Annotated in this window: 50 protein-coding genes and 1 pseudogene (1 of these 51 running past the window's edge); 39 read left to right on the top strand and 12 right to left on the bottom strand. The window is 57.2% G+C overall.

The window, feature by feature from the left end:
• The 3 genes from P353_RS06110 to P353_RS06100 form a co-directional block, all read right to left on the bottom strand.
• Positions 1 to 1,141 carry the 5' portion of an AMP-dependent synthetase/ligase gene (locus P353_RS06110; protein ID WP_052084749.1) on the bottom strand. The gene continues 809 nt to the left of window position 1, outside the view, so 1,141 of the gene's 1,950 nt are visible here — the first part of the coding sequence; the start codon lies at positions 1,139 to 1,141; the stop codon falls past the left edge of the window.
• Positions 1,142 to 1,217: 76 nt separating this feature from the next.
• Positions 1,218 to 2,762 (bottom strand): MHYT domain-containing protein, encoded by a 1,545-nt coding sequence (locus P353_RS06105; protein WP_034366766.1) that lies wholly within the window; start codon positions 2,760 to 2,762, stop codon positions 1,218 to 1,220.
• Positions 2,763 to 2,882: 120 nt separating this feature from the next.
• Complete coding sequence (locus P353_RS06100) at positions 2,883 to 3,518, bottom strand: GntR family transcriptional regulator (protein ID WP_034366764.1); 636 nt, start codon at positions 3,516 to 3,518, stop codon at positions 2,883 to 2,885.
• Between the two features lie 122 nt (positions 3,519 to 3,640).
• Here P353_RS06100 and scpA point away from each other — a divergent pair, with 122 nt between their 5' ends.
• The 6 genes from scpA to P353_RS06070 all read left to right on the top strand — a co-directional run bounded on the left by scpA (position 3,641) and on the right by P353_RS06070 (position 12,049).
• Positions 3,641 to 5,815 carry a methylmalonyl-CoA mutase gene (scpA, locus tag P353_RS06095; protein WP_034366762.1) on the top strand — a complete coding sequence of 725 codons (2,175 nt, stop codon included), beginning with the start codon at positions 3,641 to 3,643 and terminating at the stop codon, positions 5,813 to 5,815.
• A gap of 37 nt (positions 5,816 to 5,852) precedes the next feature.
• Complete coding sequence (meaB, locus tag P353_RS06090; RefSeq protein ID WP_198529029.1) at positions 5,853 to 6,857, top strand: methylmalonyl Co-A mutase-associated GTPase MeaB; 1,005 nt, start codon at positions 5,853 to 5,855, stop codon at positions 6,855 to 6,857.
• Positions 6,858 to 6,939: 82 nt separating this feature from the next.
• Positions 6,940 to 8,475, top strand: coding sequence for an acyl-CoA carboxylase subunit beta (locus P353_RS06085; protein ID WP_003065036.1), 1,536 nt, complete (start codon positions 6,940 to 6,942; stop codon positions 8,473 to 8,475).
• 27 nt (positions 8,476 to 8,502) lie between these two features.
• Complete coding sequence (locus P353_RS06080; RefSeq protein WP_034366758.1) at positions 8,503 to 10,551, top strand: acetyl-CoA carboxylase biotin carboxylase subunit; 2,049 nt, start codon at positions 8,503 to 8,505, stop codon at positions 10,549 to 10,551.
• 151 nt (positions 10,552 to 10,702) lie between these two features.
• Positions 10,703 to 11,515: a YdcF family protein gene (locus P353_RS06075; protein ID WP_034366755.1), complete on the top strand. Its 813-nt coding sequence runs from the start codon at positions 10,703 to 10,705 to the stop codon at positions 11,513 to 11,515.
• A gap of 69 nt (positions 11,516 to 11,584) precedes the next feature.
• Complete coding sequence (locus P353_RS06070) at positions 11,585 to 12,049, top strand: VOC family protein (protein ID WP_034366751.1); 465 nt, start codon at positions 11,585 to 11,587, stop codon at positions 12,047 to 12,049.
• Positions 12,050 to 12,102: 53 nt separating this feature from the next.
• On the opposite strand, the gene P353_RS06065 is transcribed toward P353_RS06070, so the two are convergent.
• Entirely contained in the window at positions 12,103 to 13,101 is a 999-nt protein-coding gene (locus tag P353_RS06065) for an outer membrane protein transport protein (protein ID WP_232776294.1), read from the bottom strand.
• 288 nt (positions 13,102 to 13,389) lie between these two features.
• On the opposite strand from P353_RS06065, the gene P353_RS06060 reads away from it, so the two are divergent.
• A complete protein-coding gene (locus P353_RS06060) occupies positions 13,390 to 14,310 on the top strand; it encodes an alpha/beta hydrolase (protein WP_034367044.1) in 921 nt (306 codons plus the stop codon).
• Here the strand turns inward: P353_RS06060 and P353_RS06055 are convergent.
• Entirely contained in the window at positions 14,280 to 15,386 is a 1,107-nt protein-coding gene (locus P353_RS06055) for a site-specific integrase (protein WP_034366745.1), read from the bottom strand. The genes P353_RS06060 and P353_RS06055 overlap by 31 nt on opposite strands.
• A 438-nt stretch (positions 15,387 to 15,824) precedes the next feature.
• Here P353_RS06055 and P353_RS06050 point away from each other — a divergent pair, with 438 nt between their 5' ends.
• The 3 genes from P353_RS06050 to aspD all read left to right on the top strand — a co-directional run bounded on the left by P353_RS06050 (position 15,825) and on the right by aspD (position 20,515).
• Complete coding sequence (locus tag P353_RS06050; RefSeq protein ID WP_034366742.1) at positions 15,825 to 16,808, top strand: DNA-binding protein; 984 nt, start codon at positions 15,825 to 15,827, stop codon at positions 16,806 to 16,808.
• Between the two features lie 375 nt (positions 16,809 to 17,183).
• Positions 17,184 to 18,869 carry an aspartate-alanine antiporter gene (gene aspT, locus P353_RS06045; protein ID WP_034366739.1) on the top strand — a complete coding sequence of 562 codons (1,686 nt, stop codon included), beginning with the start codon at positions 17,184 to 17,186 and terminating at the stop codon, positions 18,867 to 18,869.
• A 44-nt stretch (positions 18,870 to 18,913) separates the two neighbouring features.
• Positions 18,914 to 20,515 (top strand): aspartate 4-decarboxylase, encoded by a 1,602-nt coding sequence (gene aspD, locus P353_RS06040; RefSeq protein WP_034366736.1) that lies wholly within the window; start codon positions 18,914 to 18,916, stop codon positions 20,513 to 20,515.
• A gap of 101 nt (positions 20,516 to 20,616) precedes the next feature.
• Here the strand turns inward: aspD and P353_RS06035 are convergent, their stop codons facing one another.
• Positions 20,617 to 22,185 (bottom strand): argininosuccinate lyase, encoded by a 1,569-nt coding sequence (locus P353_RS06035; RefSeq protein ID WP_034366733.1) that lies wholly within the window; start codon positions 22,183 to 22,185, stop codon positions 20,617 to 20,619.
• 365 nt (positions 22,186 to 22,550) lie between these two features.
• Entirely contained in the window at positions 22,551 to 23,441 is an 891-nt protein-coding gene (locus P353_RS06030) for a LysR family transcriptional regulator (RefSeq protein ID WP_034366732.1), read from the bottom strand.
• 80 nt (positions 23,442 to 23,521) lie between these two features.
• Here P353_RS06030 and P353_RS06025 point away from each other — a divergent pair, with 80 nt between their 5' ends.
• The 3 genes from P353_RS06025 to P353_RS06015 are packed head-to-tail and all read left to right on the top strand — an operon-like array spanning position 23,522 to position 26,270.
• Positions 23,522 to 24,901: an acyclic terpene utilization AtuA family protein gene (locus P353_RS06025; protein ID WP_034366729.1), complete on the top strand. Its 1,380-nt coding sequence runs from the start codon at positions 23,522 to 23,524 to the stop codon at positions 24,899 to 24,901.
• 3 nt (positions 24,902 to 24,904) lie between these two features.
• On the top strand, positions 24,905 to 25,267 hold the full coding sequence (locus P353_RS06020) for a hypothetical protein (RefSeq protein WP_034366727.1): 363 nt from the start codon (positions 24,905 to 24,907) through the stop codon (positions 25,265 to 25,267).
• A 31-nt stretch (positions 25,268 to 25,298) separates the two neighbouring features.
• Positions 25,299 to 26,270 carry a Bug family tripartite tricarboxylate transporter substrate binding protein gene (locus P353_RS06015; protein WP_034366725.1) on the top strand — a complete coding sequence of 324 codons (972 nt, stop codon included), beginning with the start codon at positions 25,299 to 25,301 and terminating at the stop codon, positions 26,268 to 26,270.
• A gap of 59 nt (positions 26,271 to 26,329) precedes the next feature.
• Here the strand turns inward: P353_RS06015 and P353_RS06010 are convergent, their stop codons facing one another.
• Positions 26,330 to 26,536: a tautomerase family protein gene (locus P353_RS06010; protein ID WP_113707691.1), complete on the bottom strand. Its 207-nt coding sequence runs from the start codon at positions 26,534 to 26,536 to the stop codon at positions 26,330 to 26,332.
• A gap of 1,000 nt (positions 26,537 to 27,536) precedes the next feature.
• Here P353_RS06010 and P353_RS06005 point away from each other — a divergent pair.
• The 3 genes from P353_RS06005 (at position 27,537) to P353_RS06000 (ending at position 30,390) form a co-directional block, all read left to right on the top strand.
• Positions 27,537 to 27,899: a hypothetical protein gene (locus P353_RS06005; protein WP_269799950.1), complete on the top strand. Its 363-nt coding sequence runs from the start codon at positions 27,537 to 27,539 to the stop codon at positions 27,897 to 27,899.
• 132 nt (positions 27,900 to 28,031) lie between these two features.
• A complete protein-coding gene (locus P353_RS30240) occupies positions 28,032 to 28,190 on the top strand; it encodes a CfaE/CblD family pilus tip adhesin (RefSeq protein ID WP_332835645.1) in 159 nt (52 codons plus the stop codon).
• Positions 28,191 to 28,245: 55 nt separating this feature from the next.
• The gene (locus P353_RS06000; protein WP_034366722.1) at positions 28,246 to 30,390 is read left to right on the top strand and encodes an ATP-binding protein; all 2,145 of its coding nucleotides are present in this window, start codon (positions 28,246 to 28,248) and stop codon (positions 30,388 to 30,390) included.
• A 44-nt stretch (positions 30,391 to 30,434) separates the two neighbouring features.
• Here the strand turns inward: P353_RS06000 and P353_RS05995 are convergent, their stop codons facing one another.
• The gene (locus tag P353_RS05995) at positions 30,435 to 32,966 is read right to left on the bottom strand and encodes an ATP-binding protein (RefSeq protein ID WP_034367043.1); all 2,532 of its coding nucleotides are present in this window, start codon (positions 32,964 to 32,966) and stop codon (positions 30,435 to 30,437) included.
• 416 nt (positions 32,967 to 33,382) lie between these two features.
• Here P353_RS05995 and P353_RS05990 point away from each other — a divergent pair, with 416 nt between their 5' ends.
• On the top strand, positions 33,383 to 34,090 hold the full coding sequence (locus P353_RS05990) for a response regulator transcription factor (RefSeq protein ID WP_034366719.1): 708 nt from the start codon (positions 33,383 to 33,385) through the stop codon (positions 34,088 to 34,090).
• A 550-nt stretch (positions 34,091 to 34,640) separates the two neighbouring features.
• Here P353_RS05990 and P353_RS05985 read toward each other — a convergent pair.
• Together P353_RS05985 and P353_RS27815 are read right to left on the bottom strand one after the other, a co-directional pair.
• The gene (locus tag P353_RS05985) at positions 34,641 to 35,474 is read right to left on the bottom strand and encodes an EAL domain-containing protein (protein WP_034366716.1); all 834 of its coding nucleotides are present in this window, start codon (positions 35,472 to 35,474) and stop codon (positions 34,641 to 34,643) included.
• Positions 35,475 to 35,695: 221 nt separating this feature from the next.
• Positions 35,696 to 36,061, bottom strand: a complete 366-nt coding sequence (locus tag P353_RS27815) for a VC1465 family Xer recombination activation factor (protein WP_157839517.1) — start codon at positions 36,059 to 36,061, stop codon at positions 35,696 to 35,698.
• A 300-nt stretch (positions 36,062 to 36,361) separates the two neighbouring features.
• Here P353_RS27815 and P353_RS05980 point away from each other — a divergent pair, with 300 nt between their 5' ends.
• The 12 genes from P353_RS05980 to P353_RS05930 all read left to right on the top strand — a co-directional run bounded on the left by P353_RS05980 (position 36,362) and on the right by P353_RS05930 (position 47,367).
• On the top strand, positions 36,362 to 37,255 hold the full coding sequence (locus tag P353_RS05980) for a ParA family protein (protein ID WP_003054942.1): 894 nt from the start codon (positions 36,362 to 36,364) through the stop codon (positions 37,253 to 37,255).
• A 15-nt stretch (positions 37,256 to 37,270) separates the two neighbouring features.
• Entirely contained in the window at positions 37,271 to 38,959 is a 1,689-nt protein-coding gene (locus P353_RS05975) for a hypothetical protein (RefSeq protein ID WP_232776292.1), read from the top strand.
• Positions 38,960 to 38,975: 16 nt separating this feature from the next.
• Positions 38,976 to 39,599 (top strand): STY4526/YPO1902 family pathogenicity island replication protein, encoded by a 624-nt coding sequence (locus P353_RS05970; protein WP_034366710.1) that lies wholly within the window; start codon positions 38,976 to 38,978, stop codon positions 39,597 to 39,599.
• Between the two features lie 49 nt (positions 39,600 to 39,648).
• Positions 39,649 to 40,095, top strand: coding sequence for a hypothetical protein (locus tag P353_RS05965; protein WP_003054945.1), 447 nt, complete (start codon positions 39,649 to 39,651; stop codon positions 40,093 to 40,095).
• A gap of 12 nt (positions 40,096 to 40,107) precedes the next feature.
• Complete coding sequence (locus P353_RS05960) at positions 40,108 to 41,865, top strand: hypothetical protein (RefSeq protein WP_034366707.1); 1,758 nt, start codon at positions 40,108 to 40,110, stop codon at positions 41,863 to 41,865.
• 125 nt (positions 41,866 to 41,990) lie between these two features.
• On the top strand, positions 41,991 to 42,443 hold the full coding sequence (locus P353_RS05955) for a hypothetical protein (protein WP_034366704.1): 453 nt from the start codon (positions 41,991 to 41,993) through the stop codon (positions 42,441 to 42,443).
• Positions 42,444 to 42,471: 28 nt separating this feature from the next.
• On the top strand, positions 42,472 to 43,596 hold the full coding sequence (locus P353_RS05950; protein ID WP_034366703.1) for a PFL_4669 family integrating conjugative element protein: 1,125 nt from the start codon (positions 42,472 to 42,474) through the stop codon (positions 43,594 to 43,596).
• Entirely contained in the window at positions 43,541 to 44,161 is a 621-nt protein-coding gene (locus tag P353_RS05945) for a hypothetical protein (protein WP_232776290.1), read from the top strand. Before P353_RS05950 ends, P353_RS05945 begins: the two co-directional genes overlap by 56 nt.
• 66 nt (positions 44,162 to 44,227) lie before the next feature.
• Positions 44,228 to 44,674, top strand: coding sequence for a single-stranded DNA-binding protein (locus P353_RS05940; protein ID WP_034367042.1), 447 nt, complete (start codon positions 44,228 to 44,230; stop codon positions 44,672 to 44,674).
• Between the two features lie 27 nt (positions 44,675 to 44,701).
• Positions 44,702 to 45,028 carry a hypothetical protein gene (locus P353_RS05935; RefSeq protein WP_034366699.1) on the top strand — a complete coding sequence of 109 codons (327 nt, stop codon included), beginning with the start codon at positions 44,702 to 44,704 and terminating at the stop codon, positions 45,026 to 45,028.
• 54 nt (positions 45,029 to 45,082) lie between these two features.
• Complete coding sequence (locus P353_RS27810) at positions 45,083 to 45,367, top strand: hypothetical protein (protein WP_232776288.1); 285 nt, start codon at positions 45,083 to 45,085, stop codon at positions 45,365 to 45,367.
• Between the two features lie 149 nt (positions 45,368 to 45,516).
• Positions 45,517 to 47,367, top strand: coding sequence for a DEAD/DEAH box helicase (locus P353_RS05930; RefSeq protein ID WP_034366696.1), 1,851 nt, complete (start codon positions 45,517 to 45,519; stop codon positions 47,365 to 47,367).
• Positions 47,368 to 47,430: 63 nt separating this feature from the next.
• Here the strand turns inward: P353_RS05930 and P353_RS05925 are convergent, their stop codons facing one another.
• Entirely contained in the window at positions 47,431 to 47,727 is a 297-nt protein-coding gene (locus P353_RS05925) for an H-NS family nucleoid-associated regulatory protein (protein WP_034366693.1), read from the bottom strand.
• Between the two features lie 252 nt (positions 47,728 to 47,979).
• Between P353_RS05925 and P353_RS05920 the strand changes: the two genes are divergently transcribed.
• From P353_RS05920 to P353_RS05875, 10 genes and pseudogenes are all read left to right on the top strand, one after another.
• The gene (locus P353_RS05920) at positions 47,980 to 48,417 is read left to right on the top strand and encodes a hypothetical protein (RefSeq protein ID WP_034366690.1); all 438 of its coding nucleotides are present in this window, start codon (positions 47,980 to 47,982) and stop codon (positions 48,415 to 48,417) included.
• 78 nt (positions 48,418 to 48,495) lie between these two features.
• Positions 48,496 to 49,239 carry a hypothetical protein gene (locus P353_RS05915; protein WP_034366687.1) on the top strand — a complete coding sequence of 248 codons (744 nt, stop codon included), beginning with the start codon at positions 48,496 to 48,498 and terminating at the stop codon, positions 49,237 to 49,239.
• 64 nt (positions 49,240 to 49,303) lie between these two features.
• Positions 49,304 to 49,549, top strand: a complete 246-nt coding sequence (locus P353_RS05910) for a hypothetical protein (protein WP_034366684.1) — start codon at positions 49,304 to 49,306, stop codon at positions 49,547 to 49,549.
• 110 nt (positions 49,550 to 49,659) lie between these two features.
• Positions 49,660 to 50,646: a hypothetical protein gene (locus P353_RS05905; protein ID WP_034366681.1), complete on the top strand. Its 987-nt coding sequence runs from the start codon at positions 49,660 to 49,662 to the stop codon at positions 50,644 to 50,646.
• Positions 50,647 to 50,753: 107 nt separating this feature from the next.
• Positions 50,754 to 51,188, top strand: coding sequence for a hypothetical protein (locus P353_RS05900; RefSeq protein ID WP_034366678.1), 435 nt, complete (start codon positions 50,754 to 50,756; stop codon positions 51,186 to 51,188).
• Positions 51,189 to 51,680: 492 nt separating this feature from the next.
• Positions 51,681 to 54,668, top strand: coding sequence for a TrlF family AAA-like ATPase (locus P353_RS05895; protein ID WP_034366675.1), 2,988 nt, complete (start codon positions 51,681 to 51,683; stop codon positions 54,666 to 54,668).
• A 499-nt stretch (positions 54,669 to 55,167) separates the two neighbouring features.
• Positions 55,168 to 55,491: an ArsR/SmtB family transcription factor gene (locus P353_RS05890; RefSeq protein WP_034367040.1), complete on the top strand. Its 324-nt coding sequence runs from the start codon at positions 55,168 to 55,170 to the stop codon at positions 55,489 to 55,491.
• A gap of 46 nt (positions 55,492 to 55,537) precedes the next feature.
• Positions 55,538 to 56,044 carry an arsenate reductase ArsC gene (locus P353_RS05885; RefSeq protein WP_034366674.1) on the top strand — a complete coding sequence of 169 codons (507 nt, stop codon included), beginning with the start codon at positions 55,538 to 55,540 and terminating at the stop codon, positions 56,042 to 56,044.
• Positions 56,045 to 56,166: 122 nt separating this feature from the next.
• Positions 56,167 to 57,456, top strand: a complete 1,290-nt coding sequence (locus P353_RS05880) for an arsenic transporter (RefSeq protein ID WP_034366672.1) — start codon at positions 56,167 to 56,169, stop codon at positions 57,454 to 57,456.
• A gap of 25 nt (positions 57,457 to 57,481) precedes the next feature.
• Positions 57,482 to 57,671 (top strand): annotated as a pseudogene (locus tag P353_RS05875) (arsenate reductase); the annotation flags it as partial.

Raw genomic sequence — 57,671 nt, 5'->3', positions numbered from 1 at the left:
GTAAGGGCTGGGCAACAAGTTTGCGCAAAAGCCAACCGGGCAAGGCGGAAGCCCAGCCGGCTTTGGCTTCCAGTTGCTCGTTCAAGGGCATGCCTTGATGAGCACAGAAGCTCTTCCAGCCTTTGTTGACTGCCGCGTCGAACAGCTTGTGCTTGAAAGGGCTAGAAGCAAGCGACTCCTGAATCTTGGCATAAACACGTTCATAGATGCGAGGCACCGAGATCAGTACGGTTGGCTTGACCTGCTTCATATCCTGTCCGAGTTGTGCGACAGAGCGTGCGTAGGCGACGCAGGAACCGGTAGCAACGGCCAAGTAGTAGCCTGCAGTTCGCTCGAAAGTGTGTGAGAGCGGCAGAAACGAGAGAAAAACGTCCTCAGGGAAGGCCTTCACACGCTGCATCACTGCGTGTAAATCACTGACCACGTTGTCGTGAGTGAGCATGACCCCCTTGGGCTTTCCCGTTGTACCGGAGGTGTAGACAATGCCCGCCAGCTCCGTTTTCTTTGGTGGCAGGGGGAGGGCAGAGGTATGCTGCTGACCAGCCTGAAGCCAGGCAGACAAAACAATGACCGGCTTACGCTGCAAGGCCTTGACTGAGTCCTGCTCTGCTTGTTCGACAGGTACAACGTAGGCGTTCGATGAATCGATCGAACGGCCTTGCTGTGCGTGAATGACGGCCTGGAGTTCAGGCAGGTCCTGACCTGTTGCACAAATTTTCTGCCAGGCCTTGGCATCGGCCACGACCAGCAAGGAAGCACCCGAGTCGGCCAGGATGTAGGCAATGCTGCCTGCATTGTCGATGGCATGCAGAGGAACTGGCACGTAACCACAGCGCAGACAGGCCTGGTCGATGGTCATTGCATCAAAACCATTGGGCAGCAAGATTGCAACCCTTGCGCCGACAGGAAGATTCGAGACACATAAGGCGCGGCTCCACAGGGTGACACGTTCGGCTGTTTCGGCCCAGCTCAGGCTTTTCCAGGCATTTGTGCTTTCATCGAACTCTCGGTACGCCTCGGCTGATGGCGTGCGGCGAACCCGCATGGCCAGAAGCTCTGGCAAGGTTTGCACTTGCTCGATAGTCAAATGCTGTTTCTCTGCTTGGAGACCCAGTACATCGGTTTCACTTGCTTGGTTCATGCGCTTGCCTTCAGGAAGCGGGCAATTTCCCGCTACGTGAATGATAGCGCCAGAGACATTCAGGCCGATGTAGGACTCAGATTGTGGCTCCAAGCGGAATATCGATGCTTTGATAGCAGACGGCGATGTAATGGTGCAGGCGATGCTGCTCGTCGCGCACTGCCGTCAGGGAAATCTGATGGCGGTTCCTGTCATGGTGCATGACACGCAGGCCTTGCCAGTGTCCCTTTTTGCCGATTTCCGTCCAGATCTGCGACCACTGGACAGCCGTGTTGTCATCGTCTTGGATGAAAAGACTGGAAAACTCCTTGTTCTTCGCTCCTTGGCGGTTCAAGCCGCTGATACGTGCAAAGGCCGGGTTGATGTCTACAATTTTCCGGTTCGCATCAAGAACCACCATGCCTTCGAAGGAATGATTGAATACCGTGGCAGCTATATGCAGTTGCCGCTCCGTTCGCTTGCGGTCCGAGAGATCAGTCAGAAGGCCTACATACATGCGCTGACCTCGTGCCTCGGCCTGGCTCAAGGCCAGGCGCATGGGAATCAGCGTACCGTCTTTGTGCTGGCCAAGGACCTCTGAAATCTTGTTTTTCAGAGGTGGAGCGTTGTTTCGCTGGCCGGCTTCATGCTGTTCCAGATAATGGTCATGCTGGTTGAACAGCGCAGCGGGCATGAGCATTTTCACGTTCTGGCCCAATACTTCATCTGGGCTCCATCCGAATATGACCTCAGCAGCAGGGTTGTAATCGGTTACGCATCCCCGGTTGTCGATGCAGATAATTCCATCTGCGGCCATATTAACCAAAGCTTGCAGTCTGGCTTCATTCATATCCACTTTCTGCCAGCGACTGCGGTACTGAATCAAGGCATTGGCCTGTGCGATCAGTCCGCCAAATAGCAGAGTAATCACGGCAATGGTCAGCGCCAGAATCAAACGATCGTTCGATGATGCCGCGTCATGGGTTTCATGCTCGGCCGTGACTCGCAGCGCCAGCATGGCTGTGTAATGCATGCCCGAGATCGCGGCGCCCATGATGATGGCCGCCAGTGTTTTGCGCCAGTGGTCTTGTTTGAGGTTGAAGCGTGCCAGCCCGAAACGAATCCAGAGCGCCAAGGTGGCCAGCGCTACGCCAACAATGAGCGAAATGGCAAACCAGAGTGGTGAATACTGGTGCGTGGCAGGCATGCGCATTGCCGCCATACCGCTGTAATGCATGGCAGCAATGCCGATACCAACAGTCAAGCCACCTAACGCCAATTGCCTGTTATTGAGTTCATTGTGAGCCAGCAAGGCAAGGGCCACTGCTGATGCTGCGATGCCTGGGATGATGGAGAAGACGGTGACCGTCAAATCATACTGAACTGCAGCATGCATCGAATAAGCGAGCATGCCAATGAAATGCATCGCCCAGATGCCTATGCCTAGTGCCAGCGAGCCGCTCACGATTGACCAGTTGCGCAACTGCCTTGACGTGGCCAATCTGGCAAAAGCAGCATGGCGTAAAGCTTGACCGGAGGCAATCCAACAAACTGCCAGCGATAAGGTCACGAGGAAGGGGTCATATTCACCCTTGAGCACCTGAGCGTCGGCAGACGGGCTCCAGAAAAATTGCGCCAGCATGAATCGTGATCCTGTAACACTGAAAGCACATTCAGTTACCTAGCAAGCATCTCATGAAGTGGGTAAGCCAATATTTCAAATATGTAGGATAAATACTAGAACAGATCAAATGTGGATCTTTTAGATCGCAGCGTCGAGTCCATTTGCGAAATGCTGCTGCACTGCACTCATGGCAATTTTCGGGTCGCGCTTCAGCAGTGCTTGCATGATGGCTTCATGCTCTGCAAGGGAGTCTTCAATACGGCCTTGTTTAAACAGCGATTTGTGACGGTTCAGCTTCATGACCTTGCGCAAGTCAGCTACCAGCTGGTTGCGCCAGCGGTTATCGGCAATGTCGAGAATCTGCATATGAAAGCTTTCGTTGAGCGCGAAAAACCGCTCGGCGTCGGCGGTGTTCTGCTTCAGCTCCTCATGGGTCTGCTGCAGACGCTGCAATTGTTCGTCCGTGGCCTTGCCGGCAACCTCGGCCGCCGCATCTGCCTCCAGCAGGCTCAGCAAGCGATAGACGTCGGAGATGTCCTTGCGCGAGACCTCGGTCACGTAGGCGCCCCGGCGCAGCTTCATGGTCACCAGGCCTTCGGCGGCCAGCACCTTCAGTGCCTCGCGCAGGGGCGTGCGGCTGATGCCGTATTCCTCGGCAATCTTCAGCTCGTCGATCCAGGCACCAGGTTCAAGCTCTCGCCGGAAGATGCGCTGGCGCAATTGCTCGGCGACCTGCTCATATAGCGCAAGAGGAGTAAGTGTTTTGCTTGTCATTACGCGTGATTATATGCTGCAAGTATTTTGAATTCATAATTATGAATCATGTACACTAGGCTTATCTAGGTAGTTCACCGCAATTCCAAACTTCACTGCGCGCACCGCATACGAGAGACAACATGAGCCAAGAGAATCCGGTACAGGACCCACAAGAATTCGCACCCGCTGATCTGCAAGCCTGGACCAAGGCAGCCAACAAGGCTGCTCCCGGTGGAGACATCAACAATCTGAACTGGCTCACGCCCGACGGCATCACCGTCAAGCCTCTGTACACGGCTGAAGACACGGCCGATCTGGCTCATACCAACACGCTGCCGGGCTTTGCTCCCTATATCCGTGGCCCCCAGGCCACCATGTATGCAGGCCGTCCCTGGACGATCCGCCAGTACGCGGGTTTCTCCACCGCCGAAGAATCCAATGCCTTCTATCGCAAGGCGCTGGCCGCCGGCGGCCAAGGCGTTTCTGTCGCTTTTGACCTGGCGACCCACCGCGGCTATGACAGCGACCATCCGCGCGTGACGGGCGACGTGGGCAAGGCCGGCGTGGCCATCGATTCGGTGGAAGACATGAAGGTTCTGTTCGACCAGATCCCGCTGGACAAGGTCTCGGTCTCCATGACCATGAACGGCGCCGTGCTACCCGTGCTGGCCGGCTATGTGGTGGCTGCGGAAGAGCAGGGCGTCTCGCAGGACCAACTCGCCGGAACGATTCAGAACGACATTCTGAAAGAGTTCATGGTGCGCAACACCTATATCTACCCGCCCAAGCCGTCGATGAAGATCATTGGCGACATCATCGAGTACACGAGCCAGAACATGCCCAAGTTCAACTCGATCTCGATTTCGGGTTACCACATGCAGGAAGCCGGGGCCAACCAGGCGCTGGAAATGGCTTTCACGCTGGCCGACGGCAAGGAATATGTGAAGACCGCCATCGCCAAGGGCATGGACGTGGATGCTTTCGCCGGCCGCCTGTCCTTCTTCTGGGCCGTGGGCATGAATTTCTACCTGGAAGTGGCCAAGATGCGTGCCGCACGCCTGCTGTGGTGCCGCATCATGAAAGGCTTTGACGCCAAGAACCCCAAGAGCCTGATGCTACGCACGCACAGTCAGACCTCGGGCTGGTCGCTGACCGAGCAGGACCCTTACAACAACGTGGTCCGCACCACCATCGAAGCCATGGCGGCCGTGTTTGGCGGCACCCAGTCCCTGCACACTAATGCGCTGGACGAGGCCATTGCCCTGCCTACGGAGTTCTCGGCCCGCATTGCCCGCAATACACAGCTGATCATTCAGGAAGAAACCCACATCACCAATGTGATCGATCCCTGGGCGGGCTCCTACATGATGGAAAAGCTGACCCAGGAAATGGCCGACAAGGCTTGGGCCATCATCGAGGAGGTCGACGCCATGGGCGGCATGACCGCCGCTGTGGACAGCGGCTGGGCCAAGCTCAAGATCGAAGCCGCCGCCGCCGAAAAGCAGGCCCGCATCGACTCGGGCAAGGAAGTCATCGTCGGCGTCAACAAGTACAAGCTGGCCAAGGAAGATCCGGTTGACATTCTGGAGGTGGACAACGTCAAGGTGCGCGACAGCCAGATTGCCCGCTTGAAGGATATCAAGGCAAAACGCGATACAGCCAAGGTAGAGGCTGCGCTGGCTGCCATCACTGCTGCTGCAGAGTCTGGCGAGGGCAATCTGCTGGATCTGTCCATCAAGGCCGTGCGCCTGCGCGCCACGGTGGGTGAAGTTTCCGACGCGATGGAAAAGGCGTTTGGCCGCCACCGCGCCGATACCCAGAAGGTGACCGGTGTGTACGCTGCCGCTTATGACTCCGCCGAAGGCTGGGACAAGCTCAAGGAAGAAATCAACACCGCTTCGCAGGCCATGGGCCGACGCCCCCGAGTGATGATCGCCAAGCTGGGCCAGGATGGCCATGATCGTGGAGCCAAGGTGGTCGCCACCGCCTTTGCGGACCTGGGTTTCGACGTGGACATGGGGCCTCTGTTCCAGACCCCCGAGGAATGTGCTCGCCAGGCCATCGAGAACGATGTGCACGCCGTGGGCGTCTCGACCCTGGCCGCAGGCCATAAGACCCTGGTGCCGGCCATCATTGCCGAGCTCAAGAAGCAGGGAGCGGATGACATCATCGTCTTCGTGGGCGGTGTGATTCCCGCTCAGGACTATGATTTCCTCTACAACGCGGGCGTCAAGGGCGTATACGGCCCCGGCACTCCCATTCCTGCCAGCGCCAAGGATGTGCTGGAGCAGATCAAGAAGGCCAACGGTCTCTGATCGGCCGGCAAGCATCGATAGCAAAGGCGATCGCGACGTGACACCTGAGCAAATGCAAGACGGCATCCTGCGCGGCAACCCTGCCGTGCAGCGCCGGGCCATGGCCAAGGCCATTACCTTGCTTGAATCCTCTCGAGCCGACCACCGTGAACAGGCCGACGGCCTGCTCACCGCTCTGCTGCCGCACACGGGCAAGGCGTTTCGCCTTGGCATCAGCGGCGTGCCGGGCGTCGGCAAATCCACCTTCATCGAAGCCCTGGGCCTGTACCTGATAGAGAAGGGTCTGCGTGTGGCAGTGCTGGCGATCGATCCGTCCAGCACCGTCTCGGGCGGCTCCATCCTCGGCGACAAGACCCGCATGGAGCAGCTGTCCATGCGGCTGGAGGCCTATATCCGCCCCAGCCCCAGCAGCGGTACGCTGGGCGGCGTGGCCGAAAAGACGCGCGAAGCCATGCTGGTCTGCGAAGCCGCCGGTTATGACGTGGTCATCGTCGAGACCGTGGGTGTGGGCCAGAGCGAGATCGCCGTGCATGGCATGACGGACATGTTCTGCGTGCTGCAGCTGCCCAATGCGGGCGACGACCTGCAGGCCATCAAGAAGGGCGTGATGGAGCTGGCCGACCTGGTGGTCATCAACAAGGCCGACATCGACTCCCATGCAGCCACGCGTGCCCAGGCCCAGATCACATCGAGCCTGCGCCTGCTGGGCATGCACGGCAACCCCGATCACGCCAACACCGGCGCGCTGTGGCAGCCGCGTGTGTTGCAGATCAGTGCCTTGCTGGGGCAGGGAGTGGAGGGCTTCTGGGCTGCAGTCAGCAGCTTCAGGGAGCTGCAGACCGCCAACGGCCGCCTGGCCCTGCGCCGCGAGAAGCAGGCCCTGGCCTGGATGTGGGAGCGCATCGACTTCGGTCTCAAGCAGGCGTTTCGCCAGCATCCGCAGGTCAAGGCCATGCTCCCCGTCCTTCAGGACGATGTTGCCTCGGGTCGCATCGCCGCCAGTACGGCAGCAAGAAATCTGCTTCTAGCCCAAATGCAGTAGGCGCTAGTAGCTCACTTAACCATAGCATCGCAGCACAAGACATTTGCGAGATAAATAACCCAAATCACGTTAGAGGACAAGCATGCAAGACGATATCCTGAAGCAGCTGGAAGCCAAGCGAGAACTCGCTAGGCTGGGTGGGGGACAAAAGCGCATCGACGCTCAGCACAAGAAAGGCAAGCTGACGGCGCGCGAGCGTATCGAGCTGCTGTTGGACGACGGCACTTTTGAAGAGTGGGACATGTTCGTGGAACACCGCTGCACGGACTTCGGCATGGAAAACACCAAGATCCCCGGTGACGGCGTGGTCACCGGCTACGGCATGATCAACGGCCGTCTGGTGTTTGTGTTCAGCCAGGACTTCACGGTGTTCGGCGGCGCGCTGTCCGAAACCCATGCCGAGAAGATCTGCAAGGTGATGGACCAGGCCATGAAGGTCGGCGCACCCGTCATCGGCCTCAACGATTCGGGTGGTGCGCGTATCCAGGAAGGCGTTGCCTCTCTGGGTGGCTATGCCGATGTGTTCCAGAAGAATGTGCTGGCATCGGGCGTGGTGCCCCAGATCTCCATGATCATGGGCCCCAGCGCCGGCGGCGCCGTGTACTCGCCGGCCATGACCGACTTCATCTTCATGGTCAAGGACAGCTCCTATATGTTCGTGACCGGTCCCGAAGTCGTGAAGACCGTGACCCACGAGGAAGTCACGGCCGAAGAGCTAGGCGGGGCCATCACCCACACCACCAAGAGCGGCGTGGCCGACATGGCATTCGACAACGACGTAGAAGCGTTGATGATGCTGCGTCGCCTCTATAACTACCTGCCCTTGAACAACAAGGAAAAGGCTCCCGTGCGCGAAACCACCGATCCCGTGGGCCGCGCCGACATGTCGCTGGATACGCTGGTGCCCGAAAACGCCAACAAGCCCTACGACATGAAGGAGCTGATCCTCAAGACCGTGGACGATGGCGATTTCTTCGAGCTGCAGCCCGAGTACGCCAAGAACATCATCATCGGTTTTGCCCGCATGGCCGGTCAGACCGTGGGCGTCGTGGCCAATCAGCCCCTGGTGCTGGCTGGCTGCCTGGACATCAAGTCCTCCATCAAGGCTGCGCGCTTCGTGCGCTTTTGCGATGCCTTCAACATCCCCGTGGTCACCTTCGTGGACGTGCCCGGTTTCATGCCCGGCACCTCTCAGGAGTATGGCGGCATCATCAAGCACGGCGCCAAGCTGCTGTATGCGTATGCCGAAGCCACGGTGCCGAAGATCACCGTCATCACCCGCAAGGCCTATGGCGGCGCCTACGACGTGATGGCTTCCAAACATTTGCGCGGTGACGTGAACCTGGCCTGGCCCCATGCCGAAATCGCCGTGATGGGCGCAAAGGGCGCGGTGGAAATCATCTTCCGTGAAGACAAGAACGACCCGGTGAAGCTGGCCGCGCGCGAAGCGGAATACAAGGAACGCTTTGCCAACCCCTTTGTGGCCGGTGCCCGTGGCTTTATCGACGATGTGATCCAGCCGCATGAAACGCGCAAGCGCATCTGCCGTTCGCTGGAGATGCTCAAGAACAAGCAGCTGGACAACCCCTGGCGCAAGCACGGGAACATCCCTCTGTAAGAACAAAAAGAACCAGGAGATTTATCCATGTTTACCAAGATCCTGATTGCCAACCGCGGCGAAATCGCTTGCCGCGTGATCGCCACCGCCCGCAAGATGGGCATCCAGACCGTGGCGGTCTACTCCGATGCCGACAAGGATGCCCGCCATGTCAAGCTGGCCGACGAGGCCGTGCGCCTGGGTCCTGCGCCTAGCCGCGAGTCCTATCTGCTGGGCGAGAAAATCATTGAAGCCTGCAAGCAGACCGGCGCACAGGCAGTTCACCCAGGCTACGGTTTTCTCTCGGAGAACGAGGGCTTTGCCAGGCGTTGCGAAGAAGAAGGCATAGCCTTCATCGGCCCCAAGTCACATTCCATCGCGGCCATGGGCGACAAGATCGCGTCCAAGAAGCTGGCCGGCGAGGCCAAAGTCAACACCATCCCCGGCTACAACGACGCCATCGCCGGCCCCGAGCAGGCGGTGGAAATCGCCAAGGGCATTGGCTACCCCGTGATGATCAAGGCCTCGGCCGGTGGCGGCGGCAAGGGTCTGCGCGTGGCATTCAACGACAAGGAAGCCTTTGAAGGTTTTGCCTCGTGCCAGAACGAAGCGCGCAACAGCTTTGGCGACGACCGCATCTTCATCGAGAAGTTTGTGCAGGAGCCCCGCCATATCGAAATCCAGATTCTGGGCGACAGCCACGGCAATGTGGTTTACCTGAACGAGCGCGAATGCTCGATTCAGCGCCGTCACCAGAAGGTGATCGAGGAAGCGCCTTCGCCCTTCATCAGCGACGCCACCCGCAAGGCCATGGGCGAGCAGGCCGTGGCCCTGGCCAAGGCCGTCAAGTACCAGAGCGCCGGCACCGTGGAGTTCGTGGTCGGCAAGGACCAGGACTTCTACTTCCTGGAGATGAATACCCGCCTGCAGGTCGAGCACCCGGTGACCGAATGCATCACCGGACTCGATCTGGTCGAGCAGATGATTCGTGTGGCCGCCGGTGAAAAGCTGTCCTTTGCCCAGGCGGATGTGAAGCGAGACGGCTGGGCCATCGAGTGCCGTATCAACGCGGAAGACCCGTTCCGCAACTTCCTGCCTTCGACCGGCCGCCTGGTTCGTTTTGCGCCGCCCGAGCAGACCATGTGGCAGTCCGACACCGAGCATCTGAACGGCGTGCGTGTGGATACCGGCGTCTACGACGGCGGCGAGATCCCCATGTACTACGACTCGATGATTGCCAAGCTCATCGTGCACGGCAAGGATCGCAACGACGCCATTGCCAAGGCCCGCGAAGCACTCAACGGTTTTGCCATCCGCGGCATCAGCTCCAACATCCCGTTCCAGGCGGCCCTGCTGGCGCACCCGGACTTTGTCTCGGGTAAGTTCAACACCGGCTTCATCGCCCAGCACTATGCCGACGGCTTCCATGCCGAGGACGTGCCCCACGATGATCCCGACTTCCTGGTGGCTTTGGCCCTGTTCCGCAATCGCCGCTATCGCGCGCGTGCATCGACCATCACCGGCCAGATGCAAGGCCACCAGGTGCAGGTGGGCGAGAAGTACACCGCCGTGGTTCTGGGTGCTGAAGGCAAGAACCAGTATGTGACTGGCGAGGTGACTGACTTCGATGCCCAAGCCCGCGTCTGCAAGGTCGTCATCGGCGACAAGACCTACGAATTCCGCAGCAATGCCGACATTCGCGATCTGGTGGTGCGCGGCGTCTGCAACGGCAAGGCTTTCACCTGCCAGATCGAACGCGGCAACGGCAAGAACCCACTGGCACTGCGCGTCATCCACAATGGCACACAAGCCGATGTGCTGGTGCTCTCGCCCAAGGGCGCAGAGATGCACAAGCTCATGCCTTACAAGGCTCCGCCCGACCTGTCCAAGTTCCTGCTCTCGCCCATGCCCGGCCTGCTGGTCGACGTGGCGGTGCAGCCCGGCCAGAAGGTGCAGGCTGGCGAGAAGCTGGCCGTCATCGAAGCCATGAAGATGGAGAACATTCTTTTCGCGGCCCAGGACGGTGTGGTCAGCAAGATCAGCGCCGCCAAGGGAGACTCGCTGGCGGTGGACGACATCATTCTGGAATTCGAGTGATGAGCGCTTTTCGGGGCCTGGGTCCGGCACCGGCATGCGGCCGGGCTGCAGATCAGGCCCCGAAGCAAAAGCCCGCAGGGCTTGGGCTCTGCGGGCTTTGCAGTTTTCAATAATATAGGCTCTAGCCCTTATCCAATATGAGCCAGCAGCTATGACATTGAAAGCAGATACCTCGATATCCCGCCCAGCCAGATGCGCGCGCGCACTGCTGGCTTTGCTGGGAGCGCTGCTATTGGCCGATGCACTGGTACTGATGCGCATGGGGCATTTCAATGTGGGCGTGGTGCTGCCCGCCATGCTGGGTGCCGGGGCCTTTGGGCTGAGCTGGAAATGGCGCTCAGTGCAGCATTGGCGTGCGTCCAGGCCCTTGAATCAAAGGCTGTGGTCGCTGGGCTGGGTCGTTCTGGCGCTGTGGCTGATCAGCCTGTTCTGGTTCTGGAGCCGCCTGTCCGGCCTGGGGCTGGAGCCACAGCAAGTGCCGCCCGTGCAATCCATCGTGGTGTTGGGTAGTGCCACACTCGATGGTCACCCTAAGCCGGTGCTGGCCGCGCGGCTGGATCAGGCGGCGCAGCTGGCCAAGCTGCAGCCCCAGGCCTTGGTCGCCGTTTGCGGCGGTGTCGATTGGGGTGAAAAAGAGTCTGAGGCCGAGGTCATGGCCCGCTATCTGCAGCAGCGTCACGGTATTGCTGCGCAGCGGCTGGTGCTGGAAAAGCTCAGCACCAGCACCGAGCTGAATCTGAAGCTCAGCCGGCCCTTGCTGGCCGAGCGCGGCGTGGCTGCGGATGCACCCATGGCTATGGTCAGCAGCGACTTTCATCTGATGCGCGCCATGGACATTGCAAAGCGGCAGGATCTGCCTCAGGTCTATCCCGTGGCGGCTCCTACCCCTTTGGCCACGCGTTTCAACGCCTGGCTGCGCGAATACTTTGCCATGGCCAGCAGTTGGTTGCTGGGCGAGGTTTGATATTTCAATAAAAACTGGCTCTAGCGCTTACCAATATTGCGCTTTAAGCTATCAATCAAGGAGTCATTCATGAGCAATCGTCCTTTCAAGGTTCTGGGCATTCAGCAAGTCGCCATCGGTGGCACCGATAAACAGCGCATGAAAAAGCTGTGGGTGGACATGCTGGGTCTGGAGCAGACCGGCACCTTTCAGAGCGAGCGCGAAAACGTGGACGAGGACATTCTGGCCATGGGGCGGGGCGCGATGAAGGTGGAAGTGGACATCATGCAGCCCATGCACATCGAGAAAAAGCCCGCCGTGCACGCCACGCCGCTGAACCACATCGGCCTGTGGATCGACGATCTGCCCAAGGCCGTGGAATGGCTGACGGCCAATGGCGTGCGATTTGCTCCTGGCGGTATCCGCAAGGGAGCGGCAGGCTATGACATCACTTTTCTGCACCCCAAGAGCAATGACGAGTTTCCGATTGCCGGCGAGGGCGTGCTGATCGAGCTGGTGCAGGCTCCGGCCGACGTGATCGCGGCGCTGGGTTGAGCGCTTCGGGCGCCTGCAGCCAGATTGCAGCAGCGTACTAGCTGCGATTGTTCTCAGAACTGATAGCCGAGTCTAATCCCGAACGCCGTGGCGGACTCGGCATCGAAAGCCGCAAGAGTCGTGCCGCCGCTGGAGATGTCAACCGAGCCCAGACGCTGGTAGCTCAGCCAGGGCGTGAGTTTGAACTGTCCTTGCTGATAGCTCACCCCCACCGTGTAGCCAAGGCGGCCATCGGTGGGGCGCAATGGCGACAGTGCGGCCTTGTCACTGCGCTTGTCATAAGCCATGGCGATAAAGCCGGACCAGTTCGCAGCCAGCCTCTGCGCAAGACCCAGCGTGTAGGTGGTGGTGTCCTCCATGTCCGCCAGGCTGCGGCCTGGGAGTATCGCAGCCAAGGTCTGCGGGTGTAGCCGGAATTGCGACCAGTTGGTCCAGCGTATCTGTCCAAAGAGCAGGGTACTTGGCGTGATGCCTGTCTGAATATCGAGGTTGAAGCTCTGCGGAGCAGTCGATGCCGTCCTTGTTTCGCCCGGCCATAGGTTTTCACGGGTCGCGATCTTGTGCTTGATAGCCGAGTAATAGGTCGCAGCGACGCGCAAAGCCATATCCGGGCGCTCATAGCTCATGCCCAGTAAATAGCCTGGCTCGGTACTGGGCCTGAAATCCACCCGGTATCCATTGAGCGCTCCAAATACCATGCCCCCCAGGGCGACATGTCCTTCGGTACGCTGTAGGCGCAGACCGCCATGCACGGCCCAGTGCTCATCCCAGCTGTAGCGCAGCGCCCCCATGAGTTCATGGCTGCTCACGCGGGCCTGCGTGCCGCCAAAAAGAGGCGATTGCAGCGGGCTGTAAGCGATGTCAAGGCCAAAAGGCTTGCTCAACATCAGCAGCACCGAGGTCCGTGGATTCACATCCTGCTTGTATGCAAAGCCCCATTGGGTGTAATCGTCGACCACCTGTCCAGTGGACTTGCCCAGGGCATCCGTGCCCTGGATCCGGGGCCGAACCGTATAGGTCTCCACGGAAAGATAGCGGCCGTTTTCAAACAAAGGCCCAAGGTCCTGGCCTGTTCTATCAAGGCCGCCGGCCTGGGAGCAGAGCCCCCACATCATGGCTGCACAGCCAACTCCCGCTTTTGTTTTAATCAACGCCTGCTCCAACGCTCTGATTTCATTTGCAAGCATGTAATTTAATGTATCTACATGACAGGTGAACAGGTCTAATTGGAGGATGCAGGCTTGCGGAGTTGACACTGCCGCGGCAGTGAAGAGCCTGCCGCCTGGCTTATGCTGTGCGCTGCGATTGATCGCCGCCCGAAGCCCAAAGCCGCGCAGAAAATGCCTTCCATCTCGACCAACTCCACGACCGCTTACTACGACCGCCAATACAACGCCCGCGCCAGCGTGCAGGATCCGCTGGCGTATATGACGCGCTACACGCAGGAAAGCCAGGCCGCGTTTGCATTGCCTGGCGCGGTTCGCAACCAGCGCTACAGCCCCAGGGCTACGGATGTTCTGGATATCTATCTGCCCGCAGCTCGGGCAGCGAAAGCACAAGCTGCGCCTGTTTTCATCTTCATCCATGGGGGCTACTGGAAGGCCTTGAGCAAGGATGATTCGGCTTTCATGGCGCCCGCACTGACGCAGGAGGGCGCCATCATCGTTGTGCCTGACTACGATCTGGCCCCGTCCGTTACTCTGGACCATATCGTTGATCAGATGCGTCAAGCCTATGCCTGGGTGGTGCGCAATATTGCCATCTACGGCGGTGATGCCCGCAATATCTGTGTCTGCGGAAGCTCGGCCGGGGGACATCTGGCGGGCATGCTGCTGGCCAAGGACTGGCAGCAAGACTACGACCTGCCAGCGCAGGCCGTGCCCCGGTCTGTATTGACCTTGAGCGGTCTGTTCGACCTGCAGCCGCTGCTGGCAACCCACATCAACGACTGGATGCGGCTCGACGATACTGCCGCCATACGCAACAGTCCGCGCTTTCTGCTGCCCGATGCTAGTACCCATGCTCAATGCCAGTTGTGCGTGAGCTGTGGGGAGTTTGAAAGCCATGAATTCAAGCGCCAGTCGCGCGACTATCTGGCGGCCTGGCAGGCACGCTGTCTGCCGGGGCAATGGGTGGAAGCGCCGGCGACCAACCACTTTGATTTGCCGCTGCAACTGGCCGATCCGCAATCCGCCATTTATCAGACTGCGCTGCAGCTGATGGGGCTTGATCAGTCCTCGTCCAGCATGCGCGCCGCCTGATTGTTGAGTGCCGAGTCGGCACGGAAGTAACCGAGTACGGTGTTCACGCTATGGTGTCCGGTCAATGCCATGGTGTCAGCCAGCGGCAGATTGCGTCTGCCGGCCTCGGTCACAAATCCCGAGCGTAGCGAGTGCGCCGAAAAGTCTCCTTCCACACCAGCCAGCGCACAGCGTTCTTTGACGATGTTGCGCACCGCAGCGGGAGTCAATGGCTCTGCCAAATGGCCGCCTTTGCGAATGCGCCTGAAGATAGGACCGTCGGTGATGCCGGCCGCGTCCAGCCATGCTCTCAGGGCGATGGCGGCACGGCCGGTGACGGGCTTGTGATTCTCGGGAGCGTCGGTGCCGCTCTGGTTAGTCTTGCTATGGCTCAGGGTGTAGATGAATTCCCCACCAGCCACGGCGCGCAGGAAACGCATATCGGCGCCGGCCACTTCGGAGCGGCGCCGCCCGCCGCTGGCCCAGGCAAACAGCAGCAGCGCCCGGTCGCGCAGGCCGCGCAAACTGTCGTCACAGCTTGCCAGCAATTCCTCCAGCACATCGCGCGTCAGCGCCTCTTTCTTCTGCGGCAACTCGCCGCGCCTTGCATAGGCCTTGCGCGTGCGCGACATAAGCTCCTTGACTGCCCCGTCCTGACAGGGATTGGGCATGGCATGCACCTGATGCGCCTTGGACATCACGGCCATGCGATGCACCAGCGTGCTGTGTGAAGGAGCCCCTTTTTTACCCTTGTAGCCGGCTGCAACCAGGGCTTCATCGATTTCGGGCGGCATTTCATGAAGCAAGCCCCCAGCGGTCTGCCTCTGGGCATGGTCGATGATGAATTGCAGCACCGTGGAAACCTGCAGCGGCATTTGCATGGGCTGGCCAAGGCGCAGCAGATGCCAGGCCGCCCAATAACGCATGGCGCTTTGATAGCTGCTGCGCGTATTGCTGGATTCGCCTTCCTGCATGAGCTCCTTGATGGCTTCATGCGCTTTGGGCGCAAGAGCAGACTCCGGCACATCCTGTATTTGCAGGCGGTTGGCGTCAAAAGTCACAGGGGCAGGGAAGGGCGAGGGCTTGCTTGAATCCATGGCGCTATTTTCTCCCTGACTTTGCATGCCAGCTGAAATCGACGTGCCGGCAAAAGGAGGCGCAGCACTGCGGACCCTCTTGTCCTAACTCACGCATCCTTGCTCACGCCCTGTCAGGCGGGTGCAACTATGCGTGAGAGCCTGCGGGCTGAGGCAGGCGTCGCGTACATCAATGACAGCGATCAGGCACAGCATGCCTTCATGCCAGCCTGATCACAGGCTTGGCGGAACCGCCTGTATCAAGCCAACGAAATTGCTCTCTCGAACGCAGAACGGACTACATCCAGAATCAAAGGGGTGAAACCGGGTTAATGTACGTTGTCATCTGTATGAAAATTTCATACGTAATATTTAATACATAAGATGTATTGTGTATTACGCAATATAAATATAGATAACGATAACAATCACTTATCGTTAGTTATTTGGCGAATAGATATGAATACAAGCAAAACTACGTCCAGAGGTGTTCAGGAGTCCGATGTCTGGGCTGCAGCGGATGCTTTGATTGCCCAGGGGCTGCGTCCGACCATAGAGCGCGTGCGTCAGCAGATAGGGCGAGGCTCTCCCAATACGGTCAGCCCGATGCTGGAGACCTGGTTTGCAACACTGGGCCGTCGTCTGGGTGTGGCGGGAGAGCAGGACCCATCCGTGCTGCAATCGGTGCCGGACCCTGTGCAGCGCCTCGCCGAAGATCTCTGGAATACGGCACAGGAAGAGGCGAAAGCCGCGGCCAGCAAGGCTTTGGATCTTCGCGAACAGGCTTTGAAAGCTGCAGAGCAGGAATTTGTGGCGCAACAGGAGCAACTCGCGCAGCGCCAGGCCACCATGGAAGCGCAAAAAGATGCGCTGAATCAAGCCCTGCAGGCAGCTCAAAATCACGCCCAAGACTTGGCCCGGCGTCTTGACGAAATGCAGCAGACCTTACAAGAGCGCGATCAGCGCCTGGAAGAACTACGTGATGAGCTGAGCAATGCCGTACGCCAGCGTGAGTTGCAGCAGCAAAAACACAGCGAGGAAATTCAGTCAGCCGCCGCCGAGCGCCAGCGCATGGCCGAGCAGTATGCGGGCAACGAGCGACATATGCTCAACGAGGTCGATCGTGCGCGGCAGGAACTCACTGCAGCGCGAAAAAGCCTGCAGGACCAGGAGCGCAAGGCGGAGTCTCGCTATCAGGAACTGCTGACTCGCTTTGAGCAATCCGAGCAGGAGATCCTGAATCTGCATGCCCAGTTGCAGACCGCCCAGAACACGGCAGCATTGGCGCAGGAGCGCGCAGCCGATCTCAAGAGCCTGCTGGATGCACAACAAAAACTGGCGGCTGCAGCCAATGCAGCGGATCCAAATGTGACCCAGCCCCTGGCGCGTCGAAGCAATCTGGCGGCAACCCGGCGCTCCATTAACCGAAGAACCTTGCGCTAATCGTTATCCGGCGCCTAGGCTGCGATTCAGCTCAGTCTCGGCGTCACAGGCTTGACCATCGGCTTATGCTGGTGGATTGCCAATATTGGCGGTCAATGTCAAGCCGTAACTGAAGAGCCATGAATATTTTGAAAAGAATAATCGGTTACGTCCTACATTTTGGTACGCTTTTGTCTTTAATAGTGGTGGGAAATAGAAGAAGACAAGAACCAACCAGCCAATGGATGTGGCATCAGCTTTGAGATGGGCGATCTCGATGCACGCTTCCTAGTAGCAAACCGCTTTCTCCTGAGTTCAAGCATTTCCAGGCTCATGCATAGAGGCATGAGTGGACTTTCTGTTGCTTGATCCTTTTATCCGGAAATAGAGGTGGCCATGGATTTACTTAAAAGCATTTTTCACCAATCACCGGAGGCGGCACTTTTCGCGTCTCTGGCTCTGGGATACTGGGTCGGCAAGTTCCGCTTCGGATCATTCCAGTTAGGTGGTGTGGCTGGTTCGCTATTGGCAGCGGTTTTGATCAGCCAGATCGGCATTCAGATCGATTCAGGCATCAAGGCTGTGCTTTTCGCCTTGTTCATATACGCCGTAGGCTTTGAAAGCGGCCCGCAGTTCTTTAATTCTTTGGGGCGTCATTCGGTCAAGGAAATCATGATGGCCGTCGTAGTGGCCTTGTCCGGCTTGATCACGGTGGTGGTGATTGCCCGGGTATTCGGACTGGACAAAGGCCTGGCTGCAGGCCTTGCAGCCGGCGGACTGACGCAGTCGGCAATCATTGGAACGGCTGGCTCTGCCATAGAGAAACTCGGGCTTTCGGGCGAAGAGGTGCAGCGCATGCAGGCCAATGTCGCCATCGGCTATGCGGTCACCTATATATTCGGCTCTTTCGGCGCCATCATCATGTGCGTCAATGTCCTGCCATGGATTACCGGACGCAATATCCGGGATGACGCGGTTCAAGCTGAGCAGGAGCAGCTCAAGGGCGTTCGGGTCTATGGCGTGGGGGAATCGCCAGCGGCACCCGATCTGGTTGGGCGTATTTTCCGCGTCGCTCAATCAGGCAAAACCGTGGCCGATCTCGAAGCCGAGGGGACTCAGGGCAGGGTGACAGTGGAGCGCATTCAGCGAAAGAATGCCCTGGTCGGCGTGGACCCCAGCCTAGTACTGGAGGCTGGCGACATTATTTTGCTGGTCGGACGCCGCTCCGCCGTGGTGTCTCTGGGCAAGTCGGTAGGCGATGAGCTGCCCGGTGCCCAGGGCATGGATGTGGTGATGGTGCGCCGTGATGTGGCCATTTCCAATTCCCAGTATCTCAACCGCTGCGTCAAGGACATTCTGGACAGCCTGTCTCAGGATCTCAAGCACGGCGTCTATGCCGAGGGCTTGATACGCGCGGGATCGCCGGTTCCCATCACTGCGCAGACCATGGTGATGCCCGGCGATGTGGTTACCTTGTTCGGCACGCCTCAGGACGTTCAGAAGGCTGCCCAGGCCGCCGGTCCCATCATTGTTCCCAGCGACAAAACCGACTGGGTGTTCCACGGCTTCGGCATTGTCGTCGGCCTGCTGATTGGCCTGCTGGTGCTGCGCATAGGCGCTATTCCCATCACGCTGGGCAGCGGTGGCGGTGCCTTGCTCTCTGGCCTGCTGTTTGGCTGGTGGCGCAGCCGCAAGCACACCATGGGCAATATGCCGACAAGCGCCTCGACATTGCTGCGCGATCTGGGGCTGGCCGGCTTTGTGGCCATGGTGGGCCTGCAGTCCGGCCAGCAGGCGGTCAGCACGGTCATGGAACAGGGCTTGACGCTATTCATGCTGGGCGTTCTGGTCACCATCATTCCGCTGCTGATTGCCATTGTGTTTGGCAAGTATGTGTTGCGTTACGACAACGTGGCCGTGTTCGCGGGCTCGCTGTCGGGCGCACGCAGTGCCAATCCCGCGTTTGGCGAGGTTCTGGACAAGGCCGGCAATTCAATCCCCACCACCCCGTTTGCAATCACTTATGCGTTGGCCAATGTGTTCCTGACTTTGTTGGGTCCGCTGGTCATTGCCTTTGCGTGAAACCCCTGAACTGATTCACTAGTACGAATGGAAGGAGTTGCGATATGAGCAAGGATTATCAGAGTCTGGCGAACTTGAGCCCGTTTGAGCTCAAGGATGAGTTGATCAAGATCGCCTCGGGCGATGGAAACCGCCTCATGCTCAATGCGGGGCGGGGCAATCCCAATTTTCTGGCAACCACCCCGAGAAGAGCATTTTTCCGTCTGGGCTTGTTCGCGGCTGCCGAGTCGGAACTTTCGTATTCGTATATGACCACGGTGGGCGTGGGAGGTCTGGCAAAGATCGAGGGCATAGAGGGGCGCTTCGAGCGCTATATTGCCGAGAACCGCGATCAGGAAGGCGTGCGCTTTCTCGGTAAATCCCTGAGTTATGTGCGCGATCAGCTGGGCTTGGATCCGGCCGCCTTCCTGCACGAGATGGTCGACGGTATTCTGGGCTGCAATTACCCCGTTCCCCCGCGGATGCTGAACATCAGCGAAAAAATCGTGCGCCAGTACATCATCCGTGAAATGGGGGCTGATGCAATTCCCAGCGAGTCCGTGAACCTGTTTGCGGTCGAGGGGGGAACAGCCGCCATGGCATACATCTTCGAGAGCATGAAGGTCAACGGGCTGCTCAAGGCTGGTGACAAGGTAGCCATCGGCATGCCGGTTTTCACTCCGTACATAGAAATTCCGGAACTGGCCCAGTATGCGTTGGAGGAGGTGGCCATCAATGCCGACCCGGCCCTCAACTGGCAATATCCTGATTCCGAGCTGGACAAGCTCAAGGATCCGGCCATCAAGATCTTCTTCTGCGTGAACCCCAGCAATCCGCCATCGGTAAAGATGGACGAGCGCAGCCTGGAGCGTGTGCGCAAGATTGTGGCCGAGCATCGACCGGATCTGATGATCCTGACCGATGACGTCTATGGCACGTTTGCCGATGGCTTTCAGTCGCTCTTTGCGATTTGCCCGGCCAACACTTTGTTGGTCTATTCATTCTCCAAATACTTTGGTGCCACTGGCTGGCGTCTGGGTGTTGTGGCCGCCCATAAGGAAAATATCTTCGACTTGGCATTGGGCAAGCTGCCTGAGTCCGAGAAAACAGCGCTCGATGATCGCTATCGTTCACTGCTACCCGATGTGCGTTCATTGAAATTCATAGATCGTCTGGTTGCCGACAGCCGCGCTGTTGCCTTGAACCACACGGCCGGTCTGTCCACGCCGCAGCAGGTCCAGATGACCTTGTTCTCGCTGTTTGCGCTCATGGACGAGAGCGACCAGTACAAGCACACGCTCAAGCAACTGATACGACGTCGTGAAGCAACGCTGTATCGCGAGTTGGGAACGCCTCCGCAAAGAGATGAAAATGCGGTCGATTACTACACCTTGATTGACCTGCAGGACGTGACGTCGAAGCTTTATGGCGAAGCGTTCTCGAAATGGGCGGTCAAGCAGTCCTCGACCGGCGACATGCTGTTCCGGATTGCCGACGAAACAGGGATCGTGCTCCTGCCGGGACGTGGCTTTGGATCGGACCGTCCATCGGGACGCGCCTCCTTGGCCAATCTCAACGAGTATGAGTACGCAGCCATAGGTCGTGCGCTGCGACAAATGGCTGACGAGTTGTACGCGCAATACACCCAGCAAGGGAACAAGCGCTGACGGCGAGGGCTTCAAGGCTTACGGCACCGCCAGCCGAAAAAAGCCAGCCCGGCCACCAATGCTTTGAAAAGAGGTCTCGGCCTCTTTTCTTGTTTTCCTCTTCACTGAGCCGTCAGGCGTACGAAGTCGCGGTCAAGATCCTTGATGGCCGTCTCAATGCGTTTGCTTCGTTCGGCCGTCCATTGCTCCTCCTGGGCAAGCATTTGCCTAGAGCGCGCAATCATGCGGGCCATCTCCGCAGGTTGGGGGCCGCCAGCAGTCACACGATTCTTCACGATGGCCACAGGGTCCAGCGCTGCCCGGAATTCGCTCTCTGACATTGGCAGGCTGCCGTTCTCGATGGGCATCTCGTGTTTCAGCGTCGCTGCATAGATGCGTTGAGCATCGGCGTAAGGGAAGTCGCGTGGGGTGATATTGCGCTCCTTGGCAAAGCTCACGACCTCCGACGCAAAGTGGTGGCCAACGCGGAACGGTAATTTGTACTTGCGCATCAGAACATCGGCCACTTCCTGGGATGCCGTCCAGTCGAGATTGAGCTCCTCCAGTGCACGCTCGGGATTGATGACCAGGCCGCCGAGCACTTTGTCAAATCCCTGAAGAGTGGAGATCGTGGCGCCAACGAGCGCCGAAGAGTCATGGGAAGATTTGTTGTCGCTCATTCCCGGCGGAATATTGTGCTGGCTGATTAGGCGCCCAACACCTAGGGCCAAGACCCGCGAGGCATTGGCGCGGGTGTCGTTGAGCAATCCAGGATTGCGCTTCTGAGGCATGGCGCTGGAGACGTAGGTGTTGCCTCCGCCTTCCCGCAGCAGAATCCAGGGTCTGGGCTGTGCATACTGCACCATCACGTCCTCGACAAAAGCTCCGACATGCAGAGCAATGCTCGAAGCAACTGCGCCAACCTCCACCGGCATTTCCGCAGCCAGGATTTGCGCGGCATCGTAGGCGTTGTCCACCGTGACCGGGTAGCCAAGGTACTTGGCCATGCGCTCCCGATTCAGGGGCCAGCTGGTGCCGTTGAGAACCGTAGTGCCCATTGCCGACTGGTCGATGCGTGCAAAAGCCTCGTGAAGACGCTGGGCATCACGGTCAAAGCCCGCGAGATGCCCAAGAAGATAGTGCCCGTAACTATTGGGCTGGGCTGCGACCCCGTTGGTATAGTTCGGAACGACTGTGCCGGCATAGGTCTCGGCCAGCCTCAGAAGATGAGCACGGGTCTGGCTCAGCTGCCTGGCCAGACGCAGCATGTCGTCGCGCTGTATGGCGGAGCGCACGGTGGCCAGCATGTCCTGGCTTGAGCGCCCGGCATGCAGCAAGGTGGCTTCCACGCCGGCAGCTTCGATGAGCAGGGGCTCGAAAGTGATGACCAAACCTGGCCGTTTGCCATTGGGCGCGTCGCCTGCGTTCAAGACGGTCTGGAGACCTCGCGCAATTTTGGGAGCCATGGACTTGTCCAGCAGGCCTTCGTCGGTATTGATGACTGCCGAAGCCTTGTTGATCTGGCCCAGCCAGAAGAATGCATCCCGCTTTGACTCCTGCGCAAGCGTGACGTTGGCCAGCGCTGCCAGCGCAAATCCAGCAACTAGCAGCTTGCGCAGCGCGCCGTCGGCAAGACGGCAAGGGAAATTGAGGTTGGCGGCAGTGCGCTTGCGACTGGTTCCGTACTTCATGTATGTCTCCGGGGCTTTAGAAGGTGATGCTGAGCAAGGCCAGCTGCACTGCATGACCGACTTGCGTTCTCTGCAAGCACAGATGCGAGATATCTCTGCATGATGCGAGGACGCGAGTGGCTTCGATGGTCTGACCCGTAAACAGCCGAGCTTAAGACCAAGAGAGGACAGCGTGTAGATGTGCAAACCTGGGCAGTGGCGGGCTGGCGACAGCCTGCCATGCATGCTGTGCTTCGCGCACTTCGCGGTTGCAGGCGTAGCCATAGTCTCCTGGGCTTCGGAGGTGCTGTTCTCTCATGCGTGGCTGCATTCGCAGCGTGCCCGATCGCCGAGCATTTGCGACCTGGATTTCTCAGGCATGGGGTTCAGGCGTTTGCCGGACGCATTTCCTGCATCAATTGGTAGAGCGCTTCAGCCACCAATGAGAGGCTGCGCTCCCGCCTGCGCACCATATAGATTTTTCGGTCCATTCCGGGTAACGGCAGATGTCGTGTCACCAGTCCCGGCTTGTCGAAATAAAACAGGCTCAGTGCAGGAGCCACGGTGATACCAAGCCCCGCTTGTACCAGCCCCATCACTGTCGCCAGTTGCTCGACTTCGACGAATGTGTGCATGGCTTGAGGAAAAAAAGCGGCATCCAAATACTGACGAACGCTGCTGTGACGTGCCAGGTGGATGAATGGCCAGGGCGTCAGATCCTCCAGCGACAGCGCGTCCTTGTCCGCCAGTGGATGGTCGCTAGGGCACACCATATAGAAGCCGTCACTGCAAAACGGCTCTGCCTTCAGGTCGGGGGTATCCACGCGTATGGCGGCCAGCGCAAAATCCGCCTCTCCATTTGCCACGGCAGCAATGCATGGCTCGGACAGCACGTCCAACACACTCAGCTGAACTCCCGGATGCCGGGCCGTGTACACCTTCAGCACCTCAGGAAGCCAGCCTGCGGCAAGGGATGGCAGCAATGCAACTGATACATGTCCGTGGGCCAGTTGTGCAGTATCACGCATCGCTCTTTCGCAGGCAGCGAACTCCGCGGCGAGGCGCTCTGCAGACTGCAAAAATCGCTCCCCTTCACGGGTAAGCACCACGTGTCTTGTGCTGCGGTCGAAAAGCTTGAGACCTACCGTTTGCTCCAAGGAGCGGATGAGAGCACTGAAAGCAGGTTGTGACAAGTGGCACATGCTGGCGGCCTGGGTAAAGTTCTTTTGCTTGGCCAGTACCAGGAATGCCTGCACATCGCGCGACGATAGATTCATTTGAAATACAGATTAATTAATCTCAATAATCGATTTCACAGCTTATAGCGGTTTTCCTATAGTGAGCAACAGGAGGTTTCATGACAAGAGTGCAAAACGAAACAACGTCATTGCTCATCGGATGTGCGGCAGGCTTTTCCGGCGATCGAATTGATGCAGCGCAACCCGTCGTGCGGGAGCTGGTTCGACAAAGCAAACCTGCCTTTCTGATCTTTGAAACGCTTGCCGAGCGCACTCTGGCACTGGCACAACTTGCTCGTCGTCAGAATCCCGATACAGGCTATGAGCCTCTCATGGTGGAGTTTCTCCGGCCCGTGCTCGCCGACTGCCTGGCGCACGGTATCCGAATCGTCAGCAACTTTGGCGCGGCCAACCCGCAAGGTGCAGCCCGAGCCATCGCGGCATTGGCCAAGGAGCTCGGGACGCGCTTACCCCAAATAGCGGTGGTTCATGGAGATGACCTCAGCGGCCCCGCGCATTACCAGTTGCTCGAAAAAGCTCTGGGCTCGGACATGCCAGAGCAGCAACTGGTGAGCGCCAATGCCTATATAGGTGCACGACCCATTGCCGAGGCCCTGCTGGCAGGTGCAGACATTGTGGTGTGCGGCCGCGTCTCCGACCCCTCACTTGTGGTGGGACCTGCCATGGCTCACTTCGGCTGGGCCTGGGATGACTGGGATCGTCTGGCCAGAGCCACGATGACCGGGCATCTGCTGGAATGTGGAACCCAGGTCTCTGGCGGCTATTTCGCCGACCCCGGGTACAAAGATGTGACGGACATGGACCGCCTGGGGTATCCCATTGCCGAAATCGACAGCGCAGGCAACAGCACCATCTTCAAGCCATCTCTGACCGGGGGGTGCATCACTGCAGCCACGGTCAAGGAGCAGCTGCTCTACGAAATCCATGACCCTGCCTGCTACCTCACGCCAGACGTTGTTGCCGACATCACTCAGGCAGAAGTGATTTCGGTTGGGCCTGACCGGGTGCGCCTGGAAGGGGTCATAGGCCACCCGAGACCGGAGACGCTCAAAGTCAATGTCTGTTTCGAGTCAGGGTGGTTTGCCGAGGGAGAGATCTCCTACGCAGGTCCAAGAGCTGCTGAACGTGCGCGTTTGGCCGCCCAGACCATATCCAAGCGCCTGGCGAACATTGCCCCCCTCAGAACAGACCTGATCGGCGTAACCAGCGTCTGGGGAAACGACAGCAGCGACTGGCTGACTGGAGCAAGCATTGCCAGCGAATCCCGGGATGTTCGGCTTCGCATGGCCTGGCAGCATGCCGACCATGCAGTTGCTGCACGTCTGCCACGCGAGATAAATGCCTTGTATTGCTGCGGCCCGGCGGGGGGAGGGGGCGTTCGCACCCATATGCGCCAGCGCCTGGGAATGGTGTCGTGCCTGGTACCTCAGCAACAGATTACGACTGGCTTTCACTGGACCAAGCCGCATCAGGAGTAAGCCATGAACTCAAGCCTTATCGTTCCCCTTTACCGAGTTGCGCATGGACGCACGGGTGACAAAGGCAACCGCTCCAACATCAGCGTCATTGCATGGCATCCGGATCTGTGGGAAGTGGTGTGCGAACAAGTCACCGAACAAGTCGTGATGCACCTGTTTGCAGACCGCAGGCCCAGCCGTGTCCAGCGATATCTGCTACCCAAGCTCCACGCCATGAATCTGGTGCTCGACAACGTGTTGGATGGGGGGGTCAATGACTCGCTGAATCTGGACAGCCATGGAAAAACGCTGTGCTTCAGGGTGCTTGAAATGCCTGTCGTGGTTCCATGCCATCTCGAGCCACTGCTCGTCGGTCCGAGCGCCTGAATTTTCTACAACAACCACTAGGAGACAAACCATGAAATTTCTGACACGACGCACTGTTCTTGCATGCGGTGCAAGCCTGGCGCTCAGCCCCTTGGCCTTTGCACAGGGCGAATTTCCAAACAAGCCTATTACCTTTGTTGTTCCGTTTGCAGCCGGCAGTGCCACAGACCAGCTTGCACGCGCCTTGGGACAAGCCGTTTCAGAGCAAACCAAGCAGCCGGTCGTGGTGGAAAACAAAGGCGGTGCCAGTGGCATGATTGCGGCTCAAGCGGTGGCCAAGGCCGCGCCTGACGGCTACACCGTGCTTATCACGACCAATACGACGCATGCTGCCAACGAGCATTTGTACAAAAAGCTGTCGTACGACCCTGTCAAGGACTTCACCCCCATCACAGGTCTCGGAAAAGGTGGACAGGTCCTGGTCGTTCCTGCGACTTCGCCTTATCAGTCCGTAGGCGATCTGCTGGGCTACGCCAAAGCCAATCCCGGCAAGCTGAGTTTTGGCAGCGGCAGCTCTTCAAGCCGTGTCGCTGGCGAAATGCTGAAGCAACTCGCTGGCGTCGACATCCTTCACGTTCCCTACAAGAGCAATCCGCTCGCCCTCACGGATCTCCTCGGGGGGCAAATAAACCTGATGATTACCGACGTCTCGACGGGCGTTCCTCAAATCAAGGCTGGCAAGCTGCGCCCGCTGGGTTACTCCACCCAAAAGCGCAGCGCACAGTTGCCTGATGTTCCGACCATCGCGGAAGCCGGTGTCAAAGGCTATGATATGGGCTACTGGTTCGCAGCCTACACGCCTGCCAATACACCAGGACCTGTCGCGGCCAGACTCAATCAACTGCTGACCAAGGCGGTGAACAGCGCTGCGGCCAAGTCCTTCTTCAATATGTCCGGCTCCGAAGCCTGGACCACCTCTGCCTCGGAGCTGGCACAGTTCCAGGCCGCAGAAACCACCAAGTGGGGACAGGTCATCAAGGCGGCAGGTATTACCCCTGAATAAAGCAGACAACTGCGCAGCGGCCAAGGATATTGGCCGCTGATTCGCACACAGCTCACTTCTCAAGTGGGCAGCCTAGCTGCTTTGAAGCGCTTGACGCTCGCTGCAGAGAATGCCACCGCGCAGCTTGTTTTCGGCCTTCGACGCCAGACGACCTTGTTCAGAGGAATGCCGAACGTCTCTTTGACTGCGCTCGCTATCTTCTGCATGAGCTCCTGTTTCTGCTCGTGACTGCGGCCTTCGGCGGCATATACGACGATTTCGGGCATAGACATCTCTCGGCAAAACGGATCCAACACTCCAACCAACCAAGGCAACCAAGGCAACCGCGTGGTCGCCTAGAGTCTCCCATTGGACAGATAGCACATAGCGGCCCTCGGTTGGCGAGGTCTATGTGGCCAAGGTAGCCGGTGGCCTTGCTCAGAACAGTGTCTGCGGCCTGGCGAATTACGCCTCCAAACCTCTTGTGCTTGGCAGGATCCTGCAAGTCGGTGAAGCGGACGGCAGCCATGCTTGGGTGTAAAGAACACCTTACCCTTATTGACTTGCCGCTTTCCGGACAAAGGGAGGCTGCAGCTGACTTTATGCGGTTGCCTCTGCGAGGCGCTGCGCGCGAAAAATTGTCTCGTGCCGAAGTCGACGGAGACGTTGAAACCATTTGATGATCCGCGCCTCGTCAAAGGGACCGATGTTTCGTTATCGGAGTTGAGAAATGCTGGTCAATTGCAACTCCAAACTATACGTATTAGCCTTTGGCCAAGGGCGTCCAGAAATACCTCAACATTCTTGAGCAATTGGGTAAATGGCAGGCCTTGCGATTAAGCATAACGAACAGCATCGCCAAAGCACGTTGAACTACCGCTGCATGAACTCAAACGCGCCATGGCGCCGCGGATTGAACAATCTAGAAACGTCGCCGGGTTGTGCACATCCACTCGACCCGCAGCCAGATTTCACTGCCCTTCAGCCAACTATGCTTGGCGGCAGTTACGGCCAGTAGCAGCCCCGCTTCTCCCAACCATGTACTACTGTGGATCCACATGAGAAGTTGCCTGGCTCGCAGGCGACTGCGGCTTCGCATCGCACTTCAACTGAGCAAATCGCACGATTTCGGGATTTTTAGTCCCATTCTTATATATCTGAACTCTCTTATTAGTAAAAATCCAATCTAAGTATCGCAACGCAACAAGCATTGCATCGTAGTGATTAGATCATTTACTGAGTCCTATATTCCGTCTAAGTAAACACCACATTCAGATTGACCTATGAATGCATGAACGAATCTGGATTTCATTAAAAGTTATGCAGATCATATTTGAAGATAATTACCGTATTGCAGCGGCATTTATCGCCACGATCACAACGTCACCTCTATCTCCGACCGCCAGAGCAAACCTGGTGGTTTACCCAATGGCGGCCCCCATCGTGGCAGACATTGAGCCGGCCGCGGAGCAGCGCGTCTATTCGAAATTCGACACGACGCAATACGTGAAGGTGATTGCGAAGCGCGTAATCGACCCGGCAGCAGACCACGAGCGCAAGGAGGCTGGTATGAGCTCCGGCGATGACGTAGTCGTGATCTCGCCAGCGAGTTCGCATTGCCGGCCGGCGGCACGCGGCTCGTGCGGGTGAGCGGGTGATTCCGCTGGGCGTACCTCAGGAGGAGGTGCTGTATCGCGTCTACATGGAACCGGCAGCCTCGCTCTCTGAAGACCATTCCGCAGCGAACGATGCGGTGTCCGGCAAAGTCAAATTCAGCATCTCGTGGGCTCCGCTCATACGTGTACGGCAACGGTGCCGGTTGTCTGCACGCCGACGCTGTTGACACTCGACACACCGGAATTTCAGTCGGTCTGGAAGCGTCCTGGGAAGTGCAGCAACAAGTTGACGATCACGTTTACGCCGTCATCCGCAAATCTGTAGCGCGTTGGGCGCCCGCTACCGGGCGTCGGATACCTTTATCTCCAGCAAATCAATCATGGAAGCTACGTCCTTCGCGCATTTTCCGGTGTTTCGCATGTTTCGCCACATGTTGACGATCATGCTGCTGATCCTTTCGGTCAGCACGGGCACCGCCAACGTCAGGGGAAAGGCGGTCTTCACTGACGAGGAGCTTGGCTGGATTAGCAATCATCCGGTGGTCCATATCGCTGTTGAGGCAAACTGGCGCCCGATCGAATACATGCACAACGGTGAGCATGCGGGCCTCGTTGCAGGTTACCTGAGTACTATTTCCAGGATGACCGGTCTCACGTTCCGGACCGTGCCCGGCACGGAATGGGGTCAGGCGTACGAAGCGCTCGCGTCCGGCAAGGTCGATTTGCTGCCGGGCGTCTGGCGCGAGCTTGTGAGCGAGCGCACCAGCGCCGATGCGCTTGTCAGCGCGCCGTACCTTGTCGGCCGACTGACCGTCGTAACGGGCAACAACTCCTCGATGATCTTCGGCCTGCAGCGGCTGAAGGGCCAGCGCGTTGCCATAAAGGGACAAGGAGCGGTCGAATATTTCGTCCGTCACAGCGGCGTACCGCTCGACGTGCGGACGTTTGACACCGAGGAGCTCGCACTAGCTGCAGTTGCAAACGGTGACGCCGACGCCGCGCTTGGTGTCGACGTCACGATCCTGCCGATCATGCGTCGGAAATTCATTGGCCAGATTTACATGTCCGGCATGCTGGCCGACCGCCCGATGTCGCTTGCCATGCTCACCCGCGCCGATCTACCGATTCTCGCGTCAATCATCGACAAATCGCTCGCTGCCATTACGGTCAGCGAGACGGCCGGCATCACGCGAGACTCGATCGAGCTGGGTGACTACGGCAAGCCGTCGATCCGCTCGATACTGCGTTATCGTGCGCCGGTGGTGCTGGCGACCGTAGTCACGTTGCTGACGTTCGCGGTGCTTGTATACCTGATGTGGAAATCCCGTGCAGCAGCTATCCGCAGCAAGCGCGACAAGGCGATGCTCCTAGCCTTCGTCAGTCACGAGATACGCACGCCGATGCAGACGGTCCTGTCGTCGCTCGAGCTCCTGCAGCGTTCTCAGTTACCCGTGCAGCAGGCCCGCCGTGTGGATGCAGCCACGTCGGCTTCCGAAACGCTGCTGACGTTGCTCGACGATATCCTCGACTATTCCCGTCTGGGGACGCGCAGGGTCACTCTGTTTCCCCAAACGGTCAAGCTCGATGCGTGGGCCCGTCAAACAGTCGACTTGGTGCGATGGAGGGCGGAGAGAAAAGCATTGGCGTTGCTGCTCGATGTGTCAGAGCTGCCATCGATGCTCGTGCTGATTGACCCAGTTCGTGTGCGCCAGATCGTGCTGAATCTGCTTGTCAACGCGATCAATTTCACAGCATCCGGGGCCGTTACGTTGCGCGTGGGTTATCACACCGCCCGTCATGGACGCCACGGCTCGTTGATTATAGAAGTGCGCGACACTGGCATCGGCATCGGGCCCGATCGGATCGACCGTGTCTTCGAACCATATTGGCAGGCGGATCGCGAGCCCCAGCAAGGCATTGGCGGCAGCGGGCTCGGGCTCGCGATCTGCCGCGAGCTTGTCGAGTTGATGCGCGGCTCGATCACGGTTAGAAGTACGCCGCATGTAGAAACGGTATTTACGGTGAGATTGCCTGTTCCGGCAGAGGAGGGGGGGGGCTGGACGCAGCCGATCACGACTCCGCCGGCACCGGAGCTCGCAACAGCCGGGCCGGTGCACCGCAGCGCAGCACGCATCCTGATCGTCGACGATCATGACGCAGTCAGGACCGCACTGCAGGATCAGTGCGATGCACTTGGCTGCGTCGGGGTGGTTGCAGGCACGGGAATAGACGCATTGCGGTACCTCGCACAGGGCCGGATCGACATGGTGTTGCTCGATCGCAATCTATCCGATATCGATGGCTATGCACTCGCTCGGACGATCCGGCAGGAAGAGGCCGCCCGCAAGACCCGGCGGGTTCCGATCATTGCGATTTCGGCTGAGTCTGGCGAGGCGCATCGCGAGCAGTGCCTCGATAGCGGCATGGATGGTGTGCTTGGAAAACCGTTGCGGCTCGAAATGCTTCGTAACACTATCGCGACGTGGTGCCTGGTCGATGCTTTCGAGGCACCAGACGCATCATAGAATTTCGACGTGTCCCGGGGCTGATATTCCGCCATCTCGGAGGTCTATGCATCAGGGTCGGCCGACTTACGCTCGGTGGTGTCCAGCCCGGCCATGTCGGCACGATGCAGACGCAACAGTTCGTCACCGAGAGCATGGATGCTTGACGGCATGCTGCCGCAGGTAGCCTCAAGCAGGCGCTCAAGTTCGGCTGCCAGTTCACTCGTCGCTGCATGGCCTGCAATTGCGGTGGCGCCCTTGATACGGTGCGACGCATGACGTGCGCGATCGGCATCGTCATTCAACAATGCGTCGCCGAGCGCTGCCAGATCGGCGTCTACGCTTCGTTGAAAGACCGCCCAGAAGTCCGCTTTCGGCGCTCGCATGTCTTCGGCCGCTGGCGCGCTCTCATCCATGATGGCGAACGGACACCACAGGTCGATCATTTGGCGTAGTTCCTCGAGTCGCAGCGGCTTGCACAGCACGCCGTCCATGCCGTTGTCGAAGCACCGTTGCCGATGGACGTCGCCGCTCGACGCTGAGATCGCGATGATGGGCGTGTGCGACCGCTGCTGAAGTCGTTCATCGTTGCGCATACGTTGCACGACCGTATAGCCGTCGATGTCGGGCAGGTCGCAATCGAGCAGCACCATGTCGAACTCGGCGCGCGCGAAATGCGCGAGTGCCTGCTCGCCGTTGTTGGCAACGGTCGAGCGGCACGCGAGCGCGTCAAGTTGGTGCTGGATCGCGTGTTGAACGGCATCGTGGTCGTCGACGACCAGGATCATCGGTCCGTTGTCGGACTGCGGCGGGTAGGCCTTCGCAGTCGCTTGCGCCGCCACAGACAGCGATGGGGCAGACTTCGTGTCGTGCGTGTCGGTCATGCCTGCTGCCGGGGTGTGTGCGATACGCTGTGCCGGTAGGATCACGGTGAAGACCGTGCCGTTGTCAGGGCTGCTACTGACGGTAATCACGCCTTTCATTAGGTCGACTAGTTCGCGGCAGATCGACAACCCCAATCCGCTTCCACTGACACGGCGAGTACTCGAGTGCTCGACACGCTGATAGGGCTCGAAAATGCGGCGCTGGCGTTCGGGCGGAATGCCGATGCCGGTATCGCAGACCTCAATCACGAGTGATCCGGCACGGTCCGGTATACCGTCGAGGTAGTCGACACGCAGCGTAATTGAACCGGCCGATGTGAACTTGATCGCGTTGACAAGCAGATTCAGCACGATCTGCTGCGTGCGCATCGGATCGATCAGCAAGCACAGTCCCGGCGGACAGGCGAGCTCAAGCGCGAGGCCCAGTTTTTTCTCGTCGACCCTCCAGCGCACCATGTCGACGCTTCGTTGTACCCAGGGTTCGACGTACGTAGGCTCGGGTGTGAGCACCACGTTGCGTGATTCTAGGCGCGAGTATTCGAGAAGCTCGTCGAGCAATGCCAGCAGCGATTCCGACGCGGCCACAGCCGCGTCCGCGCGACCTGCCTGCTTTGGCGGCAGCTTCGCGCGTTGCAGCAACTCCAGCGAAGACAGGATCGTGTGCATCGGTGTGCGGATCTCGTGGCTTATAAAAGCGAAAAACATCGCCTTATCCTGCTCGCTGCGCACAGCCGCGATGCGCGAGCGCCAGGCAGCGAATGCGATTGCTATCAGCGCTAGCAGGCCGGCTCCAGCTGCCGCTACCTGCCAGCGCCGGTAGTAAAGGATCGATTGAAGCGACGGTTTGCCGTAGTCGGTCGACTCGATCCATTGATGCACGACCTGCTCGGCGTCGCGCGCCGGTATCGAGGCGAGGGACTTATCGAGAATCGAGGCGAGCACCGGCAGGTCGCTGCGCGTCGCAATAGAGAGGGCATACGGAGTGTCCGGTAGTCCTCCGGACACGAACAGCTTGTCGCGGTATTGACGCTGCACGAGCGGCAGCATCGACACGTCTGGACCGATTGCGGCATCGGCGTTGCCTTCGGCGACCGCCGCGAGTGCATCTCGATCATCGTCGTAGGTCAACAAAATGACGGGGATGTCGCCATGGCGAATCGCGGCTTCCATTGCACCGCCGCCCTTGATCGCAATGCGCCGGCCAGCGAGATTACGGGCGTCGACTAGCAGGTTCAGACGCTCGGACGTCACGACAAACACTGTGCCGACGAAATAGGGGCGGCTGAAGATGAGGTTGTCGCGGACTGAGGCGGGGGTGGAATCTGCCTGGATACCTGAGCTAGTATCGGGATGAGCTACCCTCCATGCATCAAGCGCGTTGCGCCAGGTCAGGTCTGGAGCGATGTCGATCCTGCCGGAGCGCAATGCCTCCGCCGAGTTGCGCCAGGTGACATCGTCGACATACTCGAAGCGCAACCCGCTAATCCGCGAGATTGCCTCGAGAAATGATGGAACGACACCGACGATCTTGCCATGTTGTCGAAATTCGAAGGGAGGCCAGCTTGGATCGACACGGGTCCGAACTACGGGATGCTTAGCGATCCATGCTTGCTCCTCCTGCGTAAACTCCGGCCTGCCGTTTGCCCATCCTAGCGCCGGCGTCAGCCCGAACGCCAGGCAGATTAGGATCGAGCGTCCCTTCAAATTTAATATGCTTGCGCCCTTCCACCACGGTCTTGGTCGAGCTGTAATGAATCGGCCGCATTGCTTGAGCGGCTGCGATAATGTTGATCCGGCGTTGTGGTACATATCTGCGGCAGTATCGCCCGTCTGAATCCGGGTCAACTCAAGAGACGCGCCTGCAATCATAGGCTGTGCCTCGCGAGCGCAACGCACGGCACATATCATCCTTTGTACAGCCTTCTCCACCACCGAATCACTACGTTATCTGAAGTTGCTCGGGCGCCAGTGATGAACGCGAGCCTCCGACCGGTTTAGGCGGAGGATATATAAATTATCTTGAAAGGCTATGCTCTGATTCCGATGGTCATCCGCATTGGTAACTGCTTGTGACAACTAGAGATGAACCAGCTATTCAAAACCATTTCTCAAGAATGAAAGGGCCAGTAATGAGGCCAGAACACCGGGTGATCCGGGTCGTGATCCTGGACGACCATACCGTAGTCCAACATGGGATCTCCAGTTATCTGGCGGAGAGGAATGACATTGCAGTGGTGGCGAGCTTCGGGAAATCGCGTGACTTAATTTGCTGGCTCCAGGCGAATCACGCAGACGTGGTGTTGCTCGACTACACACTAGGTCCTGGCGAGATCGACGGCCTCAATCTGGTCAAGCTTATCAGTACACGTTTCCCGGAATGCAAGATCTTGATGACGTCTAGTAGCGATACGCCTGCGACCGTCAACATGACAATGCGCGCGGGTGCGCTCGGCTTTTTCGGTAAGAGCGAAAATCTCAGCAAACTCGCGGATGCAATCTTCGTCGTCGCGAGAGGCCGTCCCTACATCAGCGCAGAGTTGTCCGGTAAGCTCATGTCGAGCTCGATGCCGGACCCTCGCTTTGCGAGACAAAAAGTCGTGAGCGCCGAGAGTGCGTCGGCGTCCGACTCCGGCCCATCTGCGATCTTAAGCCTAAGTCCGCGCGAGCATGAAGTGCTTCGCTGCTATCTCGCGGGCATGTCCGTGTCTGACATCGCGGCGAAATTCGCTCGCAGCTCTAAGACGATTAGCACGCAAAAGCAATCGGCACTTCGAAAGCTTGGTATCCGCAGCGATGCCGAGCTATTTGCATCCCGCAAGCTGCTAGAGGAGCGCTGAGCGACCAGCCCTTGTGATTTCGAGCGTGGCAGAAATCGTTGACCCGAGCGACCGCCGTACCGAAATCTGAGGAAGGTGAAGTGCTCGGCATCTGTCTGATGCGCCAACTGTCGCGGCGAGGTCAATCCTTGAGCACCATAGGTGTGCTCTGCCGCGGCTTTTCAAAAAAACTGCAAGGGGAGGGCAGCAGGCACTCCGATCTTCCTGGTTCAGCCGATATCTATGGCGTCCTTCTATGCGCCCAAGCTCTTAGACAATGCTCGAAGAGGCTCTGCCGGGTCGGATCTCCATTGAAAGGGTCGAGCATCTGGCAATCGCTGAGCGCAATATCTCCTCCTGCTTTGAAGCGGCAACACTAACCTTGGCTGCTGTCGTTGAAGTGGCTGAATGCAGCCGGTCTTCCTCTGGATGCACACCTACGATGGGTAAATACTATGCTCATAGAGTTAAGTAGGAGCGATGGCGTAGAAGAGGGTCTCTACTAAGCATTGCACAACGGGACCACTGCGCGAGCGGAGGGAGTCGCTGCGAATGAAGCAATGCGGCGGATCTATGCTTCGATATCTAGTGCAGAGCGCAGACAAGGTTGAGGTCTCGCGTAGCCATAGCCTTGCGCCATAACAGGCTTCTGCGTTTCAATCCAAGCCCGTTGGTCCATCGACTCGATCCCCTCCACGACAGCCGCGACTCCAAGATCTGAAAGCAAACCGATCATGCCGCCAAGAATAGGCCTCGTTCTTGCATCCAGTGAGCCTCGGTTCACAAGCTTACCGCTGATTTTGACGACATCTATCTTGAGGTTTGCCAGATCGCTTAAGGTCCATGCACCGCTGCCAAAGTCGTCGATGGCAACGCGCACTCCCAGCCGCTGCAGCCTCTCAATGTCTTGCTGCAGCTCAGCTTGATCAACTATCGGCTCGCACTCGAGCAATTCAATCAGAATCTGCGATGGATTGATACGATGCATTAAAGATGACGAGAGGATCAGCGTTTCAAGTCTTGGGTCATTAAGTTGGGACGGCAAAACATTGAACGACACGAACTGCAGCTCGGCGCCATTTTCATGGACAGCTGCTGAGGAGGTGGTCATCGAGGCGCTCAGTTGCCGACACACTTCATCGATGACAAACGCTGTTGTTGCCCATGCGGCTTCGGGTTTCATTAGCGCCTTAACGAAGGCTCCGGGCAACAGTTGACCGAGCTCCGGATGTTGCCAGCGCAATAGAGCTTCGGCTCCCACCGTGCGGCCAGAGTGCACGTCAATGATCGGTTGGAACGCCACCGAGAACTCCCCGGCCAAGATGCCGTTGCAGATTCGATCAACAAGTCGGCTCGTGCCAGATACTGTTGCAACTTCAACGCTTATGGCGAAGTCGTTCTTCATGATTTACCCCTTTCTTAGTAGAGGTGGCTATGCCATCTGCTCACACCTCGCGCCCACGATGGGCTCCTATCGCAGCTCGGCCTAAGTCCGCGCTTGTATTCCTAAGCGCGAGTTTTCAAGGACCCAGTCAAAGTCCGATGGATCACCGTAGAAACACGTTGCTAGCGCTTCTGGCAAAAGTCAGAAACCAACGTTGCTGCGATTCACCTGCTTGCTGAATTTCAGTATCCATAAGAAATTGCCCGGGATAAATCAGAACCGTCTGAAAAACCTCGTGAACTGCCATTTAGGGCCGGCGCTGCGCCTTCGACCCCCAAGCGTTGCGTGAGACGGTCGTTCACGCGTGCCCTCAAGAGCAACAGTCCCCACCAGCTACTGTCCTTGCCTTCGAACGAGCGACCTTCAGGTGAAATCGGCTTGTTGCCATAGAAGCACCAGCCTTGCCAGGACTGGCCAGGCAGCTCCATACGATTGAGCAGTCGCAGCAGCTTGTACGTGGCGAACGGGATGTCGTGCTTGCCGGATTCCCAGTTATGTACAGTCCTGGTCGACACATGGAGAAACTTCGCGCACGCAGGCAGATCCATGCCCAGGCTTCGGTACATAGAGCGGAAATTCTGAGCAAGCTGGGAGCAGGTATCACGGTCGTGGCGCCTCTGTCCGAACTTCTTCTTTAGAAGATGCGATGTATATTTTCTGACACTTTTTTAAGCTGGAAGTCAAGGCTTTTTGCCTGATATTCAACAAAAGGTTACGAAATAACCATCGATCAAGGGTGGCTTCTGAGGGCCACTGCGGCCTAAGTTTGGGTCGCAACGGCCTACCAATGCGCGAGCGAACTTCAGCTCCCGTTGAATGGATCAACAACCATTCAACGAGGACTTTCAATGTTCATCATCACTGTTCTGGCTTCTAAGGGCGGAGTCGGCAAGACAACTACAGCTGCGAATCTGGGCGGCCTGCTGCACGACATCGGCTTTAGGACGCTGCTGATCGACGGCGATATTCAGCCGTCGCTCTCACGCTATTACCAGCTGCGCTATGCGGCACCTTTTGGGCTCACGCAGTTGGTGCAGTCTGGTGCACTGACCCCGGACTGCATCTCGCATTGCCAACTGCCACCGACTTCCTATCAAGGCAAGCTTGAGAAGGCACCTAAGAGCGAGGGCGGTTGCCTGCATATCGTTCGCTCTGACGCCAAGGACTCGTCTTTGCAGGTCTGGATGGCCAATCGCAATCCAGTGAGCATGCAGTTCAGCTTCAAGAACCCCTTGAAGCACCCTGCAATCGCTAGCGCATATGACGTGGTGATTATTGATACCCAAGGTGCTGTGGGTCATCTGCAAGATGCTGCTGTGGTTGCTGCTGATCTGCTTCTTGTGCCTGCAACGCCAGACATGATCTCTGCTCGCGAGTTCATCGCAAATGTGAAGGCACTCATTGAACGCCACGATAGCGTGTCTAGCATGGGCTTGAAGATGCCTCAGATGAAGGCATTTCTCAATAAAAGCCAGAAGACTAGCGATAGCAAGGAAATGTCCGCAATGATTCGCGAAAGCTTTATTGAGCTGAGCGGAAAAATCACGATGCTGGATACCGATGTTCCCGATGCAACGGCTTGGAAAAAAGCGGCCAGTGCCGGAGTTCCAGTGCATTGGGTTGATCCAGTGAAAGCGTCCAACACGCTTCATTCCCTTCTTTGGGAAATTGTGCCCAGCGTGTCGGAGATGTACGCATCTAACCACCCCCAATATCTCGATCTGAACGCACCCTCCAATTAATTTTAGGAGGAAAGCATGCGTACACCTGAAACCATGACTGCTCGCGAACGGGCAGCCTCGCTAAACCTAACTACGTCCCCTGGAAATAAGCAAGGGGCGTCAGCTATGACTGCACCAGATAAACCAAAGCTCACTCCAAATCAAGCACGTCTTGAGGCGGCTAAAGCAGCTCTTCATCGAGACTCTGAAAGATCAACTACCAGTTTTGATCCGATGGATGAGATTGATGGCTCCATCATCGTCTTGGATGTTTTTGATATTGATGAATATTCGCTGAATCCTCGCAAGAAAGCTAATTCCCAGCGGGCGGAAATCAAAGCGAGTATGAAGGTCGATGGTATCACCAACATGTTCTCGGTTACGCGTCGAAACCCTACGGAGAAGTATTTTCCATATGGTGGCGGAAATACTCGTGTGGAGATCGCAAAAGAGCTGGTGAATGAAGGCGTCGAGAAACTGCGGCGCATCCATGTCGTTACTCGAAAGTGGCCTGGCGAGGCTGCTGTCATTGCCGCGCACTTGAGCGAAAACGACAATCGAAGTGATATTTCGTTCTGGGAGCGAGCTCAGGGCGTGATGAATTACAAGCGTGAAATTGAGAAGGAGACTGCTAAATCATTATCCGCCACCGAACTTAATAAAGCACTTAAAGAGGTTGGATTGAGCTATGGCGTGAGGATGGTTCAAAACTTCATCTTCGCTGTCGAAAATCTCGCGTTGATTGGTAATTGGCTTCAAACGTCTGACGTGAATATAAATATTCGTCCTACCGTTTCAGCACTTCACGAAATGGCATCTAAGTTTGATAAGCGTGATGAGGTCAAAAACTCCATCGAGGAAATCTTCTTGATGCACGCGACCGATCTTGAGGCCATGGAGCAAGCGAACTCCGAGGCCGATCCTGCAAGCCGGACAGAGGTCAAGTTGGATGTTCAATCGCTGCTCACCCAGATCCAGTCTGTATCCTCGAAGCACTTTGGCATTGCCGCCGACCATATCGAGTCAGTCGTCCAGTCCTATCTCCAGGACCCGAAGCTTTCTGTTGAGGACATGCGCTCGATAGAGAGCGAGAACAAGAAGGTGCAACAGCAAGCCAAGCAGGCGCCACTGTCGGGAATGCTTGGCGGCGTGTCGGCGGCTGCATCGCCTAGCAGTAAAAAAGCCACCACAAAGGCCGATCGGCAAGGGGCGGGTGCTGGCCCAGCAGACAAGCTGGCAGCGTTTTCCGCACGGCTATCGCAGAATCTTGTGGATCTGAATGCTGTCGTACCGTTGTCGGACTTCGTGAAGCCAATGCCGGCATTGCCATACGGGTTCTTGGTGGATATTCCAGAACGTATGTCGTATTTGGGCGATCAAAAGCTCTCCGAAGAACTCGAAACTCTGCGTGTGTATCTCTGGCCATTTCTTGCAACGCAAACCGGGCAGTGCAACGCAAACCTACTCTCGAAATTCGACCCAGAAAGCCGCTGGGTAAAGGCTATTCAGGCTGGCGTTGATACGTTCCGTCAGGAGTGCACAGATAGAGCAATTCTGTGCGGGAAGAATGGGCAGCTTTATGTCACTTCTGACCATTATGGGTATCTCTTCGGCAATGCGGCGGTTGCTAGATGCTTGTCTGCACTGATGCAAACACTCGCTGAATTTAATATCGCCGTGCAAGAGGATAGCCGCGAAGCCTATAAACCGTTATTTACGGAATAAACACGTTAGTTAAGCAATGACAGATCATATTGTTCCCGTCGATATTCACACGAATCCGCAGCTAAATTTTCTGCTGCTGACGGAGGTAATTCGTGCTATCGAAACCGAGGATGGAATAGATCAGTTATTGCAGATGGGTTGCGATGCCGAACTGATTGACCAACTTCGGCATCGCAAGACTCGCGATATTCTGGATATTTCTACTAAGTTAACGAGGGTTAAACTCGTATTTTCTCCTGGCGAACTCCGGCAGCAACTGGAAGGCCTGGACCGACAACGGCAAGACGATGCACTTTGCGAGTATTTTGTGCGTAATGGCGCATCGCGTGCACTGATTACCCGGCTTTTTAAGCGCTCCGCAGACGATATTCGTAGGATGCGTGAATTGGTTGGTGGAAGCGTCACCGGCGGTAGGGCCAAATTACCCAAGAAGTTTGATGTTCGGGATCAGATTCATCAAGCTTGGGCCGAAATTACCAGCCAATCGGCGCCTGGGAAATCTCTACGTGATTGGATTTTCGAGCTGCATTCTCGTTTTGCGGAGTACACCATCGACTCGCTTTATTCAACACTCAAAGAGTTTGAAGACGCGGATAGCCTGGCTCTTCCCAGGAGAAATGCTTTCCCGGTTGGAAAATAAATCAGCCGTAGGACGTTCTATTTACAACCATTATCGATATAGCTTGAACATGAAGAACACCAAGAATTTATCCGCCCAGCTGTCGAATAGTGATAGTGAATTTCTGAAGTCCGCACTGTTTCTGGAACTCATCGGCCAAGAGCCCATCACCATCAACCGCGCATTCGTGGATCTCACTGGTAACGTCTTAAGCGCACTCTGGCTTACCTATGCGATGGAGCGGGAACGTCGCAGCGAGTCGGAGGATTTTTTCGAAATCCTTATGTCATCGTCATGCTGCACCAAGGACACCGGCATAACGAGGGCACAGCAGCAAACCTGCCGCAAGACCCTCGTGGACTTGGGCATCCTGCATGAGCAAGCTGGTCAGGGCCGCATCATTACCTATCGGATCTCGAAGCGGCGCTTGCTTGAGCTTTTGCAGCAGCAAGCCATGCCCTTGGCCAGCGCAATGCGCAGTGCAGCGACAACCTCCGTAGCCGCAGCTGCGCACTGATGGAGCTTGTCAGTGCGCGGCTCTCTTTCACTCGCAGCAATTCCAACAGTTCGTTATGAACTGCCGGAGGATGCGCCGATCCACCAGGGTGCCGAGCAAATTTTTCTGCATCTGGACGATCGAGGTTTCGTTCCATTTCATCCGGTGCTGGCTGAAAAATTCGGCCACAAAGCCGCCATCTTCGTGGGCATGGCGCTCTACTGGACGCGCCACAGTCTCCGCAACCATCCCGAGCGCGGTGGCTGGTTCTTTATGTCCTTGCAGCAGTGGAAGTCGGCCATTGGGCTGACCCGCACCGAGCAAGCCAGTGTGCGCGAGCTGCTGATGGGCGAGGGCGTTCTCGAAGAGATGCTCGTTGGGCGTCCTGCGGTGCTGAACTACCGCCTGAACGTACCTGCACTCGCCAAGGCATTGGCCATGCGCGGCAAGGGGCAGAAACTTACGTGGGACTTGGCAAGTAGCTGGTTCAAGGGCTGCAAGGTCTACTACAAGCCCCTGGCTGATGTGGCTGGAAGCATCGCAGGCGGGCTGTACTTGGCCTATCTGCTGCAGCGGCACCGGGAGTGTCTGAAGCTAGGCCAGCTCACCGATGGCGCTATCCCGGTCAGCCAGGATGAAATCTCAACAGCGCTTGTGCTCGGTCCGAAGGTCCAGCGCAATGCTCGGGAGCGGCTGAAGAAGGCTGGATTCATTAACGAGGTCGGCATCGGCGGAGCTTTGGTCCGCATTAACTTCGACGCCATTCTGCTGTGCCTGCGTGGGCAAAGCATCAAGCCTTTGCCTCGCAAGGCTGACGCGGACAAGGCTACTCCTGCGGCGTCAACGAAGGCTGCACCGTCAAATAGCGCTCCAGCCACGAACCAGACGCTGGACCTGTCCGGGCTTTCATTCGCGTTCTCGCAAGCGACGCTTGGACTGTCCGCGACCCCGCCTGCTCCCCGCCCGCGCGATCTCTTGCTGTCTTTTTTGAACGACGATCTGGTGCCTCACAAGCCTGTCGAAATCCGACAAGCTGGAGCTACTTCTTCGATCAGTGAGCAGCCCGCCAAGTCGGAGCAAATCTCCAATGCCAGCAAGGAGTTAGCGAAGAGCTTTAGCGATAAGGGTAGCGAGGGTGGAGCGAAGGAATCGTTTGCCGTTTCCTGCAAACAAGAGCCTGACTCTTTGGACGAAACCTGCAGGCTTGATCTGCCGTTTCCCGCAATCAATATTCAAAGGACTTCTATTCAATCCACTACTACTTCGCCGGTGAACACCAGCAGCACGGCTGACGTTCAGGCAGGTGAGGGTGGTAAGTCTTCGAGTTCGGACAAGCTGAATGCCGGACTTGCCTCTGGCCTCATCTTCCCCACCTGGATTGAGAAGTCACTGCACGCGTCCCTCTCCAAGGTGCTGGCCAAGTTTCCCCTTGAGCAACAACAGCAAGCGTTGGACGAGATGGAAGGTGCGAACCGGCGATTTCATAAAGTGAAGTCGCCAGTGGCCTGGCTAAACAGTGTGGTGAAGAAATATAGAGCCGGCGAATGCATCTGGGCGTATGCCCCCGTCATCGCTGCAGAGCGCATTGAGTTAGCCAAACAGGCCGATGCTCAACAGGCCCAGAAAGAAGCATCGCTGAAAGCTTTTCACGAAGGATCGGCCAACGCCGTCGCCAATCCAGTGCGAGTGGCGGTCGAAGGCAATGGGCCTTTGGGCAAAGAAGCGGCGCGTGCCAAGTTGCTTGCTCTTCGCAATGAGCGGGCAGCGAAGGTCGGAATGGCGAAGAAATGAGCTGACTTCCGAATAACCCGAGATGGGCCATATGGCACTCAGTGCCAAGTAGCTCGAAATGACCCACACGGCACTTAGTGCCATGTAGCTCGAAATGAGCCACAGCAATTTTCAAGAGAAGCAATATGAGCTATCAGAAATCAGGGAACGATCTATTTATTCAGCTCGTTCAGCAATTCAGAAGCTACACGGATGCTGCGGTTCTTTGGGTCTTACTCAAAGAGCGGGGGGATATTGGAGAGATCGCCATTACGTCTGGGTCGATCACTGAAGTCGAACTGTGCAGAACCATTCCATTACCCACCGTAAAACGAACTCTCCAGCGGTTGCAAGAGACTGGATTTATTAATGTCCGCGTGCAGAAGAACACGAAAACGCTGGTGACCGTGAATCGCGATGCGGTACTCGATTTGCTAAGACAGCCCATTGCCGAGCGGCTGCCATCAGTTAGTAAGAAGCACTTTCCATTTATCGACGGTTGGAATGAAGACATCGCTAAAGAAGCTGTGCAAGTGGCAATAGAGAACGCCAGTGCCGACGAGGGCGGCAAGTCGGGAGAAGTCCCGGACGCTGGATAGACGAAGTATTTAATTTAAGGAGAAGACCTTGGCTACTGATCGAATCAAAACAGACCCCGGCTTTCAGCCAGTAATGCTGGCCGGTGTATTGGGTGCAGGTGCACCAGGCATTAAATTCGCCACCGACCCGAATTCGCCATTTCGTGACGGCTACTCAATTGCTGGTGAAGAAGCTGCTTTGGCGGCATTCATCCAGGCTGGCGCGTCTGAAGACGATCCTTTGTTTGATCGCTATGTAGAGCTGGAAGATCGCAAAGAGCAATTCCAGAAGATGCAAGCGGAGCGACGCGATCGTCGTGGTGCGGACGCGGTGGTGACGAACTCCGAAGCGCAAGGCATTGATGATCTCGGGCCGCTGACGAACGAAGGCGTGGACCAGATGACGATTCACACCATCGAGGCCCACCGACTTTTTCAGGGGCGATCTGGGGAGCCTGAAAAGCGCTTGAACGCGATCATTGGCGGCAAGCGCGTTGCTTCCTCTCTGCGGACCCTTTGGGTACTGACGAGCCGTGACAACCCATATGCAGATTGGGCACTGGTACGCCATGAGTACGGCATCTCGCAAGTTCAAGAGTCGTTGCGCACCCAAATCGCTAAAGCCGAGGAGCTGCTGGAGAGCCAGCGCAAGCGCGGCCTGAGCCTGAGCATCGTTCAGTCCGCTCGCCCTATGACCCTGAACCTCGGATTCCGTAGCCCTTACGGCTATGCGATCTCCATGTTGATCGTGGACTACGACTACTTTGTTCGTATCCAGAAAACGCTGCAGCGCAAGAACTTGCTGAGTGATGAGCAGGCGCGTGCTGTGCTGAGCGCAATGAGCCGCGCCATCCTTGGCGTGTTCTACGGCACCGCCCGATTCGACAAATGGCTCGGCCGTCCAGAGATTCGTGAGCTGAGCCGTTCTGACTGGTTCAGTGCAGACCCGGAAGCTGCGAAGCGAATTCAGTTTGTGGTGAGCACGTTTGGTGCAGTGCCAGCCCAGATTTACAAGGCCGAGGTGAAGCCTTCGCATTCGCGCCGACTCATCAACATCAGCGAAGCCGAACGTGCGTTGCTGCAGCAAGTTGGCGACCAATTGCAGCAGGCGCAAGAGCATGGCTCCGATGCATCCGCATCTACTGGCCCAGAAGCTACAGCCACCGCTGATTAAGACCGCGCGCAGTCGTTTGGAACTGATATTGAAAGGGATTGGTGTGAAAAGGGATCTGGAAATAAAAGGGGCTTCGCAGCACACCGGTCGTGGCCGAGTCGTCAACAACGTGCTGTGGGGTCGTCAAGCCCTGGCGGATCAGGACTGTCAAGATCGAGCTGACGTAAAGGCCCTTACGGGTAGGGGCACCCTGTCCAGATTGCGCCAGAAACTTGACGGCATCGACGCAATCCTGAAACAGATGCGCGATTTGTCCGAGAAGTCGAAATCTGTTCCAGGACTGAGCTTCTATCTGGTCGTGCACCAGAAAAACACAACGGGCTATGTCTTTCTGCGCTGGCGCCAACGCATGGGCTCGAACCGCCATTTGAGCTTTGAAGAAGTGGAGGAGCTTGCGTCAGGCCTGCCCAGTGAACTCCGTCAATGGTGCATGGCAGCGTCCAAGCGCGCTGTGGCCTTGAATGAGGAGCACCAGCAGACGCGTGGCGATATCAAGCGTATTCGCGTGAGCGTGGACAAGGCTCCTGTCTTTCTCTATCCGCGCTCCCCGATTTCGACCGTCTGAGTCCGTGCCTGGGCTGACTTGGTGCAGCAGCTCGGGCATTCAATCCGCACTGCAAGGAAAATGGATATGTCGCAATTGTTTATCGGCAAGGGAAACCTGGGCAGCTCTCCTAGTCTCAGGACGCTCAAGGGTGGGCCTAATGGCGAGTTTGATGTCGCCAGTATGCGTGTTCGGTTCAGCCGATACGGACGCAACGAGCAAGGCGGAATCGAAGAAGTCGGCGGTTTTTGGCGCGAGGTGGAAATCTACGGCGCGAAGGCTCGCGATGCCGCGCGGCTCCTGCGCAAGGGAGCCAGAGTGCTAGTGATGGGGGAAGAGCTTGAGTACATGGCGCGCGATGAGGCTTCTGGCGGCCAAGTGATGGTGTTCAAGATAGAGGCCCAGGATGTCGCACTGCTGCTGTCGCGTGTGAAGAGCATTGAGTTCGAGGCTCCACGCCGCTCGTCCACGGAGCAGTCGGATAGCCCCACGGGCGAAGTGCAGGAACCCTACCACGCAGGCCAGCCTGCTTAACGACCGTTTTTTACCAAGGAGCACATCTTGACTTTACATCCCGATCGACAGGCCTCGGACGACATCACATTGCTTGTTGATGGTCGATTCACCATGGTGGTTGCACCATCGCCAACTGTGAATGAAGAATATGCACCAGCATTCTTGGTCGTGCGAGATTCCAATGGCAAGGATGTATGCGTGGGATATTGCAAGCTCCAGTTTGATGGTACCTGGCACACGCGTCTCACGGTCACATACGATGAGTCGTCGCAGTCGGACTCTATGTTGATTGGCGACTTTGATAGTCGCGTTGATGCGGTGGTGCAGTTATGGCTTGTCCGCCGTGACTTCAGCTACCAGATGACAGAATAAATATCGGTTTTCCTGTGGCGCATGCTCAGTCGCCAATTGAGTCCACAGGAGAATATGGTGAAAGAAAAATATCAATTTTTGGGGCTCGTTGTTCCCGATCCAGTCGATCCGAATTTCGATCCTGTGGCATGGGCCAAAACTTGCCAGGAAGTATTCAATAAAAATATCGCTCTGATCGGAAAGTCCTACGACACTTTTATCTTGAAGTGTTCCAGCGATTTTGATCCGCTTATATCGGGGCTGCAGGTTTCTGATTCAACGCTCACATGGGCGCTATGGATGGCCGAAGGTTGGGGCTATGAGTCACCAGCAACAAGAGTTGTTCGCGAGGGGCTTTGATGTTGCCAAGGCCCGTCACGATCCGCCCGCCGGATCTCCTTATCAAAGCCGTCTCGGATGGACGCAGGCTGGGCCTGCAGCTCCTGACAGTTCCAGGTGTGAGCCGTCCACTTGCAAACTACGATGCTTGGTGGAGTGGAGCTCGGCGCATGTGGCTGCTTCAAACTACCGACTCCAGATATGCCGACGATGTGATTAAGCATGCGTTTGCTGGGCACTTCGTGGATATGGAGCAGCTCGATGTGCAACTGCGCGCCGCTGTCGCAGCTCCTGATCCCGACTACTTCTCGCAGCTGCTTGATGTTCAGATATTCCCGTTGGTGAAGGGCGATCTGACACGCGGTTCGTGGGCGGTCAGCTTTACCTATGACCCGCTATGTGTGAAGGCGATGCGCTCGTTGGGCGGCTACTTCCACAAGCATGCGTCAGCGTGGCAGGTCAGAGCCGATCCTGAGCTCATCATGGAGCGGCTGGCCAGCATTGCCGGCGTGTCGTCGGAGTTCGTATTCGTCCATGAGCAGCCGGTGCTCATCGAAGAGTTGACCACAAGCGGCAACGAAGGCTCGCCAATCAGCATGCCCGCTGCATCGCCACCGCTGGGCGGTGGCGGCGGGCCTGGTGAAGAAGAGGGCACCGGTTTCCTGTCGACCGAGCATGGCCACGTCGATGACATGCCGTATGACCGCGTGGCCCTGGCCAGCCTGGTCGCCTGTGGCGTGCTGCGCGACTACCAGGCCGAAGGCGTCGCACATATGCTGCGCCAATCGGGCGCCTGCATGGGCGATGACATGGGCCTGGGCAAAAGCCGTCAGACGGTCGTGGCATCCCGGATGGCTGCCGGCAGCGGCCGGGTCCTGATCGTATGCCCTGCATCCTTACGTTTGAACTGGGAGCGAGAGATCAAGATGGTCTACCCCGACGCTCGCGTCGGGATGATCGGCGAGGACCGGATCTCGACGCTGGCCGGGTGCGACTGGGTGATCGGCAACTACGAACGCATGGGCGGCCTAGTGCGCGAGACTGAGCTGGAGTTCGCGGTGATGGCCGTGGATGAAGCCCACTACCTGAAGGAATACAAGAGCGGCCGCACGCGCAACGTGTTCCTGCTGGCAGCACGGATAGAGCGATGCTTTGTCGTCACCGGCACGCCGTTGCTCAATCGCGAGATTGAGATGCATACGCTGCTGCGCATCACGGGCCATCGCGTCGGTAGTCTCACGCTGGCTGAGTTCCGCAAGAGTTACGCGGGTAGCCCAGAGAAGCGAGCAGCATTGGCTGCTGCGATCCAGGGCTGGATGATCCGCCGCAGCAAGGATGTGCTCAAGGATCTGGGTGACAAGGCAAGGCAGTTTGTGCCTCTGTCGCCGGAGGGGCTTGATGTCTACAAGGAGATCTATGGCGACATGACCCTGCAGGCCATGCCCAAGATCGTTCGCCTGCGTAAATGCCTTGAAGGTCTGAAGGTTCCGTACCTGGTCGAAACCGTGCAGGCAATGGGAGAGGACGACAAGCTCATCATCTTTTGCGAGTACATGAGCACCGTGGAGGCCCTTAAACAGGCCCTGGCCAGCCTTGGCGTAGGCTGTGTCTCGTTGGTCGGCTCAGATAGCTTGAAGCGTCGCCAGGCTGCGGTAGATGCGTTCCAGGGGGACGCAAGTATCAAGGTATTCATTGGCACAACCATGGCTGCGGGCGTGGGTATCACGCTGACGGCTGCCAACATCGTGGCATTTGCGTCCATGCCGTGGACGCCAGCCTTGATGCGCCAGGCAGAGGACCGGGCCTATCGCTTGGGTCAGATCCGCGATGTCCTGGTCCTCGTGCCAATCATCCAGGGCACCATCGATGAGGGCGTGCTGCAGCTGCAGGAGAACAAGCACACCACAGAAATAGAAGTGGTGGAGGCAGCCAAGAAAGCATTGCCTGTCCAACAACGAGCGGCTGTAGAAACAGTGCCAGATGAAGCTCGCGAGGAAGTGCTGGCACTTGAATATGCCTGATCTATTTTAAGTGCTCATAAAAAATGGCCACTTAGTGGCCATCTAATATCAAACCTGCTGCAATCATTTGATTTCGAATTGCGAGCGATCCTTATCTTTGATCCAGACAGGAGGCTTGCCACGGCCTGTCCAAGTTTGACCTGTCTCAGGGTCACGATACTTGGGGTCAACAGAGCCGCGAGTTGCTTTTGCTTTCGCTTGGGGGAATATATCGTCTTGGGTCAATCCATATGTCGCGATCAAACCCCTAATCTGTTGCACGGCTGTGCCGATTTCGCTTTTACGTGCTGCTTCAATCTGGGCTTCGAGTGTTGCGCGTTGGGCCAGCAGATCCTTGTACGACACCGCAGAGTTAGACATCAATATGCTCCATTAAAATTACAGAACATATTATGAGGCATTTTAAGAGATGATGGCTACTTTGCTGGAAGCAAGGATTGCGTTGCGCTCAGTTTCGGCGCTAAAATCGACGCAAATTGGCTCTTCGGAGCTTTGTAGCATCTGAGTCCTTGAGAGATGTGCATCAGCTCACGCTGGCGAGGACATTCTTCAACCCCACGGGATAACACAATCCCGTCGGGGACCGTGTTGCCCAACATCTAGGAGCAACACATGCATCAATCTCAACGTTCTGCCAAGAAGCCGGCATCCTCGCCTTTTGACGTGGATCGCCAGCTGCTGGTGAACATGATCTCTCGCGTCAACGATCCTGTCGTAGCACGCATATTTCTCAACACGTTGGATATGTACCCGGATCTGAAACTTCAGTTCCTAGGTGCCTATCTGATGGCGGAAGAGACGGTCAAGCGCTCGCAGATTCGATATGCAAAGGCTCATGACTTGGGTCAGGCTGCTGCGCGAATCAAGCGAAAGTGTTTGGAGTTGCTTGGTGGCCTTTGGTCACTTAGCGTTTGCTTAGCTCGTTGGGCCCGCGTGGCTCTCAACGAGTACAAGCTGCAAAAGTCCCACAAGTCGCCTAAGCCACCGGCTCCTTCTGCCAACGTCATCATGCTCCCGTTGTCTCGCAAGGCAACTGGCACAGATAATTAAGCAGAAGCTCTAACCAACCCATTACCCGAAATTTGTCGGGTAGTGGGTTTTTCTTTGCTTGAAATATTTGGAGGCCGTATGAATAAGAAATCAATCCTTGAACGCTATCTCGAATTGCATCCATTGAGGGCTGCAAGGCGTGGCGCGTCATTGGATATGGAGCTCATTGAACGTTGGTACTTTGAAATTCAGCTCCGAGGCGTTGCGAAGATCAAACATCAGATTGCACATGCGAAGCGAACCGCCACCTCATTGGTGAAAGCTCAAAGTAATTTTGAGAACCTCAATCCAGCTCAATTGAAGCAATTGAAGGATGCCTCAACGATGATGCGCGATCTCGCAGAGTCGCTGGTTCCGCTAGAAAATTGGGCTAAGAGCTATAAGGAGTTCTACGATAAGACGGTTCTTGCCGATCAGAATGAAGAGTGCGATGCGTTTGCGCAAGCACGCTGGCATGGCGATGAAGTGGAGTTTCAGCTAGAGCTTGAGTTATTGCTTGAGGCTGACAACGTCAAAACGCGCAGTTGCGTTGGTGATTGGTTTCATTTGAATAAGCGGTATCTCAACGTACCAGCAAATGAATTTATCCTGTCGTTATATCTGACCTTTCATGAGAAACAAAGCGTGAAGGAACGGATGCGGGCAGTAGCCTATTCATTTGTTTACGCCTCCGCTTGTCGCAGGGAGCATTCTGAGTTGATGGGCAATCAAAAGTCCGTGTACGTGGGTACCAAAGACATTGATGCGTACCTGGCATACCGAAAAGCAAATGTGCAGGCTTCGGCGTCTGCGGCAATGAGCAAGTTGGGTGTCAACCTATAAATCCCTGATGGGCACTAGATGCCCTGGGGCAAGTGTCCATCTTCCTTATCTACTGGAGATGAATATGAACCTCGAAAACACCTTTGAACGTCCAAGGAATTACAAATCCATGGTAAATGCAGAGAAAAACCCGAGCATTGAATTGTTGATGGACCAGGTAATGGTGATTGCATCAATTTGGACATTAGCTTCAAACGATGCCTTGGAACCCTCTGCTAAAGAGAAATATAAGGCTCGTGTTGTACTGGAACAGGATCATCTTCGCACGATGCTCCAGGAAGCGCTCACAGCGAAAGACGGGGTTCTGTAACTTTTCCCGTATTCACTGGGTGATCTTCTTCTAACTCTCTTTTTACCCTTGGGGCACCGTCATGCCCCTGGGGGGACTGTGCCCTTTCTGCTTTCAACGAAAGGAATCCCATGTCCAAGCACTTAATTAATCAAACGAACGTGAACGGCATTGAAATGGTTCTGGAATGCGGCTACGACCGCCCAACAGGCTCATTCTTTGCCAATATTCATTCCGAAGGCGACATTTACTACACCTCATTGGTGGAGCTCAGGTCCAAAGACTCGGGCTGGTTGCTCACCGTGACTGCAGAGCATGGCTTGGTAGTGCCTCGCAAAATGATGGATCGCCTTGCTATCGAAGCAATGTTCGATGGGAGTAACGATTTCATCGAGCACGAGCCTTACACGCAAACGGAATCCGACAGACGACTGCTACAGCTGGGCTTTCGCCAACAGATGCCGTCCGTGCTGCCAACCGATAACCCTGTGTGGGCTTGGTTCACTGACAGCGAGGAAGATCTTGGCACATATGCTTTGCTGCAATCCAAGGACTATCAAGCCTATGTGCCATCTCTGCTCTGTGATGTCTTGCCACAAGAAGGTGAATGGCCGGTACTCGATGAACAGGATGTGCTCAAGCGTCTTGACACGATGCATGCGCGGCTCTTGAAGGGCGCTTTCCAGAAGCATCCTGGCGAAGGCATAGGAGCGGTTCTGAACCGCATTCTGGGCTTTGTGCCGCCCATTCTGCAGCTCGAATCCAAGTTGTTCGTTGTCTTCTCGGATCACGAATTCGTACAAGATAAGACGGGCTTCTGGGCTGGAGATTGTTGGGCTGGCTTTTCCGCGGCGAAGGTGTTCGGGCCGTGTGAAGTGACAGCAGAGGAGGGCGAGAACTGCATCCCTATTCACGAGGCATATGCCTTGGCGAGCGGTGCATTGCTCAAGGTCCAGTCATTTGGTGTCAAAAGCATCGCTGACGATGATCTATGCGCATCTTGCGGCCACTGCAACTATCGTCCAGGTGATATGAGCAGTTGCAGTAAAGACTGGCCTGGATACCAGGATTCCGATGGGTATCTGAAGGTGTGCTTTGCGTCCGATATCGCCATCTAAAGCGCAAGCTATTTGAACCTCGCGCTGGCCAAGGGCCAGCGATTTTTTAACCCGGACGGGCGTTGTCGCCCAGTCGGGCCGCGCCTTTCCAGTTTAGAGAGTTGGAAATGAACGCAACTAACAATCAGCCGCTTTGCACAGCTGCGGATCGTCAGAGCTACGCACTGACTGCTGAACAGGTCGCCATTGCCATCGCTGGCCACGATCTCCGCACATTTAAGGGGTGGACAGCAGCCGCGTCATCATTACTCGCTGATGCGCCTTTGATGACCGGCATTCAGGAGAAACATAGCCCCTATGTGATCCTGAAAGCGGAGTTCAACGGAAAACCAGAGGTCGTTTTCTTCTACAACGAAACCAATGGCCTCTACTCCCCAGATCTTGCGTCGGACTTCGACAGCAGTGCCTGGTGTAACGATAGTTGGGATGGCGTCGAGGCTGAAACCAACATCGCTACATTGACATGCCCAGACTTTGTGACCCTGCGTCACGAGCAATTGCTTAGGCAAGTCACTAACGACTCTATGAGTCCTGGCAAGTAATTGCCACACCCAACAAGCCCAGCTCACAAGTTCTTGTGACTGGGCTTTTTTCATTGGTGGTGCCGGGCCTGCTGTCCTAGCTTCCTTGGCCGTCTCTCGATCACGGAAAGATGCGCAGAAGGTGCGTTACCTCGATATGCTGCGTACTCCGGTCGAACTGACCGGGCTGAAGGCCGTGACCGACTGAGTTCGGCCAGAAGCTGTCGTTCGGCATGTGGCCGCGAACGGCAGGTCTAGGCTGATTTGAGTCGTTTAGAGCCGTTTAGAGCGCAAGGCCTTAACGGCAGCGACCATGCCAACAACTGTCGTTGCATAGTGGCCATCGGGCTGATGATGGCCTGTCTTCAGTTGCGTTTTAGAGACCTAACGCTGCTAACAAAAGCAGTAGTTTGGCTCAGTAGAATGTCCTGTTTGTGATTCAATTTGTCACATATGCGTTGTTATTGTTGACAGCGCGACATGAGTAATTGCAGGCAAAAAGGAGATGGCGCAATGCTTGGAAAGTCCAACCCTGGGGGGGCCAAATGGCATCGCTGGGATCCGCATATTCATGCACCCGGAACAATCCTGAACAACCAGTACCGTAGCGAGGATGCATGGGGGCAGTTTCTTGCGAAGCTGGAAGGCTCTGCGCCGCGCATTCGGGCCATCGGTATCACGGACTACTACAGCGTCGATACGTATGTCGCGGTCCGAGAGCAGAAACAGGCGGGACGACTGCCGGATGTGGACCTAATCTTTGCCAACGTCGAGATGCGCTACGGAATCGGCACCAGTAAGGGATCGCCAATCAACGTCCATCTACTAGTGTCGCCGGAGGACCCCGATCATGTGGAGCAGATCAGGCGCTTCCTGCGCGCACTCACCTTTGAGGCCTATGGCGAGACTTTCCGCTGCGACGCTTCGGACCTGATCCGGCTGGGGCGAGCCCATGACAACTCCATCCTGGATGATCGGGTTGCCTTGGCAGTTGGTACAAATCAATTCAAGGTCAGTCCGGAGCAGCTACGTACGGCATGGAAAGGCAGCACTTGGGTGCAGGAGAACGTCTTGGTTGCGGTGGCTGCCGGAAGCACGGACGGTTCTTCAGGGCTTCAGAGCGATGCATCCCTGGCGATCTTGCGCAAGGAGATCGAGCGCTTTGCGCACATCATCTTTTCGTCACAGCCTAAGCAGCGCGAGTTCTGGCTCGGGCGGGGCGCCGTATCCATTGACAAGTTGTCCTCCGACTGGAACGGCTGCAAGCCGTGCCTGCACGGCAGCGACGCCCATGCACCGGAGCAGGTTGGCGAGCCACAGTTGGATCGTTACTGCTGGATCAAAGGGGATGTCAGCTTCGACTCTTTGCGGCAAGTGTGCCTGGAACCGGGCACCCGCGCCTTCATCGGCGCTTCGCCGCCGCGCGGAGCGCTGCCCTCGCATGTCATCGCGTCGATAAGCCTCACTGATGCGCAGTGGATGAGCGCGCCTTCGGTGCCGCTCAACCCGGGGCTGGTGGGCATCATCGGCGCGAGGGGATCGGGAAAGACCGCGTTGGCGGACCTGATTGCTGCGGCAGGCTTCGCGCTGTCCGGAGACTTGGACGAGCGGTCCTTTGTCCGGCGCGCGCGCCGGCACCTCGACGCCAGTACCGCCAAGTTGGTATGGGAGGACGGTACACCAACGGAGGTCAACCTGAGCGAACTGGAGAATGCAGGATTGTTCGGGTCGCCGCGCGTGCAGTATTTGTCCCAGCAGTTCGTGGACCGGCTCTGCTCGGCCGAGGGGATGACCGATGAACTGCTCGCGGAGCTCGAGCGGATTATCTATATGGCCCATCCGAGTGAGGACCGGATGGGCTCGACAACGTTCCGAGAACTGCTCGAACTCAACGCCGCGCACGGCCGCTCGATGCGTCAAAGCCACGAGGAAGTGCTTGCGGAAACCACAACGCAATTGAACCTAGAGCGTGGGCGTCGGGCGGCCTTGCCTGAGTTGCAGCGTCAGCGTGCGGAGAAAGCGGCAGGCCTGGCAAAGGATCGCAAGGATCGGGACAGCCTGATCGGGCAGGGCGGCGAGGAGCGCGCGAAGCAGTTCGACGTCGTGTCCAACGCGGCGGAGGCCGTGCGTTCGCGCATTGAACAGGCGCGTCGGCGTCGGCAGGCCCTGGGTGCACTGCGCGACGAAGTGGCCGACACACGGGCCAACAAAGCGCCGCTGCGATTGCGTCAGCTTCAGCAGGCACATACGGATGCTGGCCTGGGCACCGATGCCTGGAAGTCATTTCTGATGGACTTCTCTGGAGACGTCGATGGCATCCTCACGGCGGCTATCAAGACAGTGGATGCCCAGATCATGGCCATGATGGGCACTCCGTTCAAGGAAACGGATTCGGGGCCGGGTACACCGCCTTCTAATGTTTCTCTTTTGCCTGATGGTGCGAACCTAAGCCAGCAGACTTTGGGCCTGTTGGAGCGGGAGGCGGCTCGGCTTCGGGCCTTAATCAATGTCGATGAACAGGCCTCCAAGGCGTTCAAGCGCCTGTCGGAGAAGATCTCACGAGACGCCGCCGCACTGGTGAAGCTCGACCGGGACATTGCTATGGCCAACCATGCCGAAACCCGAATCAAGGAGCTGATCGATGAGCGGCGCACCAGCTACGCCGCTATTTTCGACGGCATCCTGGAAGAGGAGAAAGAGCTTTCCGCACTCTATGAGCCGCTTAAGCATCGCCTTGAAGCTGAAGATGGCGCATTGGGGAAGCTGGCCTTCTCGATTCGGCGTGCCGTCGACCTAGAGGCATGGGCACAGCGGGGCGAGGAACTGCTGGATCTGCGCAAGGCTGGCCCCTTTAAGGGGCGCGGCGCGTTATTGGCGGCCGCGCGGGCCGAGCTGCTGACGGCTTGGGAGGGCGGCACCAGTGCCGAGGTTGCCAAAGCAATGGCAGATTTTCGTGCATCCCACGAAGCGCAGCTACTGGACCATTCGCCGGTGGAACGATCGGATGCTGAGGCGTTTCGCGAATGGGGTGGGCGCATTTCCGCCTGGCTCTACGGCACTGACCACATCAAGATCACATATGGCGTGCAGTACGAAGGGGTCGACATCGAGCAGTTGTCGCCCGGCACACGTGGGATTGTGTTGCTGCTGCTGTATCTGGCAATCGACCAGGAAGATGATCGGCCGCTGATCGTGGACCAGCCGGAAGAAAACCTCGATCCCAAATCCATCTTCGATGAACTGGTAGAGCGGTTCCGCAAGACCCGCCTTCGCCGTCAGATCATCATCGTGACTCACAACGCGAATCTGATCGTCAACACCGATGCCGACCAAGTCATCGTGGCCAAGTGCGGGCCGCACCGACCGGGACAGCTGCCAGAGATCAGCTATCAGAGCGGCGGGTTGGAGAACCCAAACATCCGGCGTCAAGTCTGCGAGATCCTCGAGGGTGGCGAGGCCGCATTCAAGGAGCGTGCGCGGCGTTTGAGGGTACGGATGTAGTGCCTCTGGTGGTGCAATACGACCGACTCTGAAGCTGGTCAGAGGGATTCAATTTGCAGCCTATCGAGGCCGGGCATGGGACTAATTTGATGTTGGGCTCATCGCCAGCTTGATCGCTATATCGCTCAAGCTGGCATTAGCCTGTGATGACAGGCGGTAAGGCATGCTCCCGTTTAATGTTAGTGCAGGTTTTTATTTGAGTGCATTCGCTGAGTGACCATACCAACGGACTTTTCCCTTACGACTGACCATGAGGTTACCGGCTTTGACCGGTCATATGATCTCAGAGCGTGTAGGAACACAATCGCTGCATAGCCGTCGTAGAACGGTGGAGTTCAGATGGCGGCAAAGGGTCGAACGGCGACAGCGGCAACCGGCCAGAAGTGGTCACTTGGTGTTTGACTTCATAAGCGGTCATTTGCCGATTGCGGTCGTAAAACAGTGACCACAATTTCCACATATTTATTCATTGTTTCAACAGTTGATGTATTATCAATCCATGCAAGAAGCAAACGTCATCCGCTCACTATCCGCACTGGCCCATGAGGCCCGATTGCGCGTATTTCGCGCCCTTGTTGTGGCTGGACCTGAAGGCCTGACACCTAGTGCCTTAGCTGAGCAGCTCGGCATCGCGCCGAACGCGCTGTCCTTTCATTTGAAAGAGCTGTTTCATGCCGACCTGGTCACCCAGGAGCGGCAGGGGCGAAACGTGCTCTATCGCGCGGCCTTCCCCGTGATGAACGATCTGTTGGCATATCTCACCGAAAACTGCTGCCAGGGCGCGGTTTGTACCAATGACGCCGTTGCGTCGTGCGAGTGCTAAGCGTCGCTGCAACCTTTTCCCATCCCTAAGTCCCGCTGCTAAAACCATGTCTGACAACAAAGCTCCCCTGAACGTCCTGTTCCTGTGCACCCACAATTCGGCACGCAGCATCTTGGCTGAGGCCTTGCTCAACGATATGGGTCAAGGCCGTTTTAAGGCCTATTCGGCGGGCAGCAGCCCCCGAGAGAATCAGCAACCCAATCCGCTGGGGCTGCAAGTGCTGCAAAAGGCCGGTGTCTCGGTAGATGGTTTGCGCAGCAAGAGCTGGGACGAGTTTGCGGTGTCTGGCGCGCCGCATATGGATCTGATCATCACCGTGTGCGACAACGCCGCTGGTGAAGTCTGTCCGTTTTGGCCTGGTCACCCCGCCACAGCGCATTGGGGCTACCCGGACCCCTCGGAAGGCGATGCCTCTGACGATGCAAAGCTGGAAGCCTTCCGGCAGACGATGCACATGATTCGTCGTCGCCTGGAGCTATTGGTGAACCTGCCGGCGCAAAAGCTGGAGCAGGCTGTGCTGCAGTCCACGGCGCGTGAACTCTCTTCGCACTGAATCCCGTTACTGCCATTGCGATCCAGCTCCAAAGTCTGGATTGCAGCACCAGGCTTCACTGACGTCCGCACGCTGTGGGCGGCACTGATGCCGACTCATAGCTTTTCTAGGACCTATACGTCATGTTGACGGCCATCCTGATTTTCATCTTCACCCTGGCGCTGGTTATCTGGCAGCCACGCGGCCTTGGTATTGGTTGGAGCGCCTCGATTGGGGCCGGTATCGCGCTGCTGATGGGAGTCGTGCACTTGGCTGATATTCCGGTGGTCTGGCATATCGTCTGGAATGCCACGGCGACCTTTGTCGCCGTCATCATCATCAGCCTTTTGCTGGATGAGGCCGGTTTCTTCGAATGGGCTGCATTGCACTTTGCCCGCTGGGGTGGTGGCAGTGGAGTCAAGCTGTTTGCTTTCATCGTGCTGCTGGGGGCCGCCGTTTCGGCCCTGTTCGCCAATGACGGAGCCGCCCTGATTCTCACGCCCATCGTGATGGCCATGCTGGTGGCGCTGGGCTTTTCTCCGGCAGCAACGCTGGCATTTGTCATGGCCGCAGGGTTTATTGCCGACACCGCGAGTCTGCCGCTGATCGTCTCCAATTTGGTGAATATCGTCTCCGCCGACTTTTTCAAGATAGGCTTCAACGACTACGCATCGGTGATGGTGCCGGTCAACATCGCCTCGGTCCTGGCCAGCCTCGGTGTGCTGTTGCTGTTTTTCCGACGCGATATTCCTGCCACCTACGACGTGGGCCAGCTCAAACAGCCCTCGGCTGCGATCAAGGATGTGGCCACCTTCCAGGCTGGCTGGGTCGTGCTGGTCTTGCTGCTGGTCGGCTTCTTCGCGCTGGAGCCCCTGGGCGTCCCTGTCAGTGCCGTGGCCGCCGTGGGAGCTGCGATCTTGTTGGCGGTGGCTGCGCGTGGCCATGTCATCAGCACCAGGAAGGTGCTTCATGGCGCTCCATGGCAGATTGTGGTGTTCTCGCTGGGTATGTACCTGGTGGTCTATGGGCTGCGCAACGCGGGGCTTACGGATTACATCGCCATGTTGCTGAACCAGTTTGCAGCCGGTGGCGTGTGGACCGCTTCACTGGGCACAGGCGTGCTGTCTGCGGTGCTGTCTTCCATCATGAACAACATGCCCACGGTCTTGATCGGAGCTTTGTCCATCGACGCATCCACGGCCAGCGGGACGGTCAAGGAAGCCATGGTCTACGCCAATGTGATTGGCTGCGATCTCGGCCCCAAGATCACGCCGATTGGCAGCCTGGCCACGCTCCTCTGGCTGCATGTGCTCGCCAAGAAAGGCGCAACCATTGGCTGGGGCTACTACTTCAAAGTCGGTGCGGTGCTGACCATGCCCGTGCTGCTCATCGCACTTGCAGCGCTGGCCTTGCGGCTCAGCGTGGCGTCTTGAATCTTTGCAATGGGAATCTAGCGCTATGAGCGACATCACGATTTACCACAACCCTGCTTGCGGTACCTCTCGCAATGTTCTGGCCCTGATCCGCAACAGCGGAGTGGAGCCCACGGTCATCGAATATCTCAAGACGCCGCCTGATCGCGCCACGCTGGTGGGCCTGATTCAAGCCATGGGCCTACCAGTGCGCGATGTGTTGCGCCAAAAAGGTA

This window comes from Comamonas testosteroni, assembly GCF_000761245.1.
Taxonomy (GTDB): Bacteria; Pseudomonadota; Gammaproteobacteria; order Burkholderiales; family Burkholderiaceae_C; genus Comamonas; species Comamonas testosteroni_C.
The sequence above is the reverse complement of the archived record's forward strand: the minus strand, read 5'-3'. Positions and strand labels throughout refer to the sequence as shown.

Coding starts and splice junctions, on each gene's coding strand:
- P353_RS06015 (WP_034366725.1), top strand. CDS start 25,299: ATGAAATTTCTGACACGACGCACTGTTCTTGCATGCGGTGCAAGCCTG.
- P353_RS05880 (WP_034366672.1), top strand. CDS start 56,167: ATGTTGACGGCCATCCTGATTTTCATCTTCACCCTGGCGCTGGTTATC.
- P353_RS06005 (WP_269799950.1), top strand. CDS start 27,537: ATGCATGAACGAATCTGGATTTCATTAAAAGTTATGCAGATCATATTT.
- P353_RS05965 (WP_003054945.1), top strand. CDS start 39,649: ATGAAGAACACCAAGAATTTATCCGCCCAGCTGTCGAATAGTGATAGT.
- P353_RS06030 (WP_034366732.1), bottom strand. CDS start 23,441: ATGAATCTATCGTCGCGCGATGTGCAGGCATTCCTGGTACTGGCCAAG.
- P353_RS05890 (WP_034367040.1), top strand. CDS start 55,168: ATGCAAGAAGCAAACGTCATCCGCTCACTATCCGCACTGGCCCATGAG.
- P353_RS06055 (WP_034366745.1), bottom strand. CDS start 15,386: ATGGATTCAAGCAAGCCCTCGCCCTTCCCTGCCCCTGTGACTTTTGAC.
- P353_RS05985 (WP_034366716.1), bottom strand. CDS start 35,474: ATGAAGAACGACTTCGCCATAAGCGTTGAAGTTGCAACAGTATCTGGC.
- P353_RS06080 (WP_034366758.1), top strand. CDS start 8,503: ATGTTTACCAAGATCCTGATTGCCAACCGCGGCGAAATCGCTTGCCGC.
- P353_RS06100 (WP_034366764.1), bottom strand. CDS start 3,518: ATGACAAGCAAAACACTTACTCCTCTTGCGCTATATGAGCAGGTCGCC.
- P353_RS06070 (WP_034366751.1), top strand. CDS start 11,585: ATGAGCAATCGTCCTTTCAAGGTTCTGGGCATTCAGCAAGTCGCCATC.
- P353_RS06075 (WP_034366755.1), top strand. CDS start 10,703: ATGACATTGAAAGCAGATACCTCGATATCCCGCCCAGCCAGATGCGCG.
- P353_RS05925 (WP_034366693.1), bottom strand. CDS start 47,727: ATGTCTAACTCTGCGGTGTCGTACAAGGATCTGCTGGCCCAACGCGCA.
- P353_RS05980 (WP_003054942.1), top strand. CDS start 36,362: ATGTTCATCATCACTGTTCTGGCTTCTAAGGGCGGAGTCGGCAAGACA.
- P353_RS06020 (WP_034366727.1), top strand. CDS start 24,905: ATGAACTCAAGCCTTATCGTTCCCCTTTACCGAGTTGCGCATGGACGC.
- P353_RS05905 (WP_034366681.1), top strand. CDS start 49,660: ATGTCCAAGCACTTAATTAATCAAACGAACGTGAACGGCATTGAAATG.
- P353_RS05930 (WP_034366696.1), top strand. CDS start 45,517: ATGTGGCTGCTTCAAACTACCGACTCCAGATATGCCGACGATGTGATT.
- P353_RS06060 (WP_034367044.1), top strand. CDS start 13,390: ATGCCTTCCATCTCGACCAACTCCACGACCGCTTACTACGACCGCCAA.
- P353_RS05940 (WP_034367042.1), top strand. CDS start 44,228: ATGTCGCAATTGTTTATCGGCAAGGGAAACCTGGGCAGCTCTCCTAGT.
- P353_RS06000 (WP_034366722.1), top strand. CDS start 28,246: ATGGAAGCTACGTCCTTCGCGCATTTTCCGGTGTTTCGCATGTTTCGC.
- P353_RS05895 (WP_034366675.1), top strand. CDS start 51,681: ATGCTTGGAAAGTCCAACCCTGGGGGGGCCAAATGGCATCGCTGGGAT.
- P353_RS05975 (WP_232776292.1), top strand. CDS start 37,271: ATGCGTACACCTGAAACCATGACTGCTCGCGAACGGGCAGCCTCGCTA.
- P353_RS06025 (WP_034366729.1), top strand. CDS start 23,522: ATGACAAGAGTGCAAAACGAAACAACGTCATTGCTCATCGGATGTGCG.
- P353_RS06105 (WP_034366766.1), bottom strand. CDS start 2,762: ATGCTGGCGCAATTTTTCTGGAGCCCGTCTGCCGACGCTCAGGTGCTC.
- P353_RS05955 (WP_034366704.1), top strand. CDS start 41,991: ATGAGCTATCAGAAATCAGGGAACGATCTATTTATTCAGCTCGTTCAG.
- P353_RS05945 (WP_232776290.1), top strand. CDS start 43,541: ATGGCTCCGATGCATCCGCATCTACTGGCCCAGAAGCTACAGCCACCG.
- P353_RS06050 (WP_034366742.1), top strand. CDS start 15,825: ATGAATACAAGCAAAACTACGTCCAGAGGTGTTCAGGAGTCCGATGTC.
- P353_RS06085 (WP_003065036.1), top strand. CDS start 6,940: ATGCAAGACGATATCCTGAAGCAGCTGGAAGCCAAGCGAGAACTCGCT.
- P353_RS05885 (WP_034366674.1), top strand. CDS start 55,538: ATGTCTGACAACAAAGCTCCCCTGAACGTCCTGTTCCTGTGCACCCAC.
- P353_RS05970 (WP_034366710.1), top strand. CDS start 38,976: ATGACAGATCATATTGTTCCCGTCGATATTCACACGAATCCGCAGCTA.
- aspT (WP_034366739.1), top strand. CDS start 17,184: ATGGATTTACTTAAAAGCATTTTTCACCAATCACCGGAGGCGGCACTT.
- P353_RS05990 (WP_034366719.1), top strand. CDS start 33,383: ATGAGGCCAGAACACCGGGTGATCCGGGTCGTGATCCTGGACGACCAT.
- P353_RS06035 (WP_034366733.1), bottom strand. CDS start 22,185: ATGAAGTACGGAACCAGTCGCAAGCGCACTGCCGCCAACCTCAATTTC.
- P353_RS05910 (WP_034366684.1), top strand. CDS start 49,304: ATGAACCTCGAAAACACCTTTGAACGTCCAAGGAATTACAAATCCATG.
- P353_RS05915 (WP_034366687.1), top strand. CDS start 48,496: ATGAATAAGAAATCAATCCTTGAACGCTATCTCGAATTGCATCCATTG.
- P353_RS06010 (WP_113707691.1), bottom strand. CDS start 26,536: ATGCCCGAAATCGTCGTATATGCCGCCGAAGGCCGCAGTCACGAGCAG.
- P353_RS05900 (WP_034366678.1), top strand. CDS start 50,754: ATGAACGCAACTAACAATCAGCCGCTTTGCACAGCTGCGGATCGTCAG.
- P353_RS05920 (WP_034366690.1), top strand. CDS start 47,980: ATGCATCAATCTCAACGTTCTGCCAAGAAGCCGGCATCCTCGCCTTTT.
- scpA (WP_034366762.1), top strand. CDS start 3,641: ATGAGCCAAGAGAATCCGGTACAGGACCCACAAGAATTCGCACCCGCT.
- P353_RS27810 (WP_232776288.1), top strand. CDS start 45,083: ATGGTGAAAGAAAAATATCAATTTTTGGGGCTCGTTGTTCCCGATCCA.
- P353_RS27815 (WP_157839517.1), bottom strand. CDS start 36,061: ATGGATCTGCCTGCGTGCGCGAAGTTTCTCCATGTGTCGACCAGGACT.
- aspD (WP_034366736.1), top strand. CDS start 18,914: ATGAGCAAGGATTATCAGAGTCTGGCGAACTTGAGCCCGTTTGAGCTC.